Source organism: Streptomyces sp. NPDC018693 (assembly GCF_044391385.1).
In the GTDB taxonomy this organism is placed as follows: Bacteria; Actinomycetota; Actinomycetes; order Streptomycetales; family Streptomycetaceae; genus Streptomyces.
The window spans coordinates 56,907-113,303 of record NZ_JBIRZZ010000006.1; the positions used below are offsets into that span (position 1 = coordinate 56,907).

At 72.1% G+C, this 56,397-nt stretch carries 51 protein-coding genes and 3 pseudogenes (2 of these 54 running past the window's edge); 27 read left to right on the top strand and 27 right to left on the bottom strand.

The genetic code is table 11. The features are described 5' to 3' along the window. From ACH5AC_RS17655 to ACH5AC_RS17685, 7 genes and pseudogenes are all read left to right on the top strand, one after another. Positions 1–204: pseudogene (locus tag ACH5AC_RS17655) on the top strand (DUF5685 family protein) (it extends 974 nt beyond the left edge of the window). A gap of 243 nt (positions 205–447) precedes the next feature. Continuing rightward, positions 448–1,299 (top strand): S1 family peptidase, encoded by an 852-nt coding sequence (locus tag ACH5AC_RS17660; RefSeq protein ID WP_398862763.1) that lies wholly within the window; start codon positions 448–450, stop codon positions 1,297–1,299. Between the two features lie 211 nt (positions 1,300–1,510). Continuing rightward, positions 1,511–2,416: a S1 family peptidase gene (locus ACH5AC_RS17665; protein ID WP_398862764.1), complete on the top strand. Its 906-nt coding sequence runs from the start codon at positions 1,511–1,513 to the stop codon at positions 2,414–2,416. A 93-nt stretch (positions 2,417–2,509) separates the two neighbouring features. Further along, a complete protein-coding gene (locus ACH5AC_RS17670; RefSeq protein ID WP_398862765.1) occupies positions 2,510–2,866 on the top strand; it encodes a trypsin-like serine protease in 357 nt (118 codons plus the stop codon). 163 nt (positions 2,867–3,029) lie between these two features. Beyond that, a complete protein-coding gene (gene adhE, locus ACH5AC_RS17675; protein WP_398862766.1) occupies positions 3,030–5,633 on the top strand; it encodes a bifunctional acetaldehyde-CoA/alcohol dehydrogenase in 2,604 nt (867 codons plus the stop codon). Positions 5,634–5,948: 315 nt separating this feature from the next. Continuing rightward, complete coding sequence (locus ACH5AC_RS17680; RefSeq protein WP_398862767.1) at positions 5,949–9,395, top strand: DNA polymerase III subunit alpha; 3,447 nt, start codon at positions 5,949–5,951, stop codon at positions 9,393–9,395. Then, a complete protein-coding gene (locus ACH5AC_RS17685; protein WP_398862769.1) occupies positions 9,392–10,366 on the top strand; it encodes a DNA polymerase thumb domain-containing protein in 975 nt (324 codons plus the stop codon). Before ACH5AC_RS17680 ends, ACH5AC_RS17685 begins: the two co-directional genes overlap by 4 nt. Positions 10,367–10,395: 29 nt before the next feature. Here the strand turns inward: ACH5AC_RS17685 and ACH5AC_RS17690 are convergent, their stop codons facing one another. Continuing rightward, positions 10,396–10,770 carry a cupin domain-containing protein gene (locus ACH5AC_RS17690; RefSeq protein WP_398862770.1) on the bottom strand — a complete coding sequence of 125 codons (375 nt, stop codon included), beginning with the start codon at positions 10,768–10,770 and terminating at the stop codon, positions 10,396–10,398. A 90-nt stretch (positions 10,771–10,860) separates the two neighbouring features. On the opposite strand from ACH5AC_RS17690, the gene ACH5AC_RS17695 reads away from it, so the two are divergent. Both ACH5AC_RS17695 and ACH5AC_RS17700 read left to right on the top strand, forming a co-directional pair. Continuing rightward, the gene (locus tag ACH5AC_RS17695) at positions 10,861–11,307 is read left to right on the top strand and encodes a MarR family winged helix-turn-helix transcriptional regulator (protein WP_398862771.1); all 447 of its coding nucleotides are present in this window, start codon (positions 10,861–10,863) and stop codon (positions 11,305–11,307) included. Positions 11,308–11,455: 148 nt separating this feature from the next. After that, a complete protein-coding gene (locus tag ACH5AC_RS17700) occupies positions 11,456–12,328 on the top strand; it encodes an esterase/lipase family protein (RefSeq protein WP_398862772.1) in 873 nt (290 codons plus the stop codon). A gap of 79 nt (positions 12,329–12,407) precedes the next feature. On the opposite strand, the gene ACH5AC_RS17705 is transcribed toward ACH5AC_RS17700, so the two are convergent. Continuing rightward, positions 12,408–13,373, bottom strand: a complete 966-nt coding sequence (locus ACH5AC_RS17705; protein ID WP_398862773.1) for a lytic polysaccharide monooxygenase — start codon at positions 13,371–13,373, stop codon at positions 12,408–12,410. A 173-nt stretch (positions 13,374–13,546) separates the two neighbouring features. Between ACH5AC_RS17705 and ACH5AC_RS17710 the strand changes: the two genes are divergently transcribed. Then, complete coding sequence (locus tag ACH5AC_RS17710) at positions 13,547–13,996, top strand: GNAT family N-acetyltransferase (RefSeq protein ID WP_398862774.1); 450 nt, start codon at positions 13,547–13,549, stop codon at positions 13,994–13,996. A 13-nt stretch (positions 13,997–14,009) separates the two neighbouring features. Here the strand turns inward: ACH5AC_RS17710 and ACH5AC_RS17715 are convergent, their stop codons facing one another. Next, positions 14,010–14,144: a hypothetical protein gene (locus tag ACH5AC_RS17715; protein ID WP_398862775.1), complete on the bottom strand. Its 135-nt coding sequence runs from the start codon at positions 14,142–14,144 to the stop codon at positions 14,010–14,012. A gap of 140 nt (positions 14,145–14,284) precedes the next feature. On the opposite strand from ACH5AC_RS17715, the pseudogene ACH5AC_RS17720 reads away from it, so the two are divergent. Further along, a pseudogene (locus ACH5AC_RS17720) lies at positions 14,285–14,840 on the top strand (class I SAM-dependent methyltransferase). On the opposite strand, the gene ACH5AC_RS17725 reads toward ACH5AC_RS17720, so the two are convergent. After that, the gene (locus tag ACH5AC_RS17725) at positions 14,821–15,321 is read right to left on the bottom strand and encodes a DUF402 domain-containing protein (RefSeq protein ID WP_398862776.1); all 501 of its coding nucleotides are present in this window, start codon (positions 15,319–15,321) and stop codon (positions 14,821–14,823) included. The pseudogene ACH5AC_RS17720 and the gene ACH5AC_RS17725 overlap by 20 nt on opposite strands. Continuing rightward, entirely contained in the window at positions 15,302–16,234 is a 933-nt protein-coding gene (locus ACH5AC_RS17730) for a GNAT family N-acetyltransferase (protein ID WP_398862777.1), read from the bottom strand. The genes ACH5AC_RS17725 and ACH5AC_RS17730 overlap by 20 nt, the downstream gene beginning before the upstream one ends. A 71-nt stretch (positions 16,235–16,305) precedes the next feature. Between ACH5AC_RS17730 and ACH5AC_RS17735 the strand changes: the two genes are divergently transcribed. Continuing rightward, entirely contained in the window at positions 16,306–16,680 is a 375-nt protein-coding gene (locus ACH5AC_RS17735) for a GntR family transcriptional regulator (RefSeq protein WP_398862778.1), read from the top strand. 74 nt (positions 16,681–16,754) lie between these two features. Here the strand turns inward: ACH5AC_RS17735 and ACH5AC_RS17740 are convergent, their stop codons facing one another. From ACH5AC_RS17740 to ACH5AC_RS17765, 6 genes and pseudogenes are all read right to left on the bottom strand, one after another. Then, positions 16,755–17,522 carry a DUF72 domain-containing protein gene (locus ACH5AC_RS17740; RefSeq protein WP_398862779.1) on the bottom strand — a complete coding sequence of 256 codons (768 nt, stop codon included), beginning with the start codon at positions 17,520–17,522 and terminating at the stop codon, positions 16,755–16,757. A 23-nt stretch (positions 17,523–17,545) separates the two neighbouring features. Beyond that, the gene (locus tag ACH5AC_RS17745; protein WP_398863131.1) at positions 17,546–18,667 is read right to left on the bottom strand and encodes a DUF5925 domain-containing protein; all 1,122 of its coding nucleotides are present in this window, start codon (positions 18,665–18,667) and stop codon (positions 17,546–17,548) included. 131 nt (positions 18,668–18,798) lie between these two features. After that, on the bottom strand, positions 18,799–19,599 hold the full coding sequence (locus ACH5AC_RS17750; RefSeq protein WP_398862780.1) for a polysaccharide deacetylase family protein: 801 nt from the start codon (positions 19,597–19,599) through the stop codon (positions 18,799–18,801). Between the two features lie 290 nt (positions 19,600–19,889). Further along, positions 19,890–20,861: pseudogene (locus ACH5AC_RS17755) on the bottom strand (glycosyltransferase family 2 protein); the annotation flags it as partial. After that, complete coding sequence (locus ACH5AC_RS17760; protein ID WP_398862781.1) at positions 20,858–21,742, bottom strand: glycosyltransferase family 2 protein; 885 nt, start codon at positions 21,740–21,742, stop codon at positions 20,858–20,860. The gene ACH5AC_RS17760 and the pseudogene ACH5AC_RS17755, both read right to left, overlap by 4 nt. A 493-nt stretch (positions 21,743–22,235) precedes the next feature. Further along, positions 22,236–23,441, bottom strand: coding sequence for a S8 family peptidase (locus tag ACH5AC_RS17765; protein ID WP_398862782.1), 1,206 nt, complete (start codon positions 23,439–23,441; stop codon positions 22,236–22,238). Positions 23,442–23,757: 316 nt separating this feature from the next. On the opposite strand from ACH5AC_RS17765, the gene ACH5AC_RS17770 reads away from it, so the two are divergent. Then, positions 23,758–24,564, top strand: a complete 807-nt coding sequence (locus ACH5AC_RS17770) for an SGNH/GDSL hydrolase family protein (RefSeq protein WP_398862783.1) — start codon at positions 23,758–23,760, stop codon at positions 24,562–24,564. A gap of 6 nt (positions 24,565–24,570) precedes the next feature. Here ACH5AC_RS17770 and ACH5AC_RS17775 read toward each other — a convergent pair whose 3' ends face one another. From ACH5AC_RS17775 to ACH5AC_RS17790, 4 genes are all read right to left on the bottom strand, one after another. Further along, positions 24,571–26,223 (bottom strand): serine/threonine-protein kinase, encoded by a 1,653-nt coding sequence (locus tag ACH5AC_RS17775; protein ID WP_398862784.1) that lies wholly within the window; start codon positions 26,221–26,223, stop codon positions 24,571–24,573. 45 nt (positions 26,224–26,268) lie between these two features. After that, a complete protein-coding gene (locus ACH5AC_RS17780) occupies positions 26,269–27,858 on the bottom strand; it encodes a nickel transporter (RefSeq protein ID WP_398862785.1) in 1,590 nt (529 codons plus the stop codon). Continuing rightward, on the bottom strand, positions 27,855–29,201 hold the full coding sequence (locus ACH5AC_RS17785; protein ID WP_398862786.1) for a tetratricopeptide repeat protein: 1,347 nt from the start codon (positions 29,199–29,201) through the stop codon (positions 27,855–27,857). The genes ACH5AC_RS17780 and ACH5AC_RS17785 overlap by 4 nt, the downstream gene beginning before the upstream one ends. 406 nt (positions 29,202–29,607) lie before the next feature. Then, positions 29,608–31,161 (bottom strand): DUF4331 domain-containing protein, encoded by a 1,554-nt coding sequence (locus ACH5AC_RS17790; protein ID WP_398862787.1) that lies wholly within the window; start codon positions 31,159–31,161, stop codon positions 29,608–29,610. 179 nt (positions 31,162–31,340) lie between these two features. Here ACH5AC_RS17790 and ACH5AC_RS17795 point away from each other — a divergent pair, with 179 nt between their 5' ends. The 3 genes from ACH5AC_RS17795 to ACH5AC_RS17805 all read left to right on the top strand — a co-directional run bounded on the left by ACH5AC_RS17795 (position 31,341) and on the right by ACH5AC_RS17805 (position 33,097). Continuing rightward, positions 31,341–31,883, top strand: a complete 543-nt coding sequence (locus ACH5AC_RS17795; RefSeq protein ID WP_398862788.1) for a sigma-70 family RNA polymerase sigma factor — start codon at positions 31,341–31,343, stop codon at positions 31,881–31,883. Beyond that, entirely contained in the window at positions 31,880–32,695 is an 816-nt protein-coding gene (locus tag ACH5AC_RS17800) for an anti-sigma factor domain-containing protein (protein WP_398862789.1), read from the top strand. The genes ACH5AC_RS17795 and ACH5AC_RS17800 overlap by 4 nt, the downstream gene beginning before the upstream one ends. A 126-nt stretch (positions 32,696–32,821) precedes the next feature. Further along, complete coding sequence (locus tag ACH5AC_RS17805; protein WP_398862790.1) at positions 32,822–33,097, top strand: hypothetical protein; 276 nt, start codon at positions 32,822–32,824, stop codon at positions 33,095–33,097. 18 nt (positions 33,098–33,115) lie between these two features. Here ACH5AC_RS17805 and ACH5AC_RS17810 read toward each other — a convergent pair whose 3' ends face one another. From ACH5AC_RS17810 to ACH5AC_RS17820, 3 genes are all read right to left on the bottom strand, one after another. Beyond that, a complete protein-coding gene (locus ACH5AC_RS17810) occupies positions 33,116–34,312 on the bottom strand; it encodes a CaiB/BaiF CoA transferase family protein (protein WP_398862791.1) in 1,197 nt (398 codons plus the stop codon). Between the two features lie 62 nt (positions 34,313–34,374). Further along, positions 34,375–35,148, bottom strand: a complete 774-nt coding sequence (locus ACH5AC_RS17815; protein ID WP_398862792.1) for an ABC transporter permease — start codon at positions 35,146–35,148, stop codon at positions 34,375–34,377. Continuing rightward, complete coding sequence (locus tag ACH5AC_RS17820; RefSeq protein WP_398862794.1) at positions 35,145–36,083, bottom strand: ATP-binding cassette domain-containing protein; 939 nt, start codon at positions 36,081–36,083, stop codon at positions 35,145–35,147. The genes ACH5AC_RS17815 and ACH5AC_RS17820 overlap by 4 nt, the downstream gene beginning before the upstream one ends. 63 nt (positions 36,084–36,146) lie before the next feature. On the opposite strand from ACH5AC_RS17820, the gene ACH5AC_RS17825 reads away from it, so the two are divergent. Further along, positions 36,147–36,860, top strand: a complete 714-nt coding sequence (locus ACH5AC_RS17825) for a TetR/AcrR family transcriptional regulator (RefSeq protein WP_398862795.1) — start codon at positions 36,147–36,149, stop codon at positions 36,858–36,860. Here the strand turns inward: ACH5AC_RS17825 and ACH5AC_RS17830 are convergent. The 3 genes from ACH5AC_RS17830 to hmgA form a co-directional block, all read right to left on the bottom strand. After that, a complete protein-coding gene (locus ACH5AC_RS17830; RefSeq protein WP_398862796.1) occupies positions 36,847–37,986 on the bottom strand; it encodes a type ISP restriction/modification enzyme in 1,140 nt (379 codons plus the stop codon). The two genes, ACH5AC_RS17825 and ACH5AC_RS17830, sit on opposite strands and share 14 nt — an antisense overlap. A gap of 375 nt (positions 37,987–38,361) precedes the next feature. Then, positions 38,362–39,108, bottom strand: coding sequence for a GntR family transcriptional regulator (locus tag ACH5AC_RS17835; RefSeq protein WP_398862797.1), 747 nt, complete (start codon positions 39,106–39,108; stop codon positions 38,362–38,364). A 27-nt stretch (positions 39,109–39,135) separates the two neighbouring features. Beyond that, positions 39,136–40,473: a homogentisate 1,2-dioxygenase gene (gene hmgA, locus ACH5AC_RS17840; RefSeq protein WP_398862798.1), complete on the bottom strand. Its 1,338-nt coding sequence runs from the start codon at positions 40,471–40,473 to the stop codon at positions 39,136–39,138. A 158-nt stretch (positions 40,474–40,631) separates the two neighbouring features. Here hmgA and ACH5AC_RS17845 point away from each other — a divergent pair, with 158 nt between their 5' ends. The 4 genes from ACH5AC_RS17845 (at position 40,632) to ACH5AC_RS17860 (ending at position 45,802) form a co-directional block, all read left to right on the top strand. Continuing rightward, positions 40,632–41,213, top strand: coding sequence for a hypothetical protein (locus tag ACH5AC_RS17845; protein WP_398862799.1), 582 nt, complete (start codon positions 40,632–40,634; stop codon positions 41,211–41,213). 7 nt (positions 41,214–41,220) lie between these two features. After that, complete coding sequence (locus ACH5AC_RS17850) at positions 41,221–41,838, top strand: TetR family transcriptional regulator (protein WP_398862800.1); 618 nt, start codon at positions 41,221–41,223, stop codon at positions 41,836–41,838. Positions 41,839–42,015: 177 nt separating this feature from the next. After that, on the top strand, positions 42,016–44,247 hold the full coding sequence (locus tag ACH5AC_RS17855) for a molybdopterin oxidoreductase family protein (protein WP_398862802.1): 2,232 nt from the start codon (positions 42,016–42,018) through the stop codon (positions 44,245–44,247). Positions 44,248–44,371: 124 nt separating this feature from the next. Beyond that, positions 44,372–45,802, top strand: coding sequence for a CitMHS family transporter (locus ACH5AC_RS17860; protein ID WP_398862803.1), 1,431 nt, complete (start codon positions 44,372–44,374; stop codon positions 45,800–45,802). 877 nt (positions 45,803–46,679) lie between these two features. Here the strand turns inward: ACH5AC_RS17860 and ACH5AC_RS17865 are convergent. Then, a complete protein-coding gene (locus ACH5AC_RS17865) occupies positions 46,680–47,411 on the bottom strand; it encodes a dienelactone hydrolase family protein (protein WP_398862804.1) in 732 nt (243 codons plus the stop codon). 362 nt (positions 47,412–47,773) lie between these two features. Here ACH5AC_RS17865 and ACH5AC_RS17870 point away from each other — a divergent pair, with 362 nt between their 5' ends. Then, positions 47,774–49,162, top strand: coding sequence for an aldehyde dehydrogenase family protein (locus tag ACH5AC_RS17870; RefSeq protein ID WP_398862806.1), 1,389 nt, complete (start codon positions 47,774–47,776; stop codon positions 49,160–49,162). Between the two features lie 11 nt (positions 49,163–49,173). Then, the gene (locus tag ACH5AC_RS17875) at positions 49,174–50,253 is read left to right on the top strand and encodes a Zn-dependent alcohol dehydrogenase (protein WP_398862807.1); all 1,080 of its coding nucleotides are present in this window, start codon (positions 49,174–49,176) and stop codon (positions 50,251–50,253) included. 6 nt (positions 50,254–50,259) lie between these two features. Here ACH5AC_RS17875 and ACH5AC_RS17880 read toward each other — a convergent pair whose 3' ends face one another. After that, positions 50,260–50,973, bottom strand: coding sequence for an ArsR/SmtB family transcription factor (locus ACH5AC_RS17880; protein ID WP_398862808.1), 714 nt, complete (start codon positions 50,971–50,973; stop codon positions 50,260–50,262). 46 nt (positions 50,974–51,019) lie between these two features. Then, a complete protein-coding gene (locus tag ACH5AC_RS17885) occupies positions 51,020–51,664 on the bottom strand; it encodes a TetR/AcrR family transcriptional regulator (RefSeq protein ID WP_398862809.1) in 645 nt (214 codons plus the stop codon). Positions 51,665–51,775: 111 nt separating this feature from the next. Here ACH5AC_RS17885 and ACH5AC_RS17890 point away from each other — a divergent pair, with 111 nt between their 5' ends. From ACH5AC_RS17890 to ACH5AC_RS17900, 3 genes are all read left to right on the top strand, one after another. Then, positions 51,776–52,927, top strand: a complete 1,152-nt coding sequence (locus ACH5AC_RS17890) for an acyl-CoA dehydrogenase family protein (protein ID WP_398863132.1) — start codon at positions 51,776–51,778, stop codon at positions 52,925–52,927. A 60-nt stretch (positions 52,928–52,987) separates the two neighbouring features. Further along, positions 52,988–53,275 carry a YiaA/YiaB family inner membrane protein gene (locus tag ACH5AC_RS17895; RefSeq protein ID WP_398862810.1) on the top strand — a complete coding sequence of 96 codons (288 nt, stop codon included), beginning with the start codon at positions 52,988–52,990 and terminating at the stop codon, positions 53,273–53,275. Positions 53,276–53,367: 92 nt separating this feature from the next. Next, on the top strand, positions 53,368–53,994 hold the full coding sequence (locus tag ACH5AC_RS17900; protein ID WP_398862811.1) for a TetR family transcriptional regulator: 627 nt from the start codon (positions 53,368–53,370) through the stop codon (positions 53,992–53,994). A gap of 24 nt (positions 53,995–54,018) precedes the next feature. On the opposite strand, the gene ACH5AC_RS17905 is transcribed toward ACH5AC_RS17900, so the two are convergent. After that, a complete protein-coding gene (locus ACH5AC_RS17905; RefSeq protein ID WP_398862812.1) occupies positions 54,019–54,480 on the bottom strand; it encodes a MaoC family dehydratase in 462 nt (153 codons plus the stop codon). 109 nt (positions 54,481–54,589) lie between these two features. Between ACH5AC_RS17905 and soxR the strand changes: the two genes are divergently transcribed. Then, a complete protein-coding gene (gene soxR / locus ACH5AC_RS17910; protein WP_398862813.1) occupies positions 54,590–55,051 on the top strand; it encodes a redox-sensitive transcriptional activator SoxR in 462 nt (153 codons plus the stop codon). Between the two features lie 96 nt (positions 55,052–55,147). Here the strand turns inward: soxR and ACH5AC_RS17915 are convergent, their stop codons facing one another. Next, the gene (locus ACH5AC_RS17915) at positions 55,148–56,215 is read right to left on the bottom strand and encodes an RNA ligase (ATP) (protein ID WP_398862814.1); all 1,068 of its coding nucleotides are present in this window, start codon (positions 56,213–56,215) and stop codon (positions 55,148–55,150) included. A gap of 169 nt (positions 56,216–56,384) precedes the next feature. Next, on the bottom strand, positions 56,385–56,397 hold the 3' portion of the coding sequence (locus ACH5AC_RS17920; RefSeq protein ID WP_398862815.1) for a hypothetical protein. The gene runs 590 nt beyond the window's last position; 13 of the gene's 603 nt are visible here — the last part of the coding sequence; the start codon falls outside the window, past its right edge; the stop codon is at positions 56,385–56,387.

A 56,397-nucleotide genomic window follows, 5' to 3' on the forward strand; every position in this document is an offset into this window, starting at 1 on the left:
GATTCGCCCCGGAAGCGGGGTTTCTGGGCCGGGTGCGCGGTCGCGATCGGGCTGTGCTGCACCTGCAAGGTGTGCTGCGCCGACGAGTACGAGGGGCCGTGGTCGCGGAAGAAGAGGAGGGGTTGGTGCGACAACTGCTGCAACCGCGGTGGCTGTGACGGCGGTTGCTGTGATTGCTGTGAGTGCTGCGCCTGCTGCGACTGAGTTCCCTGAGAGCTGCCCCGGGCCATCGGAGGGTCGACTTCCGGACATTCGCGGGATGAGCGGCCGGTGAGGCCGAGGGAGCGTGTTCCTGTGCGCCCCCTGTGGCTCTCTTGTGCGCGCGCCCGTCCGGCGGCATCCTCACTGGCGGTGCAGCGCATGTCAGGAACACGCCATTCCTGGCTGCGCCCACGGGTCCTCACCCCCCGGCCCGCCACCGCTCCCACGCTCCCAAGAGGAGGAAGAGTGAGAACCAAGCGCACCCGACTGTTCGCCGTCGCCGCGGCTCTCGTCGCCGCCACCCTGGCCGGGACGTCCAACGCCGGTGCCGCCGGCGCACCCGCCGTCGACGCGGCGGGCCTCGCCCGGGTCTCGGACGCCGTGACCGACGCCGGGGTCGCGGGCATCGCCTGGTACGTGGACCAGGCCGAGGGGCGGGTCGTCGTGACCGCCGACCGCTCGGTCTCGCGGGCCGAGCTCGCCCGGATCCGCCAGGCCGCGGGCGAGGGGGCGGGCGCCCTGGAGATCCGGCGCACCAACGGTGTCTTCACCCCGCTGCTCTCCGCCGGGGACGCCATCTACGGTGGCCAGTACCGCTGTTCGCTCGGCTTCAACGTGGTCAAGGGCGGCACCCACTACCTCCTGACCGCGGGCCACTGCGCGAAGTCGGTCAAGACCTGGTACGCCGACCCCGCGCACACCACCCTCATCGGTTCCACGGTGAGCCACAGCTTCCCCGGCGACGACTACGCCCTCGTCCGCTACGACAACCCCGCGCTCAGCCACCCCGGCGGCTACACCGCCGCCAACGCCTATGTGGGGGAGAGGGTGACCCGCGACGGCTCCACCACCGGCGTCCACAGCGGCACCGTGACCGCGCTGAACGTGACGGTCCGCTACCAGGGCGGCGGCACCGTGCACGGGCTCATCCAGACCACCGTGTGCGCCGAGCCCGGCGACTCCGGTGGCCCGCTCTACGACGGTTCCAAGGCCATCGGCCTCACCTCGGGCGGCAGCGGCGACTGCAGGTCCGGCGGTACGACGTTCTTCCAGCCGGTGACCGAGGCGCTCGGCGCGTACGGGGTCAGCATCTACTAGATCCACTGGACCCGCTCCGTGCACGGGGCGGCAGTTGAAGGCTGCACGGCCGAAAGGCACCCTTGCGCCGACCGGCCGTTCGGCCGAATACTCCCCCACAGCGCTTGTCAGGGCCACGGCATGTTTGGATCCGAGCAAGCCGTGGTCCCGACTGCGCCTCACGGGCCCCGACCCCACGCGGGCCCCCGACTTCCCTTGGAGGGAACGAAAAGTGAGGATCAAGCGCACCACCCCCACCAGCGGCATCACGAGACGGACCCGGCTGATCGCCGTCTCCACCGGACTCGTGGCCGCCGCCGCGATCGCGATCCCCAACGCGACCGCGGCGAGCAACACCACGTTCAGCACCACACAGCTCAAGAGCGCCAGCGACTCGGTGCTCAAGGCCGATATCCCGGGCACCGCCTGGGCGGTCGACAGCGAGACCAACCGCGTCGTGGTCACTGTCGACAGCACCGTCTCGCAGGCCGAGATCGCGGAGATCAAGAAGCAGGCCGGTGCCAACGCCGGTGCGCTCACCATCAAGAAGACGCCGGGTACGTTCCAGAAGTACATCGGTGGCGGCGACGCCATCTATGCGAGTAGCTGGCGCTGCTCCCTCGGCTTCAACGTGCGCAGCAGCAGTGGCGCCGAGTACTTCCTGACCGCCGGTCACTGCACCGACGGCGCGGGCACCTGGTGGTCCAACTCGGGTCGCACCACGACGCTCGGCTCCACCGCCGGCTCCAGCTTCCCGAACAACGACTACGGCATCGTCCGGTACACCAACGGCTCGGTGAGCAAGCCGGGCACCGCCGGCAACGTGGACATCACCAGCGCGGCCACTCCCTCCGTGGGCACCAACGTCATCCGCACCGGCTCGACCACCGGTACCCGCACCGGCCGTGTCACCGCGCTCAACGCGACGGTCAACTACGGCGGCGGTGACATCGTCTACGGCATGATCCAGACCACCGTCTGCGCCGAGCCCGGCGACTCCGGTGGCCCGCTGTACGGCAGCAACGGTGTCGCGTACGGCCTGACCTCCGGCGGCAGCGGCAACTGCACCTGGGGTGGCACGACCTTCTTCCAGCCTGTGGTGGAGGCCCTGAACGCGTACGGCGTCAGCGTCTACTAGGGCGGTCCCGCAGGACAGCTCCACATCGAGCCCCCGCACACGAACCACCGTGCGGGGGCTCCCCCTTGGCCGCACCCCGGAGGTGCCGCGCCGGTGGGTCGGTGGGGTGAAGGTGTGAGGGGCGTGCGGTGGAGGGCGTTACGCGCATCCGGAGGGCGACCTTGTGCGGTCGGCATGCGGGTCACCCGCAGCGGCTCCACCACCCAGGTCCACTCCGGCACCGTCACCGGCCTGGACGCCACCGTGAACTACGGCAACGGCGCCATCGTGAGCGGGCTCGTCCAGACCGACGTGTGCGCCGAGCCCGGCGACAGCGGCGGCTCCCTGTTCTCCGGCAGCAGCGCCATCGGGCTCACCTCCGGCGGCAGCGGCGACTGCGCGTCCGGCGGCACGACCTTCTTCCAGCCGGTGACCGAGGCCCTCTCGGCGACCGGCACCCGGATCGGCTGACCCCGGCGCCGCCGGGACTTCCGTACGGCCCCACCAGGGACCTTGGTCCTTGAGGTGGGGCCGTTCTCGTGCCCGTCACCGCACCGCCCGGGTGTCGAATGGAGACATCGAGGCGTCGAGACATCGGCGCCATCAACGATGCTGTGACGAAGGAGGACCTGCCATGCAGGTCATACCGGTCGAGGACCGCGTGGACGCACTGGTGGAGAACGCGCTGGAGGCGCTCGGCCGGTTCGAGTCGTACGACCAGGACCAGGTCGACCACATCGTCAAGAAGGCGTCCCTCGCCGCCCTCGCCGCCCACGGGGAGCTGGCCCGGCTGGCCGTCGAGGAGACCGGTCGCGGACTGTTCGAGGACAAGGCCGTCAAGAACATCTTCGCCTGCGAGCACGTCACCCACTCGATGCGCGGCCTGCGCACCGTCGGGGTGATCCACCGCGACGAGCTGACCGGCGTCACCGAGATCGCCGAACCGGTCGGCGTGGTCTGCGCGATGACCCCGGTGACCAACCCGACATCGACGACCGTCTTCAAGGCGCTGATCGCCCTCAAGACCCGCAACCCGATCGTCTTCGCCTTCCACCCGAGCGCCCAGAAGTGCTCCGTGGAGGCCGCCCGCATCGTGCGGGACGCGGCACTCGCGGCCGGCGCCCCCGAGGGCTGTGTGCAGTGGATCGACGAGCCGTCCATGGACGCGACCCGGCTGCTGATGAACCACCCGGGTGTCTCCACCATCCTCGCCACCGGCGGCAACGCGATGGTCCGCGCCGCCTACTCCTGCGGCAAGCCCGCCCTCGGCGTCGGCGCCGGCAACGTACCCGCGTACGTCGCCGCGGACGCCGACCTCGGCCGGGCGATCCACGACATCGTCCTGTCCAAGGCGTTCGACAACGGCATGATCTGCGCCTCCGAACAGGCGGTCGTCCTCGACCGGGGGATCTACGAGGCCGGTCTCGCCGAGATGCGACGGCTGGGCGCGCACATCGTCACCGCCGCCGAGAAGGAGAAGCTGGAGGAGTTCCTCTTCGGCGTCGGCGCGCACGGCGGCAACTGCGCCGAGGCGAAGCTGAACGCGGCGGTCGTCGGCAAGTCCGCCGCCTGGATCGCCGAACAGGCCGGGTTCAGCGTGCCCGCGGACACCTCCATCCTCGTGGCCGAGTGCGCGGAGGTCGGCGAGCGTGAGCCGCTGACCCGGGAGAAGCTGTCCCCCGTACTGGCCGCGCTGAAGGCCACCGACACCGAGCACGGGCTGCGACTGTCCACACAGATGGTCGAGTTCGACGGCCTCGGCCACTCCGCGGCGATCCACACCGAGGACGAGGAACTCGCGGAGGAGTTCGGCAAGCGGGTCAAGGCGATCCGGGTGATCGTCAACGCGCCGGCCAGCCTCGGCGGCATCGGCGACGTCTACAACGCCTTCATCCCCTCCCTCACCCTCGGCTGCGGTTCCTACGGCCACAACTCGGTGTCCAACAACGTCTCGGCGGTCAACCTCCTCAACATCAAGCGGATCGGACGGCGCAACAACAACATGCAGTGGTACAAGGTGCCGCCGAAGATCTACTTCGAGAAGGGCGCCCTGCGCTATCTGAAGGCGATGCCGGACGTGCACCGCGTCACCGTCGTCACCGACCGCACGATGGAGCAGATCGGCTTCGTCCGCCGGGTCACCGAGATCCTCAACTCCCGTGAGGAACCGGTCCTCCTGCAGTACATCGACAACGTCGAGCCCAACCCGGAGCTGGCCACCGTACGGGCGGGCGCGGCCGCCATGCGGGAGTTCCAGCCGGACACCATCGTGGCGCTCGGCGGCGGTTCGCCGATGGACGCGGCGAAGGTGATGTGGCTGATGTACGAGCGGCCGGAGGTGGAGTTCGCGGACACGAAGGAGAAGTTCTTCGACATCCGCAAGCGGGCCTACAAGTTCCCGCAGCTCGGCGACAAGGCCAAGCTGATCGCCATCCCGACCACCTCGGGCACCGGCTCGGAGGTCACCCCCTTCGCGGTCATCTCCGACCCCGAGGCCGCCCAGAAGTACCCGCTCGCCGACTACGCGCTCACCCCGCACGTGGCGATCGTCGACCCGGTGCTGTCGATGAACCTCCCGCCGACGGTGACCGCCGACTCCGGCTTCGACGCCCTGACCCACGCCACCGAGGCGTACGTCTCGGTCTACGCCTCCGACTTCACCGACGGGCAGTGCCTCCAGGCCATCAAGCTGATCTTCGAGAACCTGGAGACCTGTGTGAAGGAGGGCGCCAGGGCGCCGAAGGCGCGGGAGCGGATGCACAACGCGTCGACCATCGCCGGCATGGCCTTCGCCAACTCCTTCCTCGGGCTGGTCCACGCCATGGCGCACACCCTGGGCAACACCTTCCACGTCGCCCACGGCCGCACCAACGCGCTGCTGCTGCCGCACGTCATCCGGCACAACGGCAAGGTCACCCACAAGGCCACCCCGTGGCCGAAGGCCGAGACCTACCGTGCCCCCGAGCGCTACCAGGACCTCGCCCGCATGCTGGGCCTGCCCGCCGCCACCCCCGAGGAGGGCGTGGAGTCCTACGCCCGCGCGGTCGAGCAACTCCGCGACCGCTGCGGCATCCCCGCCTCCTTCAAGGAAGCGGGCGTCGACGAGGAAGCCTTCCTCAACGCCATCCCCCAACAGGCCGTCAACGCCTACGCCGACCAGTGCGCCCCCGCCAACCCGCGGATGCCGATGCTGGACGACATGGAGGAACTGATGCGGAGGGCGTACTACGGCAGCTGAGCCGCCGCAGGTGTCCTACGGCACCTGAGCGGCATCGACCGGGCGGCGTTCGGCCTCGTGTGGGCCGGGCGTCGCCCGTTTGCATGGTGTCGCCCTTGAAGCAGGCGATCGAGCGGGTCGCCGGGGGCGGGAGGGCGCCGTCGGCGCTCGGGTTGTTCCAGGAGCGAGGAGGTCTGTGTCATGTCCCCGCAGTCCGGGGCGACGGACGTTTCCGCAGGTGGGAGGTGCTCGCATGGTTGTCGTACACATGTTCGGGATTTGGTCTATGGTGGGGGTGAGCGGGTTGGAACGAGTGTTCGATAGCGGGAGGTGTGGATGCCGGGCTTCACGCATCTGCACACCGTCTCCGGGTTCTCCCTGCGCCACGGTGCCTCGCACCCGGAGCGGCTGGCCGAGCGCGCCTCCGAGCGGGGCATGGACGCCCTCGCCCTCACCGACCGCGACACCCTCGCCGGCACGGTCCGCTTCGCCAAGGCGTGCGCGAAGGCCGGAATCCGGCCGCTCTTCGGGGTGAACCTGGCGGTGGCCCCGCCCGAGCCGGTACGACAGGACGCGTCCGTACGACGGGACAGGCGCCGCACCCCCGTACGCGGCGGCGCCTTCGTCGACGAGTCCGCCCCCCGGGTCACCTTCCTCGCCCGCGACCGCGCCCGGGGCTGGGCCGGCCTGTGCGGGATCGTCACGGCAGCACATGAGGGCGCCACCCCCCTGCTGCCCTGGACCCACCACCACTCCGACGGCCTCACCGTCCTGCTCGGCCCCGACTCCGACGTCGGCCGCGCCCTCGCCGCCGGGCGCCCGGACCGGGCCGCGCGGCTCCTCGTCCCCTGGCGTGAGGTCTACGGCGACGCCCTGCGCCTGGAGGCCGTCTGGCACGGACGTGAGGGCACCGGCCCCGGATCCCTGCGGCTGGCCGCCCGCACGGTCGGCTTCGCCGCCGAGCAGCGGATCCGGCCGGTGCTCAGCAACGCCGTCCGGTACGCCGACCCCGGCCTGGGCCCGGTCGCCGACGTCCTGGACGCCGCCCGCCGACTGGTCCCGATCGACCCCACCAGGGAACTGGACTCGGGCGAGGCATGGCTGAAGGGCCCCGACGCCATGCGGTACGCGGCCGAGCGGATCGTGGAGGCCGCGGGCTTCCGCCGGGACACCGCCCTCCGGCTGCTGGAGCAGACGCAGGCGACCGCTCTCGAATGCCTCGTCGACGCCGAGGACGACCTCGGCATCGGCACCGTCCACTTCCCCGAGCCGCACCTCGTCGGCGCGGGCCGCCGCACCGCCCAGCGGACGCTGGCCTCGCGGGCGGCGGCCGGGATGGTGCGCCTCGGCTACACCGGCCGCCGCGCGTACTGGGAGCGGGTGCACCACGAACTGGACATCATCGCCCACCACGGCTTCGCCTCCTACTTCCTGACGGTCGCTCAGGTGGTCGACGACGTACGCGAGATGGGCATCCGGGTCGCCGCGCGCGGCTCCGGCGCGGGCTCGCTGGTCAACCACCTCCTCGGCATCGCGCACGCCGATCCGGTCGAACACGGGCTGCTGATGGAGCGCTTCCTGTCCAAGGAGCGCGTCGTGCTGCCCGACATCGACATCGACGTGGAGTCCGCGCGCCGCCTGGAGGTCTACCGCGCGATCATCGGCCGGTTCGGCACCGAGCGGGTCGCCACGGTCGCGATGCCGGAGACGTACCGCGTCCGCCACGCCGTCCGTGATGTCGGCGCCGCCCTGTCCCTGGACCCCGCCGACATCGACCGGATCGCCAAGTCCTTCCCGCACATCCGCGCCCGCGACGCCCGCGCGGCCCTCGACGAACTGCCCGAACTGAAGGCGCTCGCGGCGGAGCGGGAGCGGTACGGAAGACTGTGGGAGCTGGTCGAGGCGCTCGACGCCCTGCCGCGCGGCGTGGCCATGCACCCGTGCGGGGTCCTCCTCTCCGACGCCTCCCTGCTGAGCCGTACGCCGGTGATGCCGACCAGCGGCGAGGGGTTCCCCATGTCCCAGTTCGACAAGGACGACGTGGAGGACCTCGGGCTGCTCAAGCTGGACGTGCTGGGGGTGCGGATGCAGTCGGCGATGGCGCACGCGGTCGCGGAGGTGAGGCGGGCCACGGGCACCGGGATCGACCTGGACGCGCTGCCACCGGGTGATCCGGCGACGTACCGGCTCATCCGTTCCACCGAGACACTGGGCTGCTTCCAGATCGAGTCGCCGGGTCAGCGCGACCTGGTGGGGCGGCTCCAGCCGGCCACTTTCCATGACCTGGTCGTCGACATCTCCCTGTTCCGGCCGGGGCCGGTCGCCGCCGACATGGTGCGGCCGTTCATCGAGGCGCGGCACGGGCGGGCGCCCGTACGCTACCCGCACCCCGATCTCGAACGGCCGCTGAAAGGGACGTACGGGGTCGTCGTCTTCCACGAGCAGATCATCGACATCGTGGCGATCATGACCGGCTGCGGGCGCGGCGAGGCGGACCGGATCCGGCGCGGGCTGTCCGACCCCGAGTCACAGGGGCGGATCAAGGTCTGGTTCGCGCAGCACGCGGCGGCGAAGGGCTATGACGCGGAGACGATCCGGCGGACCTGGGAGATCGTCGAGGCGTTCGGCTCCTACGGCTTCTGCAAGGCGCACGCGGTCGCCTTCGCCGTACCGACGTACCAGTCGGCGTGGCTGAAGGCGCACCACCCGGCCGCCTTCTACGCCGGGCTGCTCACGCACGATCCCGGGATGTACCCCAAGCGGCTGCTGCTGGCGGACGCGCGGCGGCGCGGTGTGCCGATCCTGCCGCTGGACGTGAACGAGTCGGGCGTCGCACACCGTATCGAACTAGTGTCTGAATCTGACGGGGTGTGGGGGCTGCGACTCGCCCTCTCCGATGTGCACGGCATCAGCGAGGCCGAGGCCGCGCGGATCGCGGACGGACAGCCGTACGCCTCCCTGCTGGACTTCTGGGAGCGGGCGCGGCCCAGCCGTCCGCTCGCTCAAAGGCTCGCCCAGGTGGGTGCGTTGGACGCCTTCGGCGCCAACCGGCGTGATCTGCAGCTGCACCTGACCGAGCTGCACCGGGGTGCGAGGGGTGCCGGGGGCGGTCAGCTTCCGCTGGCGGGCGGCCGGAAGACCGCGCCCGCCGGGCTGCCCGACCTGTCGGAGGCGGAGCGGCTCAGCGCCGAGCTGGGTGTGCTCTCCATGGACGCCTCACGCAATCTGATGGACGACCACCGGGAGTTCCTCAAGGAGCTGGGCGTGGTGTCCGCGCGGCGGCTGCGCGAGGCCCGGCACGGCGAGACCGTGCTGGTCGCGGGCGCCAAGGCGGCCACCCAGACCCCGCCGATCCGCTCCGGCAAGCGGGTCGTCTTCACCACCCTGGACGACGGCACCGGCCTGGTCGACCTCGCCTTCTTCGACGACTCCCACGACACCTGCGCCCACACCGTCTTCCACTCCTGGCTGCTGCTGGTGCGCGGGGTGGTGCAGCGGCGCGGCCCGCGCAGCCTCAGCGTGGTGGGCGCGGCCGCCTGGAACCTCGCCGACCTGATCGAACTGCGCGACGAGGGCGGCCTCGACGAGGTCGCGGCCCGGCTGGCGGAGCCGGCGCTGGCCGGGCCGTCGCCCGAGGACCCGACGCACGGCCGGCGCGTCCGGATGCCGACCGGATACCAGATGCACCCGTGGGCCGATCTGCGGCCCGCGGGACAGGAAGCCTCACAAGGGCCTTCGGCCGTACGGAAGTTGTGGCACCAGAGTCCGGGGAGTGCGGGATGACCATCCTCTGCGTACGTTTCCAGCTGCCGCCGATGTACGAGGCGGCCCTGCCGGGGCTGCTCGGGCTCCTGGAGGAGTTCACCCCGGTCGTCGAGGCGCTGCCGCCGGACGGGGCGCTGGCCGATCTGCGCGGCGCCGAACGCTACTTCGGGCGCACCGCCGTCGAACTGGCGTCGGTGATCCGGGTCCGCGCCCTCGCACTGCACGGCGTCGACTGTGCGATCGGCGCCGGGCCCGGCCCGATGCTGGCCCGGATGGCGCTGGCCGACGCCCGGCCGGGAGCGACCCGCGTCGTCCCCGAGGACCCGGACGGCATCGCGGAGTTCCTCGCCGGCAAGCCCGTCGCCGCGCTGCCCGGCGTGGGCGCGGCGACCGCCCGCACCCTGGGCGAGTACGGCCTCGACACCCTCGGCCTGGTCGCCGCCGCACCCCTGTCCACACTGCAGCGCCTGGTCGGCGCCAAGGCCGGCCGTGAACTGCGGGAGAAGGCGGGCGGCATCGACCGAGGCCGGGTGGTCCCGAACGCGGTCACACGCTCCCTGATGACGGAACGCCCCTTCGAGCGCGACGAGTTGGACCCCGACCGGCACCGCCGCGCCCTGCTCTCGGCCGCCGAGGAGATCGGCACCCGGCTGCGCGCGCTGGAGAAGGTCTGCCGCACCCTCACCCTCACCGTGCGCTACGCCGACCGCACCTCCACCACCCGCACCCGCACCCTCACGGAGCCGACCGCGCACTCGGCGGCCCTGACGAGAACGGCGTACGGCCTGTACGAGGCGCTCGGCCTCCAACGCGCCCGCGTCCGCGCGATCGCCCTGCGCGCGGAGGGACTGACCCCCGCCGACCGGGCCTCCCACCAGCTCACCTTCGACCCCGTCGACGAGAAGGTCCGCCGCGTCGAGGAGGTCGCGGACCGGGCGCGGGCGAGGTTCGGGCCGAGGGCGGTCATACCGGGGTCGCTGGCCGCGTGAGGGGTTGGGGCGCCTGCTTGCACAGCAGGTCAGTTGGCCCACGGCGGAGTGATCCGGGTGCCGTCGGCCAACTCGGCCTCCAGGCCGATCGACGTGGTGACCCAGGACAGGGCCGTGTGATCGGTCGGATTCTCGACGCCGAAAGGCGTGCCCGGGGTCACGATCACCGTGTCGCCGGCGGTGATGCGGTGGTTTTCGCCGTCGAGGGTGATCAGGAGTTCGCCGACGAGCAGATGGAAGATCTCCTCCCGATTGACGGTGTGCACGGGGGCCTTGGTCCCCGCGGGGATCTCGCCGCGCCAGGCGCACAATTCGGTGCTTCCGGTGCGTGGGGTGGCGTACGAGACGAAGCGGGCGCCGTGGATGGCGTGGGTCATGGCTTCGGATGAGCGGATGACGGGCAAGGGTTGCCTCCCCGGGTGGAGTATGGTCAAGGAGCTTGACTATATGGTCAAGCTGCTTGACCTAGTCGTCAAGGGTGTTTCAATGCCCTCGTGCAGAACTCCGAAGCCATGGCCCTGTCCGCCGCCCTGCTCGCCGTCGCCGGGGAGCTCACGCAGCGCATCAATGACGGTGTGGTAGCCCGCGGTTTCGAGGGGGTGCGGCCCGCTCATGGATTCACCTTCGCTCGGATGGCTCCGGACGGGGCGACGGTCACCGATCTCGCCGCTCATCTCGGGGTGACCAAGCAGGCGGCCAGTCAGCTCGTCGACGAGATCGTGCGCAAGGGGTATGCCGAGCGTCGGCCGCATCCCGATGATGCCCGGGCCCGGCTCATCGTGCTGACTGAGCGGGGTTGGGCGTGTGTGCGGGCGGCGGAGGAGGTGGCTGCGGGGGTGGTGCGGGCCTGGGGGGATGTGCTTGGTGAGGGTGAAGTGCGGGCGTTGTGGGGGGCTTTGGCGCGTATTGCGCCCTGCGGTCCCGTCAGGCCCGCCTGGTGAGGAGTTTTTTTACTGACGCGTAACTTCCCACGTCACCTACTCGACCGTAACTTGTCGAGTGAACAGCATCCTCGTGATCCGGATCACAGGGCGTAAGGCCCCGCACTCTCCCCATGCCTTTCCCCATGAGCCGCAAGGAGATCACCCGATGCTGCCCTGGAAGCGAGTGCTCAGACCGCTGGCCGCGTTCCTGCTGGCCGCCGCGGCCGTCACCCTCCCCGCCGCCTCCGCCCAGTCCGCCGACACCGCCGTCGCACCGAGCGGGGGAGGCTGGAACGACTACAACTGCAAGCCGTCCGCAGCCCACCCCCGCCCCGTCGTCCTCGTCCACGGGACCTTCGCCAACTCCGTCGACAACTGGCTCGGCCTCGCGCCCTACCTGAAGAACCGCGGCTACTGCGTCTTCTCCCTCGACTACGGCCAACTGCCCGGCGTCCCCTTCTTCCACGCCCTCGGGCCGATCGAGAAGTCCGCCGAGCAACTGTCCGCGTACGTCGACAAGGTGCTCGCCGCCACCGGCGCCAACAAGGCCGACCTCGTCGGCCACTCGCAGGGCGGCATGATGCCCCGCTACTACCTCAAGTTCCTCGGCGGAGCCGCCAAGGTGAACGCCCTGGTCGGCATCGCGCCCAACAACCACGGCACCACCCTCGGCGGACTCACCAAGCTGCTGCCGTACTTCCCGGGCGCGGAGGACCTGCTCACCACCGCCACCCCCGCGCTCGCCCAGCAGATCACCGGATCCGACTTCATGGCCAAGCTGAACGCGGGCGGCGACACCGTCCCCGGCGTGCGCTACACGGTCATCGCCACCAAGTACGACGAGGTCGTCACGCCCTACCAGGGGCAGTTCCTGAACGGACCCGACGTCAAGAACGTGGTCATCCAGGACCTCTGCCCGCTCGACCTGTCCGAGCACGCGCTGATCGGACTGACCGACCGGATCGCCTTCCACGAGGTGACCAACGCGCTCGATCCGGCGCACGCCAGGCCGACCACCTGCGCGTCGGTCTTCCACTGACCGGGAGCAGAGCTGTCGCCGGGGCCCGACCGGCCTGAGCCGCCGGTCGGGCCCCGGAGTCCGTACGTCCGTACGGTCCTCAGCGGGCCTCACGGCCGCCGGTCACCGCGCGCCGCCGCACCGAGGCGAACAGCACCGCCGAGCCCAGCGCCAGGACGGCGGCGCCGCCGACCGCGAGATACGTCGTGCTCGCGTCGCCGCCGGTCTCGGCGAGGTTCTGCGGGGCACCGGCGGCGCGCGGCGCGTTGGCCGGGGACGACGAGTCCTCGGCGGGCTCCGCGGTTGGATCCGCCGTGGTCGTCGCGTCGTCGTCCCCGTGGCCGTTGTGCTCGATCGTCGACTTGTCGGTACCGGCCTCGATCTGCTGCTCGGACGGCGCCGATGCCGCCGGAGCCGGGCCGTCGCCGCCCCCGAAGGTGACGTCCGAACAGGAGTAGAACGCCTCCGGGCTGTCCGAGCGCTGCCAGACCGCGTACAGCAGATGCCGGCCCGAGCGCTCGGGAAGCGTGCCGGAGAACGTGTAGAAGCCGCCCCTCGCGACCGGGTCCGTGGCCGTCGCGACGGGGTGCTCCAGGTCCAGGTCCGACCAGGCGAGCGGCTTCGCCGGGTCGTAACCGGCCTTGGTGACATACACCTTGAAGGTGCCCCTGTGCGGGGCCGTCACCCGGTACTTGAAGGTGTACGACCCACTGCTCACGCTCGTCGCCGGCCAGTCCGCGCGTGCCAGGTCGAGGCCCTTGAACGCCTCGTTGTTCGCGCTGCACAGCGTGCCGTCCGGGATCAGCTCCTGGTGGCGGCCGTTCGCGTCGCCGATGCGGACGCCGTTCCAGTCGTACAGCGCCTGGGTGCCACCGGCCGCGACCGCCGCCGCGCAGGCGGCCGACTTCGGGCTCTCGGGGCCCTCCGCGTAGCACTGCGCGACCCTGCTGACCGGGTCGCCCATCGAACCGTGTGCGGCGGCGGGCGCGGCGGACAGCGCGGTCAGTGCGAGCGGGGGCAGGCCAAGGGCGGCGACGAGGGCGGCCGTACGGCGGCGTGCGGGCATGCGGGAACTCCTCGGAACGGTCACTGGGTGCGCGGGCTGCGTGCATCCCCTGGGGGCGATCCGAAGCTAGCCCGGACGGACCGTGAAATCGCCTGCTGGAGGCGGGTGATGGAGATCCTTATGGTCGCGTTAAGGAAGCGCTGAGCCTGGCATCAGACAGCTACCGTGCGCACATGAGTGACAACGGGATCCGGGCGGCCGACGCCGCCGACACACCGGCCGTCAAGGCCGTCACGGACGCGGCGTACGGCCACTACCTGGAACGCATCGGAGTGATGCCCCAGCCCATGGAGGCGGACCACGCGACGAACGTGGCGGCGGGCAGGGTGTTCGTGACGGGGGATCCGGTGGTCGGGCTCGTGGTCGTCGAGGTGTTCGAGGACCATCTCTTCCTCGACAGCATCGCCGTCCACCCCGACGCGCAGGGCACGGGCGCGGGGCGACGGCTGCTGGGGTTCGTGGACGCACACGCGCGTGCGCTGGGCCTGCCCGAAGTGAGGCTCTACACCAACGCGCTGATGTGGGAGAACCAGCGGATCTATCCCAAGTACGGTTACGAGGTCGTGGCGCGCCGCGTGGACGGCCCCTACGACCGCATCCATTACCGCAAGCGGCTGGACTGACGAACCTTTCGGTTCAGCCGTCCGGCCACCAGGTGCGTGCGATGTCCTTCCGGATCTCCGGACGGCCGGCAGGGCGCTCGTCGGCTTCCTCGCGGACCTTGTGGCTGTCCGTCTTCTTCAGGGGCTTCTGCACGGTTACGCGGCGCATCGCTGCCTCCTTCAGGGCTACCGGGTTCCGCATTCTCACGGAGGTAGACCCTTTGGGCGAGAGTTCCTCATCGGCCACCGGTCTGTCAGTGGCGGCTGTCACGATTCGCACTGTCAGTGGCGGGTGTCACTCTTGGGTGCATGGTGAAGAGCACGGAATCGAGTGACGGTTCGACTGCGGGGCGTGTCGACTGGGACGCGGCCGCCCCGGCCTTCGACGACGAACCCGATCATGGACTGCGCGATCCGCGGGTGCGCGCGGCCTGGGCGGATCGGCTGCGCGGCTGGCTGCCGGAGCGCCCCGGCGACGTCCTCGACCTCGGCTGCGGCACCGGCAGTCTGTCGCTGCTCGCCGCCGAGCAGGGACACCGGGTCACCGGCGTCGACCGCTCGGCCCCCATGCTCGACCTGGCCCGCACCAAGCTCGCCGGGCATGACGCGGAGTTCCTCCACGGTGACGCCGCGGCACCACCGGTAGGGAAGCGCCGCTTCGACACCGTGCTGGTACGTCGTACTGGTGGAGGGCGTGTGGGGGACCGTCAACCCGGTCGGCATACCGGCGGACCGCCTCACCGCTCTGCTCACGCCACTCGTGGAGCACATACGCCTGGAGCGGCTGTCGCCGGACGTGCGGCTGTGGGGTGGGGCGGTGGCGGACGAGCGGTATGTCGTGGTGGCTAGGCGAGCAGGGGGGTGAAGGGGCCCTGGTGGGCCAGGGACTCCAGTTCGGCCAGTGCGGACAGGGCGGCGGACGCGGCCCGGGGGTCAGACTGGCGCAGGCCGCTCTGCTCGAACTCGTCCTCGTCCAGGCGTCGTACGTCCGTGCCGTCGGCGGAGCGCCACAGGTCCAGGTCGAGGTCCTCGACGACCAGCTCCGTGCCGGAGAGGGTGGCCGGGCGGGTGATGTCGCAGTACCAGCCCTTCACGGTGCCTGTCGCGTCGCGGACCTCCTTCACCGAGTACCAGCGGTCGCGCCAGTAGTACTCCGTGAAGACGTCGCCCGGCTCGAAGCGGACGAAGCCGAAGTCGCGTGTCGCCTCGCCCGCCCAGGGCGCGCGGACGGCGACCCGGGTGCCGTCGTCCGACAGCAGCTCCGCCGGGTAACGGATCTTCGTACGGCCCGCCTTCACCAGGACGACGTCCACCACGCGGGGAGCTTCAGCCGAGTTCGCGGACATGGCGCACCTCCGTCGCGCGGACCTCGTAACCGAACCACTTGTTGATCGCGAGCATCGGGCCGTTGTCCGTGTCGTTGCCCGTGTACGCCTCCGAGTACCCGGCCTCGCGGGCGCGGCGCAGGGAGTAGTTCTTGACGAGCTTGGCCAGACCCCGGCCGCGGTAGGCGCGGACGGCGCCGGTCATGCCGGAGAGGTAGCGCGTCACGCCGTCGGTGTGGGCCACGGTGAAGGCGGCGGGGCGGCCGTCGACGACCGCGACCGAGGTCAGCTCCAGGTCGACGAGGGGGTGTTTCCAGTTCTCCTCGATCCACGCGTCGTAGTCCGTGAACTCCGCTGAGATGTCGCCCGGTTCGTCGAGCACTGTCTCGGCGTCCAGTCGGAAGAGCGGGCGCGGGTCGTCCGCGTAGTCGGCGGCCGTGCGCAGTTCGACGCCGGGTGGGAGGGCCGACGGGAGGGGCGGCAGGTCGGCGTGGGTCAGGTCCAGGCGGAGGAAGTGGGCCGAGCGGCTCGGGCGGTAGCCGCGCCGCTCCGCGTGGGCGCGGTGGGCCGGCTCGTCCAGTACCCAGGTGAAGACCCTGGTCACGCCGTGCGCCGCCAGGTGCTCCTCGCCGGCCCGGGCCAGGAGCGTGCCCGCGCCGCGCCGCGTCCGCGCGGGGTCCACGTACACGTTGACCGAGCCCAGGCCGGGCTCCGGGCTGTCATGGGCGACACGCACCTGGGCCGTGCCGATGATCTCGCCGTCCTCCTCGGCGACCAGCATGCGGACATGGGCGTCGGGGTGGGTGTGGGCGAGCTCGTGGAGCAGGGAGTCCGGGGTGGACAGGAGGTAGGGCAGCGCGCGGTGGCGGGCGCGGACGAAACCCTCCGCGTCGGCGCGTACGCCCGGGCGCAGGTCGCGGACGATGATGGTCATGTGAGTGGACGCTACGGCGGAGGCGTGCGGGGTGCCTCCCATTTTCCGGCGGGGACGGGGAGAATCGGGGCGTGACCTTGAAGATCCACATCGATGAGGGCGCCGCTCCGCCGTACGAGCAGGTGCGGGCGCAGATCTCCGAACAGGCGCGGTCGGGCGAGCTGCCGGTGGGGTACCGGCTGCCGACGGTGCGGGGGCTGTCCGAGTCGCTGGGGCTGGCGGTGAACACCGTGGCCAAGGCGTACCGGGCGCTGGAGACGGACGGGGTGATCGAGACACGGGGGCGCAACGGCACGTTCGTCGCTGCCGCGGGCTCGGCCGCGGAGCGGGAGCTGGCCGCGGCGGCGCAGGCATATGCCGAGCGGGCTCGGCGGTTGGGGGTGGGGGAGGAGGCGGCGGCGGCCGCTGTGCGGGATGCCCTGCGGGCGGCTCGTGGGGAGGGCTGAAACAGGGTTCGGCACCGCCGGATCGCGCCGTCGTGGCTGAGCACCGCTGCGGCGGAAAATGGGGGGCGGCGGAATCAAGGCGTCGGTGTGAGAAGGGCGCGGGTCGGGTGTAGGCCCGCTCGTGTCGCCGTTCTCGCGAACGCGTGTGCGTTTCGCACGGCGGCGCCGCCCGGGTCGTTGTTGAAGTAGGCGTAGACGTCGTCGTCGGTGTGCCAGGTGGTGGCGATGCGGTCGAGCCAGGTTTCCAGGGCTCGGCGGCCGTAGTGGGGCCAGGGGTGGGCGAGGCCCTCGTGGAAGCGGAGGTAGCCCCAGGTGGTCGTGCGCCAGAGGGGGGTCGTCGGGCGGGAGCGGGCGTCGGCCCAGCACAGGGCCGCGCCACGGGACTCCAGGACCGTACGGACGGCCGGGGTCCACCAGGAGTCGTGGCGGGGTTCGACGGCGACCCGGGTGCCGGGCGGGAAACGGGACAGGCAGGTGTCCAGGAGGGCGGGGTCGGCGCGCAGGGTCGGGGGGAGCTGCAGCAGGACCGGGCCGAGGCGGTCGTCCAGACCCTGCGCGTGGCTCATCAGCCGGTCCACCGGCTCCTCCGGGTCCCGCAGCCGCTTGATGTGGGTCAGATAGCGGCTCGCCTTGACCGCCACCACGAAGTCCGGCGGCACCCGGTCCCGCCACGCCTCGAAGTTCTCCCGCGTCGGCAGCCGGTAGAAGGCGTTGTTGATCTCGACCGTGGCGAAGTGCGCGGCGTACTCCTCCAGCCAGAGGCGCATCGGCAGCTCCGGCGGGTACAGGACGCCTCTCCAGTCCTTGTACTGCCACCCCGAGGTGCCGACGTACAGGGGCATACCCCCATCAAAGCACTGCAGGACTACAGATACAGGCCGGCGTCCGCGCCGGCGCGCGGCTCCGGCAGGGACGTCGGGGACGTGCCCCGGCGCAGGGCGTACAGCTCCGCCAGCGTCGCCCCGTCCCGCCCGACGGCATCCTCCCGGCCGTGGGCCTCACTGCCGAGCCAGTCCACCGCCTCCCGGTGGGTCAGCCGGCCCACTTCGATACGGGCCAGGCAGCGGCCGGGGCGGACGACGGCCGGGTGGAGGCGCTCCAGGTCCTCGTTGGTGGTGACGCCGACCAGGACGTTGCGGCCCTGGCCGAGCAGGCCGTCGGTGAGGTTGAGGAGGCGGGACAGCGCCTGGCCCGCCGTGTGCTTGGCCTCGCCGCGGATCAGCTCGTCGCAGTCCTCCAGGAGCAGCAGCCGCCAGCGGCCCTTGCCGGTGGAGTCGTCCTCACCGATCGCGATGTCCATCAGATAGCCGACGTCGGAGAAGAGCCGCTCGGGGTCCAGGACGCAGTCGACCTGGCACCAGTCCCGCCAGGAGCGGGCGAGGGTGCGCAGCGCGGAGGTCTTGCCGGTGCCGGGCGGGCCGTGCAGCAGGAGCAGCCGGCCGGCGATGTCCTCCGGGGTGGTGCGCATCAGGCGGTCCATGGCGTCCGCCACCGGCGCCGTGTAGTTCGCGCGCACCTCGTCCCAGGTGCCCGCGGAGATCTGGCGGGTGGTGCGGTGCGGGCCCCGGCGCGGGGAGACGTACCAGAAGCCCATGGTCACGTTCTCCGGCTGGGGTTCGGGCTCGTCCGCCGCGCCGTCCGTCGCCTCGTCGAGCACCTGCGCGGCCAGTTCGGCGCTGGTCGCGGTGACGGTGACGTCGGCGCCGCGGTTCCAGCGGGAGATCAGCAGCGTCCAGCCGTCGCCCTCGGCGAGCGTGGCGCTGCGGTCGTCGTCGCGGGCGACCCGCAGCACCCGGGCCTCGGGCGGCAGCAGGGTCGCACCGGTGCGTACGCGGTCGATGTTCGCCGCGTGCGAGAACGGTTGCTCGCCTGTCGCGAAGCGGCCGAGGAACAGCGCGTCGACGACGTCGGACGGCGAGTCGGAGTCGTCGACGGTGAGCCGGATCGGCAGAGCGTCGTGTGGGTGTGCGGCAGACATGCCGCCCATGATCGGGCACAGGAGGCCCCTGTGCACCCGGTTTCCGTGGTGCGTCCGGTGTGTCGGGAACCGCGCCGTGCGCCCGGAGTGCGCGCGGTCTCGTACCCGCCGGGCGTCCCGACGGGTACGGAACCGCCGCGTCAGCCCACGGCGTCCGCCGCGAGCCGGACCGCCCGCCGGGTCCTGCGGACCACCGCGTACCCCTTGGTCAGGGCGCGGTCCCTGGCGAAGGTGCGGGCGATCGCCCGGCCGTCGAGGAGCCGCTCGAACTCCTCGCCGGTGGTGCTGCGCCGTACCGTCACCCGCCGCAGGGCGTACGGTCCCTGCGGCCGGCGGGCCAGGGCATTGCCGACGGCGAGCGCCTGCGTGAAGCCGTGCTCACGCACCGCGGCGCGCACCCGGCGGCTGGAGTAGCCGTACGGGTAGGCGAACGACACCGGCAGGGCGCCCAGTTCGTCGGCGACGATGTCCCGGCAGCGGGCCAGCTCGGCGCGCAGGGTGCCGTCGCCGAGCTGGTCGAGCTGGGGGTGGGTGTGGCTGTGGCCGCCGATCTCGACGTCCGCGGCGGCCAGTTCGCGCACCTGCCGCCAGTCCAGCATGGTGTCCAGGCCGCCGCCGGTGTCGTACGGACCCCGGATCCAGCCGGTGGAGACGAACACGGTGGCCGGGAAGCCGTGCTTGGCCAGGACGGGGAGGGCGTGCCGGTGCACGCCCTCGTAGCCGTCGTCGAAGGTGATCAGGACCGGGCCGGCGGGCAGGGGCCGGCCCGCCCGCCACCGCGCCGCGAGGGCGGCGGTGGTGAGCGGGGTCAGCCCGCGCTCCGCGATCCGCCCCATCTGCTCCGCGAACGCCTCCGGCGTCACCGACAGGGCGCGCGTCGCGTCGTTCGGCTCGACGGACACCGCGTGGTACATCAGGATCGGCACCCCCGCGCGGCTCATACGACATCCACCTCCGCCGACCGGCCTGCCGCCCCTTCACTTGTGGCAACCGGCTCGGCCGCCGTGTCCGGCTGCGCGGTGGTTGAAGGGTTCGGCCGGCCTGTCGCGCCTTCGCTTGCGGGGACCGCTGGGTCCGGCTGTCCGGTGGCCGTGGGGTTCGGCTTGTCCGGTGCTCTTCGTGCGCCCGCCGCGCCGGCGTTGCCGGTGCTCGTCGACTCCGCTCCTTTCTCCGCTCCTTCCTCCGCTTCTTCTTCCAGCCCTTCCTCTGCCCCTTCCGCCACGGCCTTCGGATCGATGGGTACGACGGCGAAGGTGGTGCCGTTGCGCCGGGCACGGAGGGTGCCCACGAGGTAGCCGCCGGCGGCGGTGAGGACGCCGGTGACGATGGCGGCCGCGCGGCGGGCGCCGCCGCGGCGGGCCAGGGCGGCGTCGCGCAGGCCGCGGACCACGCCCGCCGGGAGGACCCGGGTGGTGTAGCGGCGTTCGGATTCCAGGCCCTTGCCGGTGCCGACGCTGCGGGCGACGAGGGCCTTGGAGAGGCCCTCGGCGTAGGTGCGGGTGCGGAAGTAGCCGAAGCGCTCGCGTCCCGCGGGGACCTTGTGGTGGATGACGGCTCTGTCGTCGATGAGCAGGACGGCGTCGGGTCTGGCGTGGCTGAGCCGGATGCACAGCTCCGTCTCCTCGCCGCCGAGCGGGCGTTTGTCGCCGTCGCGGCCGATGCCGGTGGCGAAGCCGCCGACCAGGTCGAACGCGGTGCGCCGGAAGGAGGCGTTGCCGCCGAGGATGTTGCGCACCCGCACCCGGCCGGGTGGCAGCCCCCGGTAGGAGCAGCCGACCACCCAGTCGAACTCCTCCGGGAACCACACGGGCCGCTTCCCGGAGGACCACACGGGCTGCGCCTTTCCACCGACGGCCAGCACCCGCGGGTCGGTGTAGGGGTCGGCGAAGCGGCGCAGCCAGTCCCGCTCGGCGACGGCGTCGTCGTCGAGGAACGCGATGACCTCACCGCGCGACGCGGCGACTCCGGTGTTGCGTCCGGCCGACAGCCCGCGCGGGCCCGCGTTGGGCAGCACCCGCACCTCGTCGTCCTCCTTGTACTCCCGGACCAGCCGGTCCAGGAGAACCGGGTTGTGGTCGACGACCACCAGGGTCTCCAGCGGCGGGTGACTCTGCGCGCGCACCGAGGCGACCGCGGCGAGGATGTCCTCCCAGCGGTCCTCGGTGTACACGCAGATCACCACCGAGATGTCGATCGGGATCAATGTGCCTCTCCCCGCACCGAGTCGAGCAGCGGCGAGTGGTGCGGACGGCGGCGCAGAGCCCGCCGGTTGGAGCGCTCCTTGAGGATGACCCGCAGCACGCGCAGCCCGTCCCGCACGGCACGCAGGTTGCTGACGCCGTGGATGCGCAGGTACTCGTGGCTGGGGATCTCCTGCACCTTCAGCCCCGCCTTGACGACCCGGATGTTCATCAGCGTCTCCACCTCGAAGCCGGTGCAGTCGAGGTCGATCTTGTCCAGGCAGTGCCGCCAGAAGGCGTTGTAGCCGTAGCACAGGTCGGTGTAGCGGGCGCCGAACTTGCGGTTGACGACGGCGCACAGGGCCCGGTTGCCCAGCCGGCGGATGAAGGTCATGTCGTCGGTGCCGCCGCCGTTGGCGAAGCGGGAGCCCTTGGCGAAGTCGGCGCCCGAGACGAGCGCGGAGACGTACGACACGATCTCGTTGCCGTCGGCCGAGCCGTCCGCGTCGACCATCACGATGATGTCGCCGGTGCAGGCCGCGAACCCGGTGATCAGGGCATCCCCCTTGCCCTTGCCCTCCTGGCCGACCACCCGCACGCCGGGCCACAACTCACGGGCGACCTCGACGGTGTTGTCGGTGGAGTTGCCGTCCACCAGAACCACCTCGTGGATCCAGTCCGGCAGGGTCTTGAAGACGTACGGGAGGTTCTCCGCCTCGTTCATGGCGGGGATGACGACGCTCACCGGCGGCGCGATCGCCAGGTGAGAGGAGATGGGACGGTACTTGCCGGCGGTCGACGGATCCCGGTGGTCCTGGTGATCGAGGTCGCGGAGATCCCCGTCACGGAGATCCCCGTCGCGGTGATTTTGGTCCGATGTCGCCGGCTGCAGAACGGAACTCATGAGTCTGGTCCCTCTCGTCCGGTGGGCAGCCCGCCCCTGGGCAGCCCGGTCCATGTCCGGTTCGAAAGGGGGGTTTCTCACCCGTCGCGCTCACGGGCACGGCAAGGCCGTCTCCGCGCACGCCGGGTGAGCTGGCAAAGCTGACCGGCTCCGGAAAACGGCCGCCGGTCGCGCGGCACGGCTCGGTCACATGTGCGGTCACCGAGCACGGCACCCCCCTACCGCGCCCCGCGCCGGGATCCGTCGCGGTCCTTGAGCCCTCCCCTGGAACCGCGTGCTGACGGACCGATGCGGGTGAGATGTATGACGGTATTGATGATTGAGCCCGTATGGCAAGACCAGGGACGAGGCTCACCTTTTCGTTCTTTTGACCGTTACACTACGGCTCGTCCCGTCATGGTTCCCTGCTTTTCGGAAAATAAGAAGGCTCCCCGGAAGCGGCGGACGCCTCCGGGGAGCGGTGGGGGGATGTCGTGGGGGGAGGTGCGGGACGTTACGGGACGAGCCTCAGCAGCCGGTTCGGCGAGCCGGAGCCCGGGCTGGTGACGACTGAGGTGGTGGCGCCGTTGACCAGCGCCGTGGCCACCGCGGCGGGCGTCGCCGAGGTGTGGCCGGCCAGGTAGACCGCCGCGGCGCCCGCGACATGCGGGGTCGCCATCGACGTACCGGAGATCGTGTTGGTCGCGGTGTCACTGGTGTGCCAGCCCGCCGTGATGGACGAGCCCGGCGCGAAGATGTCAAGGACGGAGCCGTAGTTGGAGTAGCTCGCCCTGGCGTCGGTACTGGTGGTGGCGCCGACGGTGATCGCCTCGGTGACCCGGGCCGGGGAGGACGAGGAGGCGTTGGTGTTGCTGTTGCCGGCCGCGACCGCGTAGGTGACGCCGCTCGCTATGGAGTTGCGTACGGCCGTGTCCAGGGCTGCGGAGGCGCCGCCGCCGAGGGACATGTTGGCGACCGAGGGGCCGGAGTGGTTCGCCGTCACCCAGTCGATGCCGGCGATCACGCCCGCCGTGGTGCCCGAGCCGCTGTTGTTCAGCACCCGGACCGCCACGATGTTCGCCCGCTTGGCGACGCCGTAGGTGGTACCCGCGACGGTGGAGGCCACATGGGTGCCGTGGCCGTTGCCGTCCTGCGCGACGTTGTCGTTGTCGACGGCGTCGTAGCCGTTGCGGGCCCGGCCGCCGAAGTCGCTGTGGCTGATGCGGACGCCGGTGTCGATGACGTACACCGTCACACCGCTGCCCGCGCTGTCCGGGTAGGTGTAGGTGCCGGACAGCGGACGCGAGGTCTGGTCGATGCGGTCCAGGCCCCAGGGGGCGTTGGACTGCGTGGCGTCCATCCGGACGGTCTGGTTCTGCTCGACCGAGGCCACGGCCGGGTCGGCCGCGAGTCTCCTGGCCTCGGCCGCGGAGAGGGTGGCGGTGTAACCGTTCAGCGCGGCGCCGAACGTCTTGTCGACGCTGCCGCCGTACTTGCCGACCAGGCTCCTGCCTTTGCTCGAAGCGGCCTTGAGGCCCGTCCCCTGCTTCAGGGTGACGATGTAGCTGTCCTTGATCGCCGTGGGGGAGTCGGCGGCAAGGACCCTGCCCTCGGCCGGGGCGGCCTGGGCGGGCAGGGCGGTCAACCCGCCCACGAGGGCGGCGGTCGCCAGACCGGTGATCGCGGCGAACCGGAGCTTGCTGCTACGCAGTTGTGCCATTACGAGGGAGTCCTCCTCAGGCGGGGCGCGCGCCGGGGTGGGGCGCGCGTCTGTGGGGGGTGCGCGCTCTGCGCGCGCACGGCCCCGAAGCGTCGCGTTCCGCTTGGGGCTGGAGTAAAGAGTCGGCCGTCTACGTGGGTAGATCAAGAGAGTTGAGCTGCCGTCAACAAACTTGTCATGAACGCGTAACAGAACGCACAGGCGACCCACAGGAACAGATGTGTGGATGCCCTGAAAGTCTTGGCATGGACACTTCCCGTCAACACGCGTAGTTGCTACGACAGTTGTGGCAGAGATCCTGCTAAAGGGAGGTTCCATGAGACGTTCCCGAATCGCGGCATTCGTCAGCTCAGTCCTCCTCGCCGCCGGCACCGCCCTCACCGGGGCCGCGACGGCGCAGGCGTCCCCACTCGCCGCAACCGGCGGCTATGTGGCCCTCGGCGACTCCTACTCGTCCGGCGTCGGCGCGGGCAGCTACATCAGCTCCAGCGGCGACTGCAAGCGCAGCACGAAGGCGTACCCCTACCTGTGGAACGCCGCCCACTCCCCCTCGTCGTTCACTTTCGCGGCCTGCTCGGGCGCTCGAACGGGTGATGTTCTGGCGAACCAGCTCGGCGGCCTCAACTCGTCCACCGGCCTCGTCTCGATCAGCATCGGCGGCAACGACGCCGGCTTCGCCGACGTCATGACCACCTGCGTGACCAGCTCCGACAGCACCTGCATCTCCCGCATCAACACCGCCCGCGCGTACGTCGACTCGACGCTGCCCGGCAAGCTCGACACCGTCTACGACGCGATCAGCAGCAGAGCACCCAACGCCCGGGTCGTCGTGCTGGGTTACCCCCGCTTCTACAAGCTCGGCACGACCTGCGTCGGCCTGTCCGAGACCAAGCGCAAGGCCATCAACGACGCTTCGGACCACCTGGCCGCGGCGATCGCCAAACGGGCCGCCGCCCATGGCTTCGTCTGGGGCGACGTCCGGTCCGCCTTCACCGGCCATGAGATCTGCTCCGGCAGCTCCTGGCTGCACAGCGTCAACTGGTTCAACATCGGCGAGTCCTACCACCCGACCGCGAACGGCCAGTCGGGCGGCTATCTCCCGGTGCTCAACGCCAACGACTAGGAACGACTAGGACAGCCCCGACAGTCCCTGAGGACTGACCGAGTCGGAGGGAGAAGGGGAGGAGGCCCCGTCCGTCGGGGTCTCCGTCACGCAGGTCACCGAGAACGGCACCGAGTTCGAGGTCCCGCGCCGGGGTTCACGCACCTCCACTTCCAGCGCGTTCTGATACGTCCCGCTCTCGGCGTACGTCGTCACGAACACCCGGTCCTGCTTCGTCCGCCCGCCACCCGCCGGGAAACTCAGCGTCTTCCAGCCGGGGTCCATCACGTCCCCGTCCCTGGTCACCCAGCGGTAGGTGACCTCCGCCGGCAGCCGGCCCACCGTGAACGTCGCCGTGAAGGCGGGCGCCTGCTCGTCGGGCGGCGGACAGGTGCCCGAGTAGTCGGTGTGCGCGCCGGTGACGGTCACCGACACGGACTGCGGCGGAGTGGCCGTCGTCGGGCTGTCGCTGGGGGAGGGGCTCGGCTCCCCGGAGGTCTCGCCGCCGGTCGGGGTCGGCGACGCGGACGAACTCACCTGCGTCGCGGGGCCCTCACTGTCCGCCGCACCGGCTCCACCGCCGCCGTCGCCGTCGCGGTTCAGCAGGCCGTACGTCAGTCCCGCCACCGCCAGGGCGAGCACGACGGCTCCGATGATCAGAACGGTGGCGGTGCGCCGGTCGCGGCGCGGGGCGGTGGCCGTCGCCAAGGAGGGCTGGGTGGCGGCCGCGGAGTACGGCCGGGGCGGGGTCGGCGGCTCCTGGCGCAGCGGCTCGGTGGCGGCCGTCGGCGGATAGGGCGGCGGTGCCGCATGCACGGTCCCGGCCTGCGGGGTCCCTCCCCCGGAGGGTGCGCCCCCAGCCGCGACGATCCGCAGCTCCTGCTCGGCCCGCTCGGCGGGCAGCCGGTCGGCGGGATCCTTGCGCAGCAGCCCCTCGATCACGGGGGTGAGCGGACCGGCCCGGTGCGGCGCGGGCAGCTCCTCTTCGACGATCGCGCGCAGGGTGCTCAGCGGAGTGTTCTGGCGGAACGGCGAGTTGCCCTCGACGGCCGCGTACAGCAGCACGCCCAGCGACCACAGGTCCGACTCGGGACCCGGCCGGCGGCCCAGCGCCCGCTCCGGTGCCAGGAACTCGGGGGAACCGATGACCTCGCCGGTCATCGTCAGCGCCGAGCTGCCCTCGACCCGGGCGATGCCGAAGTCGGTGAGCACCACCCGCCCGTCGTTCGCCATCAGCACATTGGCCGGCTTCACGTCCCGGTGCAGCACCCCGGCGTCGTGCGCGGCGCGCAGGGCGGCCAGCACCTCCGCGCCGATGTGCGCGGCGCGCTGCGGGGTGACCGGCCCCTCCGCGTCCAGCAGCTCGGCCAGCGAGATCCCGCGGACCAGCTCCATCACGATCCAGGGCCGGCCGTCCTGCGTGGCCACGTCGTACACCGTCACCACATTGCGGTGCGCCACCCTGGCCGCCGCCCACGCCTCGCGCTCCAGCCGGGCGTACATCCGCTCGACCTCCGTCGAGGGCAGTCCGGCCGGCGCGCGCACCTCCTTGACGGCGACCTCACGGTGCAGCACCTCGTCCCGGGCCCGCCACACCGTGCCCATGCCGCCCTGGCCGAGCGCGGACAGCAGGCGGTACCGCCCCGCGATCAGACGCTCACTGCCCGCTTCCTCGGACACGGCCGCCCCCTCTTCGCACTCCGCGCGATATCTCCCCAAAGTAGCTCAGCCGAGTACGGATGCCGCCCCCTTGAACACCAGTCCGGCGCCGAGGACCACGACGACCAGCGCCGACCACAGGGGCGCGGCCCGGCGCACGGCAGTGACCGCGGGGTGCGCGCTCCAGCGCGGGCGCCGGTCCAGCACCCGGGTCACCCCCGACCCCAGCCGGACCACCGCGAAGCCGGCCGCGGTGAGGCTGAGGGCGAGCCCGACGCCGTACGCCACGACCAGCAGCAGCCCGAACCAGGCGTGCCCGAGCGCGGCGGCGCCGACCAGCACGACGACGGCGGAGGGGCTGGGCACGAGCCCCCCGGCGAAGCCGAGCAGGATCGTGCCGCGCACGGTGGGAGCGACGGGGTGGGAGTGTGTCACGCCGCCGTGGGTGTGGGTGTGGGTGTGGGTCTGCGGGTGGCCGTGGCCGTCGTGATGGTGGTGGTCGTGATCGTGGGGATGATCGTGATCGTGGTGGTGCGCGGGCGCGCCGACGAGGGCGAGGCGGCGCTCGGGGGCTTTGACGGGCGCAGGGTGGTGCACATGGCCGTGTACCCGCGCCGCGCGCCGGGCGCGCACGGCGCGTCGTAGGAGGGTGGCGCCCGCCAGCATCACCAGGGCGCCGCTGGCCAGGCCCAGCCAGGCGATCACCGAGGGGGCCGCGGCCGAACCGGCGGTGACCAGGAGGCCGAGGGCGACCACGCCGAGGGTGTGGGTGACCGTCACCGACGCGGCCAGGGGCAGGACGTCCCGCAGGCGGGCCCTGCCGCCCCGGGCGGCGGCGGTCGCGGCCATCAGGGTCTTGCCGTGGCCCGGTGCGAGCGCGTGCATCGCCCCGAGCGCGACCGCGAGGACCAGGGCCAGGGCGGCGAAACCGATCGTCAGGTCCTGACGGGCGACCAGGCTGTCCAGCGCCCGGGTCCACCGGTCGGCGCCGCGCGGCAGGACGGACGCCGCGGGCGCTTCCGTCCGTTCGTCCTCGGCGAGCGCCGGGCCGCCGGGCCGCACCCGCAGGGACGCGGTCGCGGTGTCGGCGGGAGAGGAGAGCAACTCCTGGGGATAGTCGGTGAGTTCACGCGACACGGACGTTGTCGGTACGTCGGTCGTGGTGAGCGTCATCCGGTCGCCGCGCGCGGTGATCTCCCGCCAACCCGGGCCGGAGGAGGCGCCCGCGCCGCGGAAGGTGAGGTCGACGCTGTCGCCGGACGGCAGCGGCGCGGTGAGGCCGCACTCCACGCGGAGGGTGTCGAGACCGGCCTGACCGGGGCCTACGGCGGCCCGGGCGGCGGTGACGGTGAGCGCGACGGGGCTGCCGTCGACGGTGAGGCGGCTGTCGGTGGCGGCCGTGTCGCAGCGCTGCCGGGCCCAGGCGTCCAGGCCCAGCCGCTCGATGTCGGGCCTGGCCTGGGTCGCCGGGATCTCGGCGAGGTCCTCGACGTGGTCGACGAGCAGGCGGCCGGGGGCGGCCACGAGGCCGTCGTAGCGGTTGACGGTGAAGTTGCCGAGGGGGTGCGCGCTCGCCGGCGCGGCGGGCAGCAGGGCGAGCGCGCATCCGGCCGTGAGCGCGGCCGCGCAGGAGGCGAGCAGGCGGCGGGGGTTCACTGGTTCGTCTTCTCCAGGGTCTGCAGGGTCGTCCGGGCCGTGCGGGCGGCCAGGGGTGAGAAGCCGGGGTTGAGTTCCAGGGCGGCCGAGAGATGGGCTCGGGCGTCCTCGGGGTGGCCCGTGGCGGCCTCGATCACGCCCAGGTGGTGGAGGAAGGCGGCGTTGCGGTAGCCGGTGGCGTTGGCCTGGCGGGCGTACGGGAGGGCCTCCGCGCTGCGGCCGTTGACGTGCAGGGCCCAGGCGAGGGCGTCGGCGGTGTGCACGGTGTGCCGGCGCGACCACTCGGCGCGGGCCGCGCGCAGGGCCTCCGCCCTGTCGCCGTGGTCGGCCGCGGCGAGGGCGGTGTCCAGGTCGGCGTTGACGCCGCCGGTGCGGGCGAGGGCGGTCCAGGCGTCGACCAGCGCGTACTGGTTCGCGGCCTTCGCCTGGTCGCCGTCCTGCCCTCGGGCCTCGTACAGCTCGCCGAGCGCGACGAGCGGGCCGGGCAGGGGAGTGCGGGCGACCAAGGTCTCCAACATCCGGATCGCCTCGGCCTGTCGGCCGTTCGCGGCCTGGGCACGGGCTCGGCCTTCGAGGGCGGGGAGGTAGTTCTCGTCGGCGGCCAGGGCGCGGGCGTACAGGTCGAAGGCGGTCTCGTACTCGCCCTGGTTCCAGGAGAGTTGGGCCAGCTGGGTGGCCACGTAGGCGATGTCGCCCGGGGTGGTCGCCGTGGTGAGGGCCTGGGTGAGGACGCGGCGGGCGGTGGTGGTGTCGCCGCGCAGTTCGTGCACGTAGGCGTAGCGGGCGAACACCGGGATGCCGGGGCGGCGGGTGTCCGCGGTTCTGGCGGCCGCCAACGCGTCGTCGTACCGGCCGAGTTCGACCAGGGCGTCGATACGTGAGCACAGGGCGCGTTCGCTGTAGGGGTTCTGTTCCAGGGCCCGGTCGGCGTAGGTCAGGGCCGACTTGAAGTCGTGGCGGGCGGCGGCCAGCGCGGCGTGGGCGGACAGGGCCTGGTCGTTGTCCGGGTGCAGGGCGAGGGAGCGCTTCAGCGCCTGCTCGGCGAGCGGGTAGCGGGAGGGGTCGCCCTGGGTGCGGGCCTGTTCGACGTAGGCGAGGGCGAGGGTGGCCCAGGAGGTGGAGTCCTTGGGCTGGGTGCGGAGGTGGGCCTGGAGGGAGGTGATGCCGGCGTTGAGATCACCGGTACTGAGCAGAGCGGGGTCGACAGTGGCCACCGCCGGCACGGCCGCCCCCCGCCCACTGTCACTGGCGGCCCCGAGGGCGATCGCACCACCGGTGAGCGCGACCGCCAACAGCACCGCACACAACCCCAGCTGAGCGAACCGCCGAACGGATCCGCTCACCCGCACTCGCGGGGTGCCGCCGCGCCCACCCGTGCCGCCCCTGGGGGCACCTCCCAGACCCTTGAGGCACTGGGGGAGGCACGACTGCCCGCGGCTGCGCCGGCTGAAGAGACCCGCTGCCGGGTGGGCGCCGCCCCAGGGGTGCGTCCGCCTGCGGTTGCGCCAGCCGAGGAAGGCCGTTGCCGGGTGGGCCCCGCGCCGGTGGCATGTCTGCCCGCAGCTGGGGCCATGGTCGTGGCACGTGGGCATGTGTCTCCTCGGTTGGGCAAAAGGTCCGTTGGCAGGGTGCCGTCGGGCAGCGCCGTCACGGGGCGCGGGGCTGTGCCGATATGCGGCTCCGCCGCGTGGGCGCGACCAGCCACGACGCACCCGCAGAGAAGCGACGGCCGTAGCGGCACAGTCGGCCTTAGTAGGCCCGCCCCCGCATCCGCCGCCACCACATCAGCCCCCCGCCGATCAGCAGGATCCCGGCGGCACCGGCACCCGCGGAGGTGGCGATCAGGGCCGTGTTGGAGTCACCGGCCGAGCCCGCGGGGCGAATCGCGTCGCCCAGCTGGTTGCGGACGTCGTTGCCGCTCGACACCCCCTTCGCGAGGGGACCACGCGAACCCTCGGTGGGCAGGGCCACATACGGGAAGCTCTTCTCGAACTCCTTGTCGTTCTTGTCGACCGCGTCGCCGAGGTCGTTCGGCGCGCCCACCAGTTCACCCTCGACGACCTGCAACGCCGCGTCGATCACGTCGTCGGTGAGCCGACGCCCGTTGGGGAAGCCCGCGTTGTCCCCGTCGAGGACGCCGAGCCGCTTGGGGTCGGCGGCCGGCTTGATGGAGGTGTTCAGGCGCAGCTGCTCGGACGGCGTGACGTGCGGGGGCTGGTTCAGCCCGTTCACGCCCTTCAGGAACACGTCGACGAGGTCGTTGCGCGGCTCCGCCGGAGCCTTGATCTTGTAGATCGCCTCGATGAGCTTCGGCAGCTCGGGCTCGGTGACGTTCTTCAGGAACTGCGCGTCGTCCTTCGGCTGGGACGCGTTGAACTTGTCCTTGTCCTTGATGGGGTTGACGACCTCGTTGACCAGCGGGCTGCCCAGCCGCGACACCTGGGTGAAGTTGCCCTGCGCGGTGCGCCGCTGCGTGGTGGACCAGATGCCGACGACCGGCTGGTGCGAGGACTGGGTGATCAGGTCGTTGGGGACCTGAAGGGCGATGGAGTTGACGTTGTAGCCCTTGAGCGTGTCGTTGCCGACCTCGGAGAGGTTCCCGCCGTACAGCAGGTCGAAGACGCGCAGGTCCAGGAAGAACGGGTCGTCGGCCTGCCCGGCGAAGGTCTGCGCGCCGTTGGAGAGCTTGTAGACCGCCTGCTCACGCAGCTTGGCGTAGTCCGGCATGGACGCCTTGCCCACGTTGGAGGGCGCCACCGGCACGTCGTCCGCCAGCTTCGTCCGGTGGACGGCCTTGCCCTTCTTCAGCTTGACCAGTTCCAGGTCGTACGTCTGCGTGACGTTCAGGTCGGGGTCGTCCAGGCTCTCGACCGCGCCCGTGTTGTACAGGAAGGTCTTCTTGTTCTTCACATGCGTCTTGAAGGTGTACCGGAACAGCAGGTCTTCCCTGGCATCCCCGTCGTTGTCGATGCGCAGCTCGTACCGCGCGTCCTCGGCGAACGTGAAGAAGTTCGGGCCGCCGGCCGGCTCCTCGAACGGGATCCAGTTCGCGATGATCGTCGTCGTGTCCGGCTTGTCCGGGCTGACGAAGGCGTACACGTCGGTGTTGTCGTACTGCGGTGTTCCGGAGATCAGCGGGGCCTCGCGGTGGCTGGAGGCGGAGGCCGCCCCCGGTTCCAGCGTGGCCACGCCGGCGGCCGCGAGCCCCCCGGTGGCCAGCGCCCCGCAGATCAGGGTCGCGACGCTCCGGCGCCCCGCCGTGCTCCCGCGCCCCGCGCCGCTCCTGGAATTAGGTGTCGTCATGCCGTCCGTCCTCAGTGCCAACTTGCCTTGACGGACGGGTATACGGAGCGGACCACCCGATCGGATGGGTCTGAGAACAAAAAAATCTTTCTGCCCGGCCACCCGCGTTTTCGGGCCTCCGATCCGTACCTCCACCGGAGGTGTGTCCGTGGGGAGATCCCTGGGGAGAGGGGGACGGCATGGAGGCGGACGAGCTTCTGGTGCGCGTGGCCGGCGGCGACCAGCGGGCGTTCGAGCGGCTGTACGGCCTGGTGTCCGGACCGGTGTTCGGGCTCGTACGGAGGGTGGTGCGCGACCCGGCGCAGTCGGAGGAGGTGGCCCAGGAGGTGCTGCTGGAGTGCTGGCGCACCGCCGGCCGCTACGACCCCGGTCGCGGCAGCGCCCTGTCCTGGATCCTGACCCTCGCCCACCGCCGCGCCGTGGACCGGGTGCGCAGCGCCCGCGCGGCCGGCGAACGCGAGGAACGCGAGGCCCGGCGCGCCCACCACCCCGCCTTCGACCAGGTGTCGGAGGAGGTCGAGGCGGGCCTGGAGCGGGAGTGGGTGCGCCGCTGTCTGGACCGGCTGACGGCGCTGCAGCGCCAGTCGGTCACCCTCGCCTACTACGACGGCTACACGTACCGTGAGGTCGCCGAGCGGCTCAAGCTGCCGCTGGGCACCGTCAAGACGCGGATGCGCGACGGGCTCACGCGGCTGCGCGACTGCCTGGGAGGTGCCGCATGAGCCTGCTCGACCGGCTGCGCCGCGAGGACCCGCACTCGCTGGCCGCGCCCTACGCCCTCGACGCCCTCGACCCCGAAGAGCGGCTCCGCTTCGAGCGCCATCTGCGGTCCTGCGAGCGCTGCTCCGAGGAGGTGCGGGCGCTGTCCGAGGACGCCGTCCGGCTCGCCTGGTCCACGGCCGCCCCGCCGCCGCCCGAGTTGCGCGACCGCGTCCTGGCCGCCGTACGCGCCACTCCGCAGGAGCCGGCCGCGCCGGTGCGTGAGCGCACGCCCCAGCTGCCGCCCCACGTCTGGGGCACGCAGCCGCCGCCCGGACGCGTCCGTGCGCCCCGGCCGCGCCGTCCCCTGTTCGTGCCGTTCGCCACCGCGACCGCCGCGGCCGCGATGGTCGTCGCCGCGCTGTTCGCCGTGCAGGCCGACCGCACCCGGGACGAGCTGGCCGCCGAGCGGGACCGGGCGCGTGAGATCGCCCACGTTCTCGCAGCTCCGGACGCCCGAGCGAGCACCGGGCGGGACGCGCGGGGCCGAAGTATCGGAGTAATCGCTTCCGTATCCGAGGGGGAGGCGATCATCACCTTGAGCGGGTACGACGATCTCCCGAGCGGCAAGGCGCACCAGCTGTGGCTCATGCGCCCCGCCGCGCCGCCGCGCTCCCTCGGGCTCCTCGACGGCGACACGCCCTTGGTCGCGACCGGTCTCGACAGCAGAGCCACGTCACTCGCTGTGACCGTCGAACCCGACGGGGGGTCAGCTCAGCCCACCACTCAGCCCATTGTCCAACTCGCCCTGGAATCGGTTGGATTCGGAGAGTAGTCAACGACGGGTCGTCAACCCCCTTGCGGGGAAGGTGAATCCTGTGACCGCGATACACGGGTGCCCCGACGGGGCGATAGGGTTAACCTGCCCGGGCCGGGTGGACTCGTACGGGTGGGGAGTGACATGGAACAGATAACAGTGCGCAGCAGGGCGAGGGTCCCTGCGATCACCTGCGGGAGCAGCGCGAGCAGTTCGCGGCTCGACCGCCATCTCTCGGTGCTGGCGGGCCCCGCCATACCGCAGCGGGAGACGGTCGAGGCGACGTCCCTGATGCGGGAGCTGACCGCGCGGGACACCACACACCAGCCGAGCGACCGGGGCAGCCGCGTGCGCCGCGTCTCGCTCTTCGCCCCCCTGCGCCGACTGCGCCGCTCCCTGTTCGGCGGCCACCGGCACTGAGTCACCGAGGGCCCGCGTTCAGGCGGCCACACCGTCCCGGCGCAGTGCTGCGATCTCGCCGTCCGTCATCCCCACGGCGCGCAGCAACGCCCCGGTGTGCTCCCCCAGCGCGGGCACCTCACCCATCCGCGGCCCCGCACCTCCCGGCAAGGTGATCGGCGGCAGCAACGCCCGCAGGGGCCCCACCGGAGTCCCCACCTCCCGCCACCGCTCCCGGGCCGCCAGCTGCGGATGCTCCGCCACCTCGTGCAGATCCCGCAGACGGGCGCACGCGATGCCCGCCTCCTCCAGCCGCGCCAGCGCCTCGACGGCCCTGAGCAGCGCCAGCGCCCTGCCGACCAGCTCGTCCGTGCGTTCGCGGTTCGCCACCCGTGCCGCGTTCGTCGCGAACGCCGGATCCGTCCCCAACTCCGGTCGGCCGACCACGTGTTCGGCCAGCCGCCGCCACTCCCGGTCGTTCTGCACCGACAGCAGCACCCGGCCGCCGTCCGCCGTGGCGTACGCGTCGTAGGGCGCGATCACGGCGTGCGCCAGCCCGGTGCGCGCCGGGGCGGTGCCCCCGTGCATCGTGTGGTGCAGCGGATGTCCCAGCCACTCGGTCAGCGCCTCCAGCATGGAGATCTCCACCGGCCCGCCCCGCCCCGTCGTCCCGCGCCGCACCAGCGCCGCCAGCACCCCGGAGAAGGCGTACATGGCCGCCGCGATGTCCGCCGCCGGGATCCCCGCCTTCACCGGCTGCTCCGGCGTCCCCGTCACCGACACCAGCCCCGCCTCGCACTGCACGAGCATGTCGTACGCCCGCTTGTCCGCGTACGGCCCACCACTGCCGTATCCCGAGATGTCCACGGCGATCAGCCGCGGGTGCGCCGCGCACAGCGTGGCCGCGTCCAGACCCAGCCGGGCGGCCGCGCCCTGCGCCAGGTTCTGCACGAACACGTCCGCGTCCGCGACCAGCCGCCGTACGACGTCCAGGCCGCGCGGGTCCTTCAGGTCCAGCGCGATGGACTCCTTGCCGCGGTTGCACCACACGAAGTGCGAGGCGAGCCCGGCGGCCGCCGTGTCGTATCCGCGCGCGAAGTCGCCGCCGTCGATCCGCTCCACCTTGATGACCCGAGCGCCGAGATCGGCGAGCTGACGGGTGGCGAAGGGGGCCGCCACGGCCTGTTCGACGGCGACGACGGTGATGCCCTCCAGGGGCAGGGGGAGTCCGTGCATGAGCTGGATCATGTCCCCCGACCCCCGTGTTTGTCAGTACGACCCCGGTCTCTGCCGGTGGCTCAGCGCCCGTACCGGCGGACCGCGAGCGGTGCGAACACGGTGATCAGCACCGCGCACCACCCCAGCGACCCGGCGATCGGATGCGCCACCGGCCAGGCCGCGCCGTCCGGGCCGGGCGCGTTGCCGAAGAGGTCGCGCAGGGCCGTCGTCACCGCGCTGATCGGATTCCACTCGGCGAGCGCGCGCAGCCAGCCGGGCAGGTTGCCGGTCGGGATGTAGGCGTTGGACAGCAGCGGCAGCATGAAGGTCGCGCTGCCCAGCTGACCGGCCGCCTCCTCGCTGCGGGACAGCAGTCCGAGGAAGACCCCGACCCAGGTGCAGGCGAACCGGAAGAGCAGCAGCAGCGCCACCGCGCCCACGGCCCCGCCCGCCGACCCCTCGACGCGCCAGCCCACCGCCAGCCCCACCAGCAGGAACGGCACCGTACCGGCGGCCGTGACGACCAGGTCGGCCAGCGACTGCCCGAGCGGCACCGCCGCCCGGCTCACCGGCAGGGTGCGCAGCCGGTCGGTCACGCCCCGGTGGACGTCCTGGGCCGACTGGAACATGCCCGTCATGATCCCGTTGGCGGCGGTCGCCACCAGCAGGCCCGGCACCAGGAAGGAGCGGTACTCGGCGCCGGGCATGGCCAGCGCGCTGCCGAAGACATAGCCGAAGAACAGCAGCATGGTGATCGGCATGGTCTGGGTCAGGACCACCAGCGCCGGGTTGTTGCGGACGCGCAGCAGCTGGCGCCCCAGCATGGCCGTCCCGTCGTACGCGAGCGCGCTCATGCCGCCACCCCCTGCGTGAGGGACAGGAACACCTCGTCGAGGGTGGGCCGGCGCAGGCTCGCGTCGAGCAGCGGCACGCCCGCCGCGTCGAGTTCGCGCACCAGGCGGGGCAGGGTGAGGGTGGTGTCGCGGCTGACCGCGCCGACGGCGTGCCGCTCCTGGTCGAACGACGGCTCGGATCCGGTGAGTCGATCGAGGACGGCGGCGGCCCTGACGAGGGACTCCGGGTCGGCGACCACCACCTCGGCGTAGGAGCCGATGAGCGCCTTGAGGTGCTCGGGGGAGCCCGTGTGCGCGACGCGCCCCCGGTCCACGACGGCGATCTCGTCGGCGAGCTGGTCGGCCTCCTCCAGGTACTGGGTGGTCAGCACGACCGTCGTACCCTCGCCGCGCAGTTCGCGCACCGCGTCCCAGACGCGGGACCGGGAGGCCGGGTCCAGGCCGGTCGTCGGTTCGTCGAGGAAGAGCACCTCCGGGCGGCGGACCAGGCTCGCCGCCAGGTCCAGCCGGCGCCGCATACCGCCCGAGTACGTCGACGCGGGCCGGTCGGCGGCCTCGCCGAGCCCGAAGCGGTCGAGCAGCTCCGCCGCACGGCCGCCCGGCTCCGGCAGCCGGTGCAGCCGGGCGAACAGGCGCAGGTTCTGCCGGCCGGTGAGGTCCCCGTCGACCGTCGCGTACTGCCCGGTCACGGCGATCCGGCGGCGCACGGCCGCCGCCTCCCGCACCAGGTCGTGCCCCGCGACCCGGGCCGAGCCCGCGTCCGGCCGGAGCAGCGTGGTGAGCAGACGGACGGCCGTGGTCTTGCCCGCGCCGTTCGGGCCGAGCAGCCCGCACACGGTGCCCCGGGGGACGGCCAGGTCCAGTCCCCGCAGGGCGTGCACGTCCCCGAAGCGCTTCGCCAGTCCTTCACTAAGTACACCGTACGTAGTAGTCATGGAGCGACCATAGCGCACTACGTACGGTGTACGTAACTACGATGGTGGGCGAGGTGATGATCGATGGCGGGCCGAGCGGCCGTACCCGAAGTGATCTGGTCCCGCCCCGAGCGGACGGGACGGGGACCGAAGCCGGCGTACACCCGGGCCGACATCGCGGCGGCGGCCGTGCGGATCGCCGATGCGCAAGGGCTCGACGCGGTGTCGATGCGGCATGTCGCCGGCGAACTGGGCTGCGGCACCATGTCGCTGTACAACTACGTCCCCCGTAAGGAGGACCTGTACGAGCTGATGGTGGACGCCGTCAGCGGGGAGCACGAGCTGTGGGAGCCGACCGGGGACTGGCGGGCCGACATGCTGCGGGTGGGCCGCCGGACGCGGGAGCTGATGCACCGGCATCCCTGGCTGCCGCGGCTGATGTCACCGGTGTACGGGTTCAGCCCGAACGCCCTGCGCTATCTGGAGCACTGCCTGGCCTGCATGGATCCACTGGACCTGTCGTACGGCATGAAGATGCAGCTCCTCGGCATGCTCAACGGCGTGGTGACTACCTACGTCAGCAACGAGCTGGCCACCGCCGAGCGGGCCAGGGCGCTGCCGTGGTCCGCGGAGGAGGAGCACGCGGCGCGGATCGCCTACCTGGGCAGCCAGGTGGCCAGTGGGGCGTATCCGAGGATGGCGGCGGCGTTCGCGGAGGATCCGGGGCCGATCGATCTGGAGGCCGTGTTCGAGACGGCGTTGCACAAGGTGCTGGACGGGTTCGTCAGACCAGAGTGAACTGACCCTCCGGCCCCTCCTCCTGGTGGTCCAGCACCGAGGCCGGACGGCGGGCGGCCTCCGGAACCGGCAGCACGCCCGCCTTGCGCAGCGCGCTCGCCGTGACCGGGTCCGTCACCGTCAACTCCTCCCGCTGCGGCCGGAGTTCCGCCAGGAGCGCCAGGACGGTGATCAGCTCCAGCAGCTCCGACGTCCAGGACTGCGGCCAGGTCGCCGGGCGGATCGCCGCCAGCGTGCCCGGCTCGGCCCGCGCCGTCCTCGTGGTGAACCACTGCTCCAGGACCCGCACCCCGTCGGCCTCGAAGTCCCAGGCTTCCGGCGGCACCGGGGAGATACGGCCCTCGTCGAGGTGCAGCGCCTCCTCGTCGCGGTCGTAGTGCAGGGTCAGGGGGCGGGTGGGCAGCGGGGCGCGGACGTACGGGCGGCGTCCGCCGGGGAGTTTGGGGCGCTCGCCGTCGCGTCGCATCAGCCACAGGATGCGGCGGCCCAGCTCCACACCGCGCGCCCACGGCTCCGGGTCCCCGGTGAGCGGGACGGTCAGGTCGGGCCGGGCCGCCGCCAGGATCCAGGCCAGGACGTCCAGCGGCTCCGGGACGTGGCCCAGCCGCGCCGCCAGCTGCTCCCGCAAACCCGGCACCAGATTCGGCTCCGCGCCGCCCGGGCGGCGGAACAGGGGGCGGACGCGGGCGGGGCGCAGCAGCGGCAGTGCCGAGGTCGCGTAGACCGCGCCGGGCGTCTCGACGAGGAAGACCTGCCGCTCGTCCACCACCCGCCACAGCTCGGGCCGGGCCGCGTCGATCAGCCGGTGGTCGGGGATCAGCCACTGTTCGTCGAAGGGGGCGCGCAGGACTCGTACCGGCTCCGCACAGGGACCGGCGGCCCGCGCCAGCCGCTCGGTGCCGGTGGACTGCCCCGGCAGCTGCCCGACCGCCGAGTTCAGGGTGCGGGCACGGGTCGCCTCGAACAGGGCCTCCCGGTCCTCGGCCTTCATCAGCGCGTCCCAGCGGGCCCTCAGGGACCCCGCATCGGGCCCCGCCGGCCACCCCCGACCCACCCGAGGCGGTGCGACGGACCACGGCATGAGGTCCGCCAGCAGCGGAGCGTCGTCGTGCGTCACGCGGTGCATCGTACGACGCGCCCACCCCCAGCGGCGCGGACAACTGCCCGAACACCCCCACCGGCCCGCAGGTGCGCTTACGCGCCCAGGGTCACCGTGAACGAGAACCGTTCCTGCACCCCCCGGGGGCGCGGGGAACTGCGCGAACACCCCCACCGGCCCGCAGGTGCGCTTACGCGTCCGGGGTCGCGGTGGACGAGAACCGTTCCTTCAACCCCCCGGGGGCGCGGGGAACTGCGCGAACACCCCCACCGGCCCGCAGGTGCGCTTACGCGTCCGGGGTCACGGTGGACGAGAACCGTTCCTGCACCCCCCGGGGGCGCGGGGAACTGCGCGAACACCCCCACCGGCCCGCAGGCATAGACGGCACCCCCAGCGGAGCGCTCACGCGTCCAGGGTCACCGTGAACGAGAACCGGTCCCCCCGATAGTGAATGACCGCCACATCCAGCACCCGCCCACCCGCGTCATACGTCACCCCCGTGTAGTGCAGGATCGGACTGAGCAGCGGAACGTCGAGCAGCCGAGCCGTCTCCGGATCGGCCAGCCGCGCCTCCACCGTGTCCGTGATGCGGCTGATGTCCGCCCCGACCACATCCCGCAGCACCTTGGTCATCGGCGAGCGGACCAGGTCCTCCGGGTCGATACGGTCGGCCAGTTCGGCCCGTACCCAGTTGCGCGCGTGGTTCGTCGGCTCGCCCGTCGTGTCGTCGCTGCGCAGCCGGTGGTACGTCGCCACCTCACCCACATCCGGGAAGTGCTCGGTGAGCTCGCCCGGCACGGGGACGCGCCCGTGCTCCAGCAGTTCGGTCGTCATGCCGGACTGCTGGGCCACGATCGCGTCCACCGAGCCGAGCAGCCGCACCGGGGCGCCCCGGCGGGCGTCCGGCTCGATGAACGTGCCCCGGCGGCGGTGGCGTGTGATCAGCCCCTCGTCCTCCAGCTCCTTCAGCGCCTGCCGCATGGTCAGCACGCTCACGCCGTAGTGCCCCGCCAGCTGCTCCTCGGTGGGCAGGCGCAGCGGGTCGTGGGGCGAGCGGCCGAGTATCGAGGCGCGCAGCGACTGCGACACCTGGTACCACAGCGGCAGTTTGCGGTTCAGGACGATGGAGTCCGGGGCGAAGGAGGTCACGGGCCATCCGTACCGGGAGGGGATCTTTCAGTGCAAGGGCTGGTGCGGGGCGCGGAAGTGACGCTCCAGGCCCTGCCACACGTCGTCGTAGCCCCGCTGGAGGTGGTCCGCGCCGGCCGCCTGCCCGGTCAGCGTGACCGGCCAGCGGGTCTCGAACATGAACGCCAGCCCGTCGTCGACCTTCTGCGGCCTCAGCTCGGCGGCGCTCGCCCGGTCGAACGTCTCCCGGTCCGGGCCGTGCGCCGACATCATGTTGTGCAGCGAGCCGCCGCCGGGGACGAAGCCCCCCGGACCGGACGTCTTCGCGTCGTAGGCGCCCTCGATCAGGCCCATGTACTCGCTCATCACGTTCCGGTGGAAGTACGGCGGCCGGAAGGTGTCCTCGCCGACCAGCCAGCGCGGCGCGAAGACCACGAAGTCCACGCCGGCCAGCCCCGGGGTGTCGGACGGCGACGTCAGCACCGTGAAGATCGACGGGTCCGGGTGGTCGTAGGAGATCGAGCCGATGACGTTGAAGCGGCGCAGGTCGTACACGTACGGCACATGGGTGCCGTGCCAGGCCACCACGTCGAGCGGGGAGTGGCCGTAGGTGGCGTGCCAGAGGTTGCCGCAGTACTTGTTGACCACCTCCACCGGGCCCTCGACGTCCTCGTAGGCCGCGACGGGCGCCCGGAAGTCGCGGGGGTTGGCGAGGCCGTTGGCGCCGATCGGGCCGAGGTCGGGGAGGTGGAAGGGGGCGCCGTAGTTCTCGCAGACGTAGCCGCGGGCGGAGGCGTCCAGGAGTTCCACGCGGAAGCGGACCCCGCGCGGGATCAACGCCATGTCGCCGGGCTCCGCGTGCAGCAGGCCGAACTCCGTGCGCAGCAGCAGGCCGCCCTGCTCGGGGACGATCAGCAGCTCGCCGTCGGCGTCGCTGAAGACGCGGTCCATGGAGGCGTTGGCGTGGTACAGGTGCACGGCCATGCCGGCCCGCTGGGTGGCGTCGCCGTTGCCACCCAGGGTCCACAGGCCCTGGACGAAGTCGGTCCCCTCCGGCGGCTGCGGCAGCGGGTTCCAGCGCAGCCGGTTGGGGTCGGGGACGGTCTCGGTGAACGGGGCCGTGCGGATCGACCCGTTGTCGGTGCGGGTGAACGCCGGGTGCGCGGCCGACGGGCGGATCCGGTACAGCCAGGAGCGGCGGTTGTGCGCCCGCGGCTCGGTGAACGCGGAACCGCTCAGCTGCTCCGCGTAGAGCCCGAGCGGGGCGCGCTGCGGGGAGTTGCGGCCCTCGGGCAGGGCGCCGGGCACCGCCTCCGAGCTGTGCTCGTTGCCGAATCCCCGCAGGTAGGTCAGCCCCTCGGCGGTCTTGCGCGCGTCCCCGCTCATCATCGCTCCCTTGCGTCTGATTCCTATGCAACACCGTAGGATTGCGTTTTCGCGGGCGCAAGAGGCACGCGCTTCGTCGTCCGAAAGGACGATCACCGCGGACCGGAACCAGACCCCAGGGGGATCCCTGTGTCGGACCCGTGTTCTACGCTCCCGGCATGTCGTGGACGCGCGGAAGCCTCGCCGCGCTCGTGGTCTGTGTCCTGCTGCTGACCGGATCCGCGAGCTGCGGCTCCAGTGATGCCCAGCGGGGGGCGGACAGCCCGTCGGTCACCCCCGTGGGCGAGCTCCTGGACCAGACCGACGAGGAAGGCCGCCGCTACCGCGAGGTGGACGGCAAGGCGGTGCCCGAGGTCGGCATCGAGGTCACCCCGGACACGAGCGACGGCAGCTGGGCCGTACGGCTCACCCTGCGGCACTTCACCCTCTCCCCGGAGGGCACCGGGGAGTCGGCCGCCGCCGGGCGCGGCATCGCCCGGCTCTTCGTGGACGAGCAGGCCGTCGCCGACCTGCGCACCCCCGAGTACCGGATCCCGGTCGGCTTCCTGCCCAAGGGCACCCACCACGTCACCGTGCGCCTGTACGCCGACGACGGCACGGTGTGGGCGATCGACGGCAAGCCGGTCGAGAGCACGGCGGACATCACGGCCTCCGAGCCGCAGGAGACATCACCGGCCGCCACCCCCTCCGGGACCGCCTCGGCATCCGCTTCCCCGGATCCCGACCGAAAGGCACCCTGAAGACATCATGAAGGCCGTGCCCCCAGCGACACCGCTCCGTCGCGCACCCGTGCAGCGGCGCAGCGCCGAACGGCTGACCAGGATCCTCGACGCCTGCGCCGACCTGCTCGACGAGGTCGGCTACGACGCGCTCAGCACCCGCGCCGTCGCCCAGCGCGCCGGCGTCCCGATCGGCTCGGTCTACCGCTTCTTCGGCAACAAGCGGCAGATGGCCGACGCGCTCGCCCAGCGCAACCTGGAGCGCTGGTCGGAGCGGGTCGCCGAGCGCCTCAAGGAGGCCAGGCGGGGCGACTGGCGTGCCGTCATGGACGCCGTCCTCGACGAGTACCTCGCGATGAAACGCACCGCGCCCGGCTTCTCCCTCGTCGACTTCGGCAACCAGATCCCGGTCGGCTCCCGCCACACCGAACCCAACACCCGCGTCGCCGACCGCCTCACCGCCCTCCTGTCCGGACACCTCGACCTCGAACCCGACGACGACCTGCGCCGCACCTTCCTGGTCGCCGTGGAGACCGCCGACACCCTCGTCCACCTGGCCTTCCGGGTCGACCCCCAGGGCGACGAGAAGATCATCGAGGAGATGCGCACCCTGCTACGGGCCTACCTGGCCCGCGTACTGGACTGACCGGGAACGTCCCGCCGGCGTGCGTGGCCGAACACCGCGCCGGACCGATCCTCTCCGACCGGCTCGGCTGACAGGTACTGCCAGACACTCCCCACCGTTCATACCGGTCGGTATGCTCCCTCCGGGGCCCAGTCCCACGCACCACGTCACCGTCGCCGCGTCCCACCGGGAGGACCCGTGTCCCGCACCGCCCTGCGAATCTGCCCCCTGTGCGAGGCCACCTGCGGGCTGACCCTGACCATCGAGGGCACGGCGGTCACCGGGGCCCGCGGTGACCGCGAGGACGTGTTCAGCAAGGGGTTCATCTGCCCCAAGGGCGCCTCCTTCGGCGCTGTCGACGGCGACCCCGACCGGCTGCGCGCCCCCCTCCTGCGCAAGGACGGCGAGCTGCGAGAGGTCAGCTGGGCCGAGGCGTTCGACGCGGTCGCCGCCGGAATCCGGCCCCTCGTCGAGCGGCACGGGCCGAACTCCGTCGGGGTCGTCCTCGGCAACCCCAACGTGCACACCGTGGCCGGCGCCCTCTACCCGCCGGTCCTGCTCGCCGGCCTCGGCACCCGCAGCCTGTTCACCGCCTCCACGGTCGACCAGATGCCCAAGCACGTGTCGAGCGGCCTGCTCTACGGCGACGCCAACGCGATTCCCGTGCCCGACCTGGACCACACCGACCATCTGCTGCTCATCGGCGCCAACCCCCTGGAGTCCAACGGGAGTCTGTGCACCGCCCCCGACTTCCCCGGCAAGCTCAAGGCGCTCAAGGCGCGCGGCGGCACGCTCACCGTGATCGACCCGCGCCGCACCCGCACCGCCCGGCTCGCCGACCGCCACCTCGCGATCCGCCCCGGCACCGACGCGCTGCTGCTCGCGGCGATGACGTACGTCCTCTTCGAGGAGGACCTGGCCGACACGGGCGAGCTGGCGCCGCACCTCCAAGGGGTTGATGAACTCCGGGACGCCGTACGGGACTTCAGCCCGGAGGCGGTGGCCGCCGCCTGTGATGTCGAGGCGCCGCTGATCCGCACGCTCGCCCGTGAGCTGGCCGCCGCGCCGAAGGCCGCCGTCTACGGCCGTATCGGCAGCTGCACCGTCCCGTACGGCACGCTCGCCAGCTGGCTCGTCGACGTCCTCACCATCCTCACCGGCAACCTCGACCGCCCCGGCGGCGCCCTCTTCCCACAGGCCGCCACCGACAGGACGCCCCGGCCCGCCGGACCCGGCCGCGGCTTCCAGCTCGGCCGCTGGCGCTCGCGGGTCAGCCGGCACCCGGAGGCCAAGGGCGAGTTGCCGCTGTCCGCGCTCGCCGAGGAGATCGACACCGCCACCGAGGAGGGCGAGCCGATCCGCGCGCTGATCGTCGTCGCCGCCAACCCGGTGCTGTCCGCGCCCGACGGCGACCGGCTCGACAAGGCGCTGGACTCCCTCGACTTCATGGTCAGCGTCGACCCCTACCTCAACGAGACCTCCCGTCACGCCGATGTCGTCCTGCCGCCGCCCCCGCCCTCGCAGAGCCCGCACCACGACTTCGCCTTCAACACCCTCGCCGTGCGCAACCAGGTCCGCTACACCCGCCCGGCCGTCCCGCTGGAGCCCGGCAGGATGGCCGAGTCGGAGATCCTCGCCCGGCTGACGCTGGCGGTCACCGGCATGCACGGCGCCGACCCGTCCGCCGTGGACGCGCTGGTCGTCGACCAGACCCTCGGCAAGGCCGTCCGCGAGCCGCACTCGCCCGTGCACGGCCGCGACCCGAAGGAGCTCGCCGCACAGCTCACCGGCGAGACCGGGCCCGAGCGCCGGCTCGACATGATGCTCCGCCTCGGCCCGTACGGCGACGGCTTCGGCGTTCGACCGGACGGGCTGACCCTGGAGAAGCTGCTCGCCCATCCGCACGGCATCGACCTCGGCCCGCTGCGGCCCCGGCTGCCGCAGCCGCTGAGGACGACGAGCGGCAAGGTCGAGCTGCTGCCCCGGCCGATCGCCGACGACCTGCCGCGTCTGCGGCGCGGCCTCGGTGAACTCCCCGCCGGACTCCTCCTGGTCGGCCGCCGTCATCTGCGCTCCAACAACAGCTGGATGCACAACGTCCCGGCCCTCACCGGCGGCTCCAACCGCTGCACCCTGCACATCCACCCGGACGACGCCGAGCGGCTCGGCATACGGGACGGAGCGCCCGTACGCGTCAAGGGCGCCGGGGGAGAGGTGACGGCCCCCGCCGAGGTCACCGACGCCATCCGCCCCGGTGTGGTGAGCCTGCCGCACGGCTGGGGCCACGACCGGCCCGGCACCCGGCTGAGCCACGCCTCGACCGACCCCGGCGTCAATGTGAACCAGCTGCTCGACGGCAGCCTGCTCGACCCCCTGTCGGGCAACGCGGTCCTCAACGGAGTGCCGGTCGAACTCGCCGCAAGCCTGTGACCTGGAGTTTTGCGCTTATTGCTCGCACGTCGACGTCTTGTTAACGCCGCACGACGGGACCTAACGTCATCGCACCGCCGACCCCCAGGTGGGATGTTCAAGGGCGAACGTTAGGTATCCACTCATGCTGACCATCCTCGGCTTCGCCATGATCGCGACCTTCCTGGTCCTGATCATGATGAAGAAGATGTCGCCGATCGCGGCGCTCGTACTGATCCCCGCACTCTTCTGCGTGTTCGTCGGAAAGGGAGCCCACCTCGGCGACTACGTCATCGAGGGGGTGGGCAAGCTCGCGCCCACCGCCGCGATGCTGATGTTCGCCATCGTCTACTTCGGCGTCATGATCGACGTCGGTCTGTTCGACCCGATCGTGCGGGGCATCCTGCGGTTCTGCAAGGCCGACCCGCTGCGCATCGTCGTCGGCACCGCCGTGCTCGCCGCGATCGTCTCGCTCGACGGTGACGGCTCCACCACGTTCATGATCACCGTCTCGGCGATGTACCCGCTGTACAAGCGCCTGAAGATGAGCCTCGTGGTGATGACCGGCGTCGCAGCCACCGCCAACGGCGTGATGAACACCCTGCCCTGGGGCGGGCCGACGGCCCGCGCCGCCACCGCGCTCAAGCTGGACGCCGCTGACATCTTCGTGCCGATGATCCCGGCGCTCGCGGTCGGTCTGCTCTTCGTCCTCCTCCTCTCGTACGGTCTCGGTCTGCGTGAGCGCAAGCGGCTCGGCACGCTCACGCTCGACGAGGTCCTGGAGCAGGAGCAGGAGCAGGAGCAGGAGCAGGAGCAGGAGACGGAGGCCGTGCTGGTCGGTGCCGGCGACGGCAAGGGTGTCGACCTGACCAAGAAGTCCACGGGGGGCGCGGGCACCGGCACCGACCCCTCCGGGGGCGAGGAGGACCGCACCCTCCAGGGTCTGGACCCGAACCGGCCCACCCTGCGGCCCAGGCTGTACTGGTTCAACGCGCTGCTCACGCTGACCCTGCTCACCGCGATGATCATGGAGTGGCTGCCGATCCCGGTGCTGTTCCTGCTCGGCGCGGCGCTCGCCCTGACCGTCAACTTCCCGCACATACCCGACCAGAAGGCCCGGCTCGCCGCCCATGCCGACAACGTCCTCAACGTCTCCGGCATGGTCTTCGCCGCCGCCGTCTTCACCGGCGTGCTCCAGGGCACCGGGATGGTCGACTCCATGGCCAAGTGGCTGGTGGACATCATCCCCGGCGGCATGGGCCCGCACATGGCGCTGGTCACCGGCGTACTGAGCCTCCCCCTCACCTACTTCATGTCCAACGACGGCTTCTACTTCGGCGTCCTGCCCGTCCTCGCCGAGGCCGGCGCCGCGCACGGTGTCTCGCCGCTGGAGATCGCCCGCGCCTCGCTCGTCGGCCAGCCGCTGCACATGTCGAGCCCGCTCGTCCCGGCCGTGTACGTCCTCGTCGGCATGGCGAAGGTCGAGTTCGGCGACCACACCAAGTTCGTCGTGAAGTGGGCCGCCCTGACCTCGCTCGTGATCCTCGGCGCCGGAATCCTGTTCGGCCTCATCTGATCCACCCCGGGAGGGAATGCCCGCCCCGTTCACCACGCTCGGCGCCCTGCTCCTACTGCCAGCGGGGACAGCCTTGCGCACCCCACTCCACCCGCCCCCGGCCTCGTCCCAGGACCTGCCCCTGGTCGAGGCCCCGGGCCGGGATCCGGACCCGGATCCCTCCCTGACCTTGTCACCGGACCCGGACCTGACCTCGTTCCCGGACCCATCCCCGCACCCGCGCTCGGGCCTGGCCTCGTCCCCGGACCTGACCCTGGTCGAGGCTCCGTCCCCGGACCCGACTTCGTCCCCGGAGCCATGCCCGGCCTCGTCCCCGCCCCCGGACTCGGGCCGGGCCTCGTTTCCAGGACCTGCCCTGGCGGAGGCTCCGGACCGGGACCCGGAGCCATTCCCGGCCTCGCCCCCGCCCCCGCACTCGGGTCGGGCCTCGTTTCCAGGACCTGCCCTGGCGGAGGCTCCGGACCGGGACCCGGAGCCATTCCCGGCCTCGTCCCGGCCCCCGGACTCGGGTCGGGCCTCGTTCCAGGACCTGCCCTGGCGGAGGCTCCGGACCGGGACCGGGACCCGGATCCGTCTCCGGGCTCGTCGTCCCCGGACTCGGGCCTGGCCTCGCCCTCGGCCTTGGCCCCGTCCCCAGCCTCGCCCCCGCCCGGCCCCGGGCCGGGACCTGGCGCAGACCCGTCCCCGTCCCCGGGCCCGGAGCTGGCTTCGCCCCTGCCCCGTCCTCAGCCTTGCTCCTGGCCCTGTCCCCGTCCCCGGACCCGTCCCCGGCTTTGTCCCTGCGCCCGTGCCCGGAACCGCCGCGAGAACCCGTCACCGGCGGTTCCGTCAGTCGTCCACTGACCGGACGACTGACGGAACCGCCACCGGGATGACGTCAGCGGAGGTGGCGGTCGAAGAACCGCACCGCACTGTCCAGCTCGTGCAGCGGGATCTCCCCGTGTCGTCCGGGGTTGGCGTGCAGTGTCTTCTCGCCGGAGGCGAACGCGTCGAACAGCGCCAGGCTCTGGGCCCGCGGCACCCGCTCGTCGTCCCACTGCACCAGGAACTCCACCGGGACGGTGATGCGCGCGGCTCCCTCGGCGGAGGCGAGGGCCCCGCCCAGGCCGAGGACGGCCGCGCGGACCCGAGGCTCGGCGGCGACGAACGGTACGCCGAGTCCGCACCCCAGCGACACACCCCAGTAGCCCACCGGCCCGGCACCCACATGCTCCAGCCCCTGGACCGCGTCCAGCACCGCCCGCCACTCCGGCACGGTCTGCCGCGCCACGAGCGCCTGGAAACCCGCGATCAGCGGCGCCAGTTCCGCGCCGGCCGCCACCCGCGCCTGGTTCTCGGTCGCGATCCGGTCGTACTCCTCGTCCTTCGGCCGGTCGCCATGACCGGGTACGTCGACCGCGACCACCGCGAAGCCGCCCTCGGCCACGAAGCGGTACGCCCGCTCGATCACGTCGGGGGCCTTCTTGTGCCGGCCGCCGCCGTGTCCCATCAGGATCAGCGGACGAGTGCCCACGGAATCTTCCGGCGTCCACAACACGCCGGGAATCTCGCCCAGGGTGAAGAGCTGTTCGCGGATGCCGTCGAACGATGTCTCAGAGGTGAAGCGCACAGCGGTTCAAGCCTTTCGGGGAACCTTATGCGGGCACTCCCCGGACCATGCGAGAGAGGGAGCCCCGACCTGTCACAGCGTTGATCGGTCTCACCTCCTCGGTTCGCAAGCGGCGCACGGCGACGCCGAACGTATCACGGGCCCGACAGGGGTACACCGAGGGACAGTTGGCGGCCTGTAGGGCACTCCTCCCGCCACTCGCGGCGGACGGACCATGCCCGCGGCGCTCCCGCGGCTGACACCGAGTTTGCCCGCACCGCGAGCCGAGCGAACGGCACATCGCCTCTGGTGCCGGAAAACTAACATCGCTAGTTTGGGGTCCGGAGGACGCACCAGGCCGCCCGGAAGGACGCACCCACGCGATGAAGGCACACGACGGCATCTACCTCGACGGCGCCTGGCGCCCGGCCCTGAGCCGGGACCTGATCGACGTCGTGAACCCGGTGGACGAGCAGGTGATCGGGCAGGTCCCGGCGGCCGGACCCGCGGACGTCGACGCCGCCGTGCGGGCGGCCCGGCGCGCCCTGCCGGGCTGGGCGGCCACGCCACCGGCCGAGCGGGCCGCCCGGCTGGCCGCCCTGCGGGACGCGCTCGCGGCCCGCGAGGAGGAGATCGCCGAGACCGTCACCGCCGAACTCGGCTCACCGCCGGCCTTCTCCCGCGCGGTCCACGCCGCCGTGCCGATCGCGGTCGCCGGCTCCTACGCCGAACTGGCCGCGACGCACCCCTTCGAGGAGAAGGTCGGCAACTCCACCGTCCACCACGAGCCGATCGGCGTGGTGGCCGCCATCACCCCGTGGAACTACCCCCTCCACCAGATCGTCGCCAAGGCCGCCCCCGCCCTCGCGGCCGGCTGCACGGTCGTGCTCAAGCCCGCCGAGGACACCCCGCTGGTCGCCCAGCTCTTCGCCGAGGCGGTCCACGAGGCGGGCGTCCCGGCCGGCGTCCTCAACCTCGTCACCGGCCTCGGCCCGGTCGCGGGCCAGGCCCTCGCCGAGCACCCCGGCGTCGACCTGGTCTCCTTCACCGGCTCCACCGCCGTCGGCCGCACGATCGGCGCCGTCGCGGGCGCCGCGATCAAGAAGGTCGCCCTCGAACTCGGCGGCAAGTCCGCCAACGTGATCCTGCCGAGCGCCGACCTCGCCCGCGCCGTCAACGTCGGCGTCGCCAACGTGATGGCCAACTCCGGGCAGACCTGCAGCGCCTGGACCCGGATGCTGGTCCACAGGGACCAGTACGAGGAAGCGGTCGCGCTGGCGCGGACCGCCGCCGCCAAGTACGGCGACCGCATCGGACCACTCGTCAACGCCAAGCAGCAGGCCCGCGTGCTCGGTTACATCGAGAACGGCGTCCAGGAGGGCGCCCGCCTGGTGGCCGGCGGCACCGAACCACCGCGTGAGCGCGGCTACTTCGTCAGCCCCACGGTCTTCGCCGACGTGACCCCGGAGATGACCGTCGCACAGGAGGAGATCTTCGGCCCGGTCCTGTCCGTCCTCCGCTACGACGACGAGGAGGACGCCCTGCGCATCGCCAACGGCACGGTCTACGGCCTCGCGGGCGCCGTCTGGGCCGGCGACCAGGCCGAGGCGGTGGCCTTCGCCCGCCGCATGGACACCGGGCAGGTCGACATCAACGGCGGCCGCTTCAATCCGCTGGCGCCTTTCGGCGGCTACAAGCAGTCGGGCGTCGGCCGGGAACTCGGCGCGCACGGACTCGCCGAGTACCTCCACACCAAGTCCCTCCAGTTCTGAGGAGCGTCGCCGTGGTTCGTGCCGCCGTCCTGCCCGCCCTGGGCGCCCCGCTGGAGGTCACCGACATCGACCTCCCGGAACCCGGCCCCGGCCAGGTCCGGGTCCGGCTCGCCGCCGCCGGGGTCTGCCACTCCGACCTGTCCTTGTCCAACGGCACCATGCGCGTCCCGGTTCCGGCCGTACTCGGCCACGAGGGCGCGGGCACGGTGACCGCCGTGGGCGAGGGCGTCACCCAGGTCTCCCCGGGCGCCGCAGTCGTCCTCAACTGGGCGCCCTCCTGCGGGAGTTGCCACGCCTGTTCGCTCGGCGAGGTCTGGCTGTGCGGCAACGCCCTGAACGGCGCCGCCGACGTCTACGCCCGCACCGCGACCGGCACCGACCTCCACCCGGGCCTGAACGTCGCCGCGTTCGCCGAGGAGACGGTCGTGGCGGCCTCCTGCCTCCTGCCCCTCCCCGACGGCATCCCCCTCACCGACGCGGCACTCCTCGGCTGCGCGGTCCTCACCGGATACGGCGCCGTCCACCACTCGGCCCGGGTCCGCGCGGGCGAGACGGTCGCGGTCTTCGGCGTCGGCGGAGTGGGCCTCGCGACCCTCCAGGCCGCCCGGATCGCGGGCGCGTCACGGATCGTCGCGGTCGATGTCTCACCGGAGAAGGAGGAGCTGGCGCGGCGTGCCGGTGCCACCGACTACGTCGTCGCCTCCGACGACACCGCCCGCGAGATCCGGTCCCTCACCGGAAAACAGGGCGTCGACGTCGCCGTCGAGTGCGTCGGCCGCGCGGTCACCATCCGCACCGCCTGGGAGTCCACCCGCCGCGGCGGCCGTACCACGGTCGTGGGCATCGGCGGCAAGGACCAGCAGGTCACCTTCAACGCGCTGGAGATCTTCCACTGGGGCCGCACCCTGGCCGGCTGCGTCTACGGCAACTGCGACCCGGCCCGCGACCTGCCCGTACTCGCCGACCACGTCCGAGCGGGCCGCCTGGACCTGAGTGCGCTGGTCACCGAGCGGATCGACCTGGACGGCATCCCTACGGCCTTCGAGAACATGCTGGCGGGGAAGGGAGGCCGGGCGCTGGTGCTGTTCTGACCCCGCTCAGCGCAGCGCGGCCGCGTCGAGGCCCAGCAGCTCCGCCAGTGCCCGCTCACCCGTCGCCGTCACCCTCACCGCCCGCTCGGTGCCGATGCGGACGCACCAGCCGGCGTCCAGGGCGTGCCGGCACAGGGCGGCGCCCGCGACGCCGGCGAGGTGGGGGCGGCGCTCGGTCCAGTCGAGGCAGGCGCGGGCCAGAGGGCGGCGGGCCGAGCGGTCGAGCGGGACACCGGCCGTGGCGAACCAGCGCAGGCCCGCGTCCGTCAGCGCGAACCCGGTGTCCTGGCCCAGGAGTCCGCGCCCTGTGAACGCGTCGGTGAGCGCGATGCCGAGGCGCCCGGCGAGGTGGTCGTAGCAGGTGCGGCCGCGGGCCATCGCCGAGTCGGCGCTCGACGCGCGCAGCGTACGGGGCCGTACGGCGGCGGGGTCGGGGGTGACATGGGCGGCCAGGTCCTCGACCAGCTGGGCGGCGCGCGGGCCGGCGAGCCGTACGTACCGGTGCCGCCCCTGCCGCTCCTCGGCCAGCAGCCCGCCCGCGACCAGCTTCCCCAGATGCTCGCTCAGCGTGGACGCGGCCACCCCCGCGTGCCGGGCCAGCTCACCCGCCGTCCACGCCCGCCCGTCGAGCAGCGCGAGCAGACACCCGGCCCGCGTCTCATCGGCGAACAGCCCGGCAAGAGCAGCCAGTCCGGCCGCCCGAGGATCCCTGGAGGTCATGACCCCAGCATGCGCCAGGGACGCTTCGGCCGGCACCGAACCGTCGTCACCCTTCCCGCGTCGCCCGCTCGTACTGCGACGCCAGTCCGTCCAGCAGTGCCGTCAGGCCCGTCTCGAAGGCGCGTTCGTCGATCTTCTCCTGCTGGTCGGCGAGGAGATGGGCCTGGCCGAGATGGGGGTAGTCGGCGGGGTCGTAGGCGCTGGCGTCGTCGACGAAGCCGCCGGCGAAGGAGCCCAGCGCGGAGCCCATGATGAAGTACCGCATCAGCGCGCCGATCGAGGTGGCCTGCGCGGGCGGCCATCCGGCCTCGACCATCGCGCCGTACACCGCGTCGGCGAGCCGCAGCGCGGCGGGCCGGCGGCCGGGGCCGCGGGCCAGGACCGGGACGATGTTCGGATGGTCGCGCAGGGCGGCCCGGTAGGAGACGGCCCAGTCGTGCAGGGCCGTCCGCCAGTCCCGGCCGGTGTCCTCGAACATCGACAGATCGACCTGGGCGCTCACCGAGTCGGCGACCGCCTCCAGGATCTCGTCCTTGGTGCGGAAGTGGTTGTAGAGCGAGGGCCCGCTCACCCCCAGCTCGGCCGCCAGCCGACGCGTGGAGACCGCCGCCAGGCCCTCCGCGTCCACGAGTTCACGTGCCGTCTCGACGATCCGGTCGGTGCTCAGCAGGGGCTTGCGCGGTCGGGCCATGGCGCACATAGTAGGGCTGCACACCAGAAACTAGCAGTGCTAATTTAAAGCGCGGCTTTCCGGATGCGCCGATGCGCCGCTCAAGACCGACCTCCGTGGGGTGATCTCGTGGTGAACCTGGGGCTCAGCGAGGAGCAGACCGCCGTACGGCAGCTCGCCCGGGACTTCGTGGCCCGCGAGGTCGCCCCGCACGCCGTCGCCTGGGACCGCGCCGAGGAAGTGGACCGGGGGATCGTCAAGAAGCTCGGCGAGGTCGGCTTCCTGGGCCTGACCGTCGACGAGGAGTACGGCGGCTCGGGCGGCGACCACCTCGCGTACTGCCTGGTCACCGAGGAGCTGGGCCGGGGCGACTCGTCGGTGCGCGGCATCGTCTCGGTCTCCCTCGGGCTGGTCGCCAAGACGATCGCCGCCTGGGGGAGCGAGGAGCACAAGCGGCGGTGGCTGCCCGGCCTCACCGCCGGTGACCTGGTCGGCTGCTTCGGCCTCACCGAGCCCGGCACGGGCTCCGACGCGGGCAACCTGCGGACGCGCGCGGTGCGCGACGGCGACGACTACGTCCTCGACGGCACCAAGATGTTCATCACCAACGGCACCTGGGCCGACGTCGTCCTCCTCTTCGCCCGCTCCACGGACGCCCCCGGCCACAAGGGCGTCTCCGCCTTCCTGGTCCCGACCGACACCCCCGGCCTCACCCGCCGCACCGTCCACGGCAAGCTCGGCCTGCGCGGCCAGGCGACGGCCGAGCTGGTCCTGGACGGCGTACGGGTGCCGGCCACGGCCCTGCTCGGCGAGGAGGGCAGGGGCTTCACGATCGCCATGTCGGCGCTGGCCAAGGGGCGGATGTCGGTGGCGGCGGGGTGCGTCGGCATCGCGCAGGCCGCCCTGGACGCGGCCGTGCGGTACGCGGGCGAGCGTGAGCAGTTCGGCAGGACCATCGCCCACCACCAGCTCGTCCAGGAACTGCTCAGCGACATCGCCGTCGACGTGGACGCGGCCCGCCTGCTGACCTGGCGGGTCGCCGACCTGATCGACCGCGGGCTGCCCTTCGCCGTGGAGTCCTCCAAGGCCAAGCTGTTCGCCTCCGAGGCCGCCGTCCGCGCCGCCAACAACGCCCTCCAGGTCTTCGGCGGCTACGGCTACATCGACGAGTACCCGGCCGGGAAACTGCTGCGCGACGCCCGCGTGATGACCCTCTACGAGGGCACCAGCCAGATCCAGAAGCTCGTCATCGGGCGTGCGCTGACCGGCGTCTCGGCGTTCTGAGTACGCCCCTGAGTATCCGGGCGGATGTGCCGCCGGCCACGCTCGCGCAGGGTAGGGCGCATGAGTGACACACCGGTCAAGCAGCAGAGCACGGCCGCGTTCTACGGCCAGGCCGTCGCCTCCTTCGGGATCGCCATGGCGGCCACCGCCATCGGCATCTACCAGCTGAACACCGACGCCTGGGTGCGCGCGTTCCTCGCGATCGCCGTCCTGTACCTGGTGACCTCCGCGTTCACCCTGGCCAAGGTGGTCCGCGACCGGCAGGAGGCCGGGCAGATCGTCAGCCGCGTCGACCAGGCCCGGCTGGAGAAGCTGCTCGCCGAGCACGACCCGTTCGAGAAGCTGTGAGCGCGTACGGCCAGTGACCTCGCTAAGCGCTCGCTCACCTTCGGCGGTATGGTGGTGACCCTGTCGGTGACGAGGATCGGGGCGAGGACGCGATGAGTACGGCGGAGGAGATGGGCGGCGGCGAGGCGCAACCGTGGGGCGAGGTCACGCCTGACGCGGCCCGGCGGCTGCTGATCGCCGCCGTCGAGGCGTTCGCCGAGCGCGGCTACCACGCCACCACGACCCGGGACATCGCCGGCCGTGCCGGGATGAGCCCGGCCGCGCTCTACATCCACTACAAGACCAAGGAAGAGCTGCTCCACCGCATCAGCCGGATCGGCCACGAGAAGGCGCTGGAGATCCTGCGCACGGCGGCCCGCCGCGACGGCACCGCGACCGAGCGGCTCGCCGACGCGGTCAGCTCCTTCGTCCGCTGGCACGCGGGCGGCCGCACCACCGCGCGGGTCGTCCAGTACGAACTCGACTCCCTCGGGCCCGAGGCCCGCGCCGAGATCGTGGGGCTGCGCCGCCAGGTGAACGCGGAGATCCGCGGGATCATCGAGGACGGCGTGGCGACCGGCGAGTTCGACGTGCTGGACGTGCAGGGCACCACGCTCGCGGTGCTCTCGCTGTGCATCGACGTCGCCCGCTGGTTCAACGTGCACGGTCCGCGCACGCCGGACGAGGTCGGCGCGCTGTACGCCGACCTCGTGCTGCGGATGGTGGGCGCCGGGAAGTAGCCGCGGGCCACCGGCGGTCGGGGGCTACAGGTAGTACCGCGACACCGACTCCGCCACGCACACCGGCTTGTCCCCGCCCTCTCGCTCGACGGTGAAGGCGACGGTGACCTGGACGCCGCCGGTCACGTCCTCGACGCCGGTGATGGCCGCCGTGGCGCGCAGCCGGGACCCGACCGGGACCGGGGCGGGGAAACGGACCTTGTTGGTGCCGTAGTTGACGCCCATCGTCACGCCCTCGACCGAGATCAGCTGGGGGCCGAACAGCGGCAGCAGGGACAGGGTCAGATAGCCGTGCGCGATCGTGGTCCCGAAGGGGCCGGCGGCGGCCTTCTCCGGGTCCACGTGGATCCACTGGTGATCACCGGTGGCCTCCGCGAACAGATCGATGCGCTTCTGGTCGACCTCCAGCCAGTCGGTGTACCCCAGCTGCTCGCCCACCGCCGACCTCAGGTCGTCGACGGACGTGAAGATCCTCGGCTCTGCCATGTCCCGGCCTCTCGCGTGACGCGGATGTCTAAGCGACTGCTTAGCATGGTGGAGGCGGGGGCCGGTGTCAACGGCAGGCGGGGGTGAGGGTGTGGGTAGGCTTCGAGGGGTGCCCCAGATTCCCGAGAAGATCCACGAGCTCACGGTCGGGCAGCTGTCCGCGCGCAGCGGCGCCGCCGTCTCCGCCCTGCACTTCTACGAGGCCAAGGGCCTGATCACCAGCCGCCGCACATCCGGCAACCAACGGCGGTACTCCCGTGACACCCTGCGCCGGGTCGCCTTCGTGCGCGCAGCCCAGCGCGTGGGCATCCCGCTCGCCACGGTCCGCGAGGCACTGGCGGAACTCCCCGAGGAGCGCACGCCGACCCGGGAGGACTGGGCCCGGCTGTCCGAACGCTGGCGCGCGGAACTCGACGCGCGCATCATGCAGCTCAACCGGTTGCGGGACCACTTGACCGACTGCATCGGCTGCGGCTGCCTCTCGCTGAGCAGTTGCGTCCTCTCCAACCCGGACGACGAGTTCGGCAACCGCCTGGTGGGCTCCCGGCTACTGGCGGAACGACGGGAGTAACGGGAGTAGCGGGGGGCCAGGTGGAGCTACCCAGGGGCGCGGGGAACTGCGCGACCAGCCCCCACCGGCCCGCAGACGGCAGACGAGCCCGTCGGCTCACTCGTACTCCGTGCCACCCTTCCGCGTCAGATACGCCGGGCTCACCGCCTTGGCGATGGCCCGCCCGCCGGTCACGGCGCTGTACCGCTCCACCGCGGGCCGGATCACCACACCCTCACGCAGATGCAGCCCCCGCCCCGACACGGTCTCACCACCGCTGGCGTGCGCGAAAACCACCTCGCTGTCGTACGGCCCCTCGAACAGCCGCGGTACCAGCGGCAGTTCCCCGCCCAGCACCTCCGCCGCGTCCAGCCACCGCACCTGCCCCCCGATCTCCGCGGACACATCGAACACCGCGTACTCGAGCGTGTCCCGCCGCCCGTCCGCGCCGTACGTCAGGTCCTGCACCCCCGCCCCGTACACCTCACCGAAGATCCCGACCCGCCGTGCCCCCAGCCGTTCGGCGACCCGTGCCGCGGCCTCGGCGACGCCGTGGCCGCGTACCGCCCGCCAGTACAGGTTGCGCGGATCCTCCTTCAGCGCCAGGGACTTGGCCCCGTACCCCTTGGACGTGACGTACACGCGGTCCTCGTCGGCCACATACGTCAGCAGGCAGGCCGAGCCGTGCAGCTTCTCGGTCAGCACCACGGGCTCGCCCGGCTCGAAGATCCCCGGATAGCGCTGGATGTTCTCGATGTCGACCCAGGGCAGCAGCGCGGGCGCGGGCTCGACGTCCCCGCTCATGGTCGGCGGAACCGGCGGTACCCACTTGGTGATTCCCAGCCGCTCCGCGAAGTCGGTCCCCTCCTTCGCCGCCCGCGCCAGATCGACGCCGGCCAGCGCCTTCGGCCGGCACACGATCCCCTGCGACAGCTCACCGCGCAGCCGCACCGCCTTCACCCGGTCCGAGTTGCCGCCCGCCAGCCGTCCGGTCAGCCCCAGCTCCTCGATCAGCCCGGACGGCAGCACGGACTGCTCGGGTATGTACACGGCCACGTCGCCGGTACGGTACGCGCCCTTCGCCACGACCGCCCGGTACAGGCCCACCTGGGCCAGCTCCAGGGCGTCGGCGTTCGGATGCTCATGGACGGTCAGCACTTCTGCGGTGACGCGCAGCGTCGACATGGGGACTCCTCGACTTCTTCCTCAGTTCGGTTGCATCGCCTCCCCACTGTGCGGACGGGAAAGGGCTGGTGCGACGGAATTCGGGGCTGGTAGCGTCACGCCCCTCGGCGCCGACAGCGGTGCGTCCGTGCAGGGGGTGCGGCATCCCCGGCGCACCCCCCTCGAACTGTCAGGCCGACACC

Bases quoted from the DNA above. Each gene is read 5' to 3' on its own strand.
- ACH5AC_RS17850 (WP_398862800.1), top strand. From the start codon at position 41,221: ATGAAGGCCGTGCCCCCAGCGACACCGCTCCGTCGCGCACCCGTGCAG.
- ACH5AC_RS17765 (WP_398862782.1), bottom strand. From the start codon at position 23,441: ATGGCACAACTGCGTAGCAGCAAGCTCCGGTTCGCCGCGATCACCGGT.
- ACH5AC_RS17730 (WP_398862777.1), bottom strand. From the start codon at position 16,234: ATGACCATCATCGTCCGCGACCTGCGCCCGGGCGTACGCGCCGACGCG.
- ACH5AC_RS17680 (WP_398862767.1), top strand. From the start codon at position 5,949: ATGCCGGGCTTCACGCATCTGCACACCGTCTCCGGGTTCTCCCTGCGC.
- ACH5AC_RS17870 (WP_398862806.1), top strand. From the start codon at position 47,774: ATGAAGGCACACGACGGCATCTACCTCGACGGCGCCTGGCGCCCGGCC.
- ACH5AC_RS17900 (WP_398862811.1), top strand. From the start codon at position 53,368: ATGAGTACGGCGGAGGAGATGGGCGGCGGCGAGGCGCAACCGTGGGGC.
- ACH5AC_RS17845 (WP_398862799.1), top strand. From the start codon at position 40,632: ATGTCGTGGACGCGCGGAAGCCTCGCCGCGCTCGTGGTCTGTGTCCTG.
- ACH5AC_RS17685 (WP_398862769.1), top strand. From the start codon at position 9,392: ATGACCATCCTCTGCGTACGTTTCCAGCTGCCGCCGATGTACGAGGCG.
- ACH5AC_RS17745 (WP_398863131.1), bottom strand. From the start codon at position 18,667: ATGGGCGGCATGTCTGCCGCACACCCACACGACGCTCTGCCGATCCGG.
- ACH5AC_RS17895 (WP_398862810.1), top strand. From the start codon at position 52,988: ATGAGTGACACACCGGTCAAGCAGCAGAGCACGGCCGCGTTCTACGGC.
- ACH5AC_RS17750 (WP_398862780.1), bottom strand. From the start codon at position 19,599: ATGAGCCGCGCGGGGGTGCCGATCCTGATGTACCACGCGGTGTCCGTC.
- ACH5AC_RS17800 (WP_398862789.1), top strand. From the start codon at position 31,880: ATGAGCCTGCTCGACCGGCTGCGCCGCGAGGACCCGCACTCGCTGGCC.
- ACH5AC_RS17825 (WP_398862795.1), top strand. From the start codon at position 36,147: ATGGCGGGCCGAGCGGCCGTACCCGAAGTGATCTGGTCCCGCCCCGAG.
- ACH5AC_RS17700 (WP_398862772.1), top strand. From the start codon at position 11,456: ATGCTGCCCTGGAAGCGAGTGCTCAGACCGCTGGCCGCGTTCCTGCTG.
- adhE (WP_398862766.1), top strand. From the start codon at position 3,030: ATGCAGGTCATACCGGTCGAGGACCGCGTGGACGCACTGGTGGAGAAC.
- ACH5AC_RS17860 (WP_398862803.1), top strand. From the start codon at position 44,372: ATGCTGACCATCCTCGGCTTCGCCATGATCGCGACCTTCCTGGTCCTG.
- ACH5AC_RS17885 (WP_398862809.1), bottom strand. From the start codon at position 51,664: ATGGCCCGACCGCGCAAGCCCCTGCTGAGCACCGACCGGATCGTCGAG.
- ACH5AC_RS17715 (WP_398862775.1), bottom strand. From the start codon at position 14,144: ATGCGCCGCGTAACCGTGCAGAAGCCCCTGAAGAAGACGGACAGCCAC.
- ACH5AC_RS17915 (WP_398862814.1), bottom strand. From the start codon at position 56,215: ATGTCGACGCTGCGCGTCACCGCAGAAGTGCTGACCGTCCATGAGCAT.
- ACH5AC_RS17725 (WP_398862776.1), bottom strand. From the start codon at position 15,321: ATGTCCGCGAACTCGGCTGAAGCTCCCCGCGTGGTGGACGTCGTCCTG.
- ACH5AC_RS17760 (WP_398862781.1), bottom strand. From the start codon at position 21,742: ATGAGTTCCGTTCTGCAGCCGGCGACATCGGACCAAAATCACCGCGAC.
- ACH5AC_RS17820 (WP_398862794.1), bottom strand. From the start codon at position 36,083: ATGACTACTACGTACGGTGTACTTAGTGAAGGACTGGCGAAGCGCTTC.
- ACH5AC_RS17815 (WP_398862792.1), bottom strand. From the start codon at position 35,148: ATGAGCGCGCTCGCGTACGACGGGACGGCCATGCTGGGGCGCCAGCTG.
- ACH5AC_RS17705 (WP_398862773.1), bottom strand. From the start codon at position 13,373: ATGCCCGCACGCCGCCGTACGGCCGCCCTCGTCGCCGCCCTTGGCCTG.
- ACH5AC_RS17790 (WP_398862787.1), bottom strand. From the start codon at position 31,161: ATGACGACACCTAATTCCAGGAGCGGCGCGGGGCGCGGGAGCACGGCG.
- ACH5AC_RS17795 (WP_398862788.1), top strand. From the start codon at position 31,341: ATGGAGGCGGACGAGCTTCTGGTGCGCGTGGCCGGCGGCGACCAGCGG.
- ACH5AC_RS17740 (WP_398862779.1), bottom strand. From the start codon at position 17,522: ATGCCCCTGTACGTCGGCACCTCGGGGTGGCAGTACAAGGACTGGAGA.
- ACH5AC_RS17810 (WP_398862791.1), bottom strand. From the start codon at position 34,312: ATGCACGGACTCCCCCTGCCCCTGGAGGGCATCACCGTCGTCGCCGTC.
- ACH5AC_RS17770 (WP_398862783.1), top strand. From the start codon at position 23,758: ATGAGACGTTCCCGAATCGCGGCATTCGTCAGCTCAGTCCTCCTCGCC.
- ACH5AC_RS17805 (WP_398862790.1), top strand. From the start codon at position 32,822: ATGGAACAGATAACAGTGCGCAGCAGGGCGAGGGTCCCTGCGATCACC.
- hmgA (WP_398862798.1), bottom strand. From the start codon at position 40,473: ATGAGCGGGGACGCGCGCAAGACCGCCGAGGGGCTGACCTACCTGCGG.
- ACH5AC_RS17710 (WP_398862774.1), top strand. From the start codon at position 13,547: ATGAGTGACAACGGGATCCGGGCGGCCGACGCCGCCGACACACCGGCC.
- ACH5AC_RS17880 (WP_398862808.1), bottom strand. From the start codon at position 50,973: ATGACCTCCAGGGATCCTCGGGCGGCCGGACTGGCTGCTCTTGCCGGG.
- ACH5AC_RS17830 (WP_398862796.1), bottom strand. From the start codon at position 37,986: ATGCACCGCGTGACGCACGACGACGCTCCGCTGCTGGCGGACCTCATG.
- ACH5AC_RS17905 (WP_398862812.1), bottom strand. From the start codon at position 54,480: ATGGCAGAGCCGAGGATCTTCACGTCCGTCGACGACCTGAGGTCGGCG.